Source organism: Desulfobaculum bizertense DSM 18034 (assembly GCF_900167065.1).
Lineage (GTDB): Bacteria > Desulfobacterota > Desulfovibrionia > Desulfovibrionales > Desulfovibrionaceae > Desulfobaculum > Desulfobaculum bizertense.
The window spans coordinates 272,596-330,266 of record NZ_FUYA01000002.1; the positions used below are offsets into that span (position 1 = coordinate 272,596).

Consider the following 57,671-nt stretch of genomic DNA (forward strand, 5'->3'; position numbering starts at 1 on the left):
TGATTTGGGTAATACTTGGGACCAGATATGTCTGGAACACCACAGACGAGGAGGCGGTCAGTGCCGTGGGTTATGGCGGTATGTTCACTCATGAGCACTGTAAAACCAAGGTGCTTGAGTTCTGCTATCCAGTCTTCTGCATTGGTGTAGTACTCGTGGTTTCCTGTTACGTAAAAGCGCCCATATCGGGCTGAGAGCTTGTTTAATGGGGCAACTTCGTTGCGGACCCGCGAGGCTATGCTGTCCGAGAGATCGCCAGTGAGCGCGACGATGTCGGGTTTTGTGGCGTTAACCATATTGACGATGCCCCAGAGCCAGTCAGTGCTGCGTGGGCGATTGATGTGCAGGTCCGAAAGAAGCGCGATGGTGAAGCCGTGAAAAGCCTTGGGGAGTTTGGCAATGGGGACGTCAACTCGAAGGAGTTCTGGGCGTCGCAGGGCTTCGAAGCCTCCATAGCCAGCAAGACCTCCTGCCAGAAGAATGATGCCGCCGTTGAGTGCATTGGTCAGAAACTGACGGCGTTCAGGGTCATGTCTTGGTTCTTTTTGTGGTGTGCGAGGCTTTTTTGCCCCGAGCAGGGATGTGCACGTCAGGGTGAATTTTTGGAGTGCAAAACTCAGGTCCCGAACAAGGAGCAAAAAGAAAATGAGTGAGAAAACGCTGATGAGGGCATAGATGCCAAACCGTGCGTAATCAGCCCAGAGTCCGCTGTCTCCTGCAGAGAGAATGAACAGCTCGACTGGGGCAAAAAGCAAAGGTGTAAAGACAAAGATCCATGCCACGGTTTTCCAGCGTGGTTCCCAGCCTAGGGGCGGGATCATGCGCCAGCCAATGTATATTGATAACAGCGCAAGAACAATGGAGATGATGATAAGAAAAATCATAAAAACTCCTTTCAGGGCAAAGCTTTCATCCTAAAGGATAGAGAATTTTGTGTCCCTTGTCTTCTTGTGAGCGTTGAGAAAAAGGCGGTAGGGCGGTCTTTCTGTAAGAGCGTATAAAAAACGGAGCTGTGAATCTGGTCACGGCTCCGTTTTTTTTCTGCAAAGGATGCAGGTCAGAGTGCTAGCTGGTGATGCCGAGCTTTTTCATGCGGCTACGCAGTGTGCTGGGGTTTATGTCCAGAATGCGAGCCGCACCGTTTGGGCCATGGACCTTGCCCCCTGTTTTTTGCAGCACGCTTTGAATGTGCTGACGCATGGCCTCTTCCATTGTCAGGCAGTCACTGCCCGCGGGCTGTTCTTCGGGAACAGGGATTGGAGCATGGTGGAGCTGCGGGGAGAGCCAGTCAAATTTAAGCTCATTGTGTTCGGCAAGGATCATCGCTCGCTCAACACAGTTTTCCAGTTCTCGGACGTTGCCCGGCCATGTGTAAGAAATGAGTCTGTCCATCTCTGCCTTGGGAATATTGGGGAGACCCGCAAGCCCAAGGCGGCGGCTGGTTTTGGAAATAAACCATGAAACCAGTTCTGGAATATCCTGTGAGCGCTTGCGCAGTGGGGGGATGGTCACAGGAAAAACATTGAGCCGGAACCAGAGATCCTGTCGAAAGCTGCCTTCTGAGACCATGTCTTCCAGAGAACGATGGGTGGCAGAAATAATTCTGATGTCGACCTGACGGGATTCTGTGCCGCCAACACGAACAAAGCGACGGCTTTGTAGAACGCGCAAAAGTCGTACTTGGGCAGAGAGCGGAAGTTCTCCAATCTCGTCGAGGAAAAGCGTTCCTCCGTCTGCCTGTTCAAAAACACCTTTCTTGGTTGAAGACGCGCCAGTAAACGCCCCCTTCTCATGTCCAAACAGCTCTGAATCGATGAGCGAATCCGGAATGGCTCCACAGTTTACCTTAATGAATGGCCCGGTTGCCCGCGGAGAACTGTTGTGGATGGCATTGGCAATGACTTCCTTTCCGACCCCCGTTTCACCAAGCAGAAGAACTGTATTGGAAAGTCCCGCAACCTGCGCCACACGCATCATGACCTGTTGGAGTCCGCCACGGCTGCCAATGATTGCACCGTCTCTGGAGCCGCCAGAAAGCTGTTCGCGAAGGTACTGGTTTTCCTGGCTGAGCTGCGTGTTGGTTTTGCGCAGGTTGAGTTGCCGCAGGGCAAAAGCCGTTGCCAGAGCAAAGGGCTTGTGAAGCAGTTTGAGCAGGGCACCGTGCTCGCTGGAAAAGCGGTTGAGACCATGTGCATAGAGACCAACGACACCAAGATGTTTGCCGTTGATGTTGAGGCGCATGAGCAGAATGGAGATGCGGCCTTTGAAGACAGAGCCTGCAACCCGGCTGGTCGTGGGGTCTTCGGTGATGTCATTAATGATTCGGATACGTGGGCGGTGAGGAGACTCTAGGGCCGCACACATTTCATCAGTAATAGGCACCACCGTGTCCATTGCTGTGCTTTCTGTTTCGTCTGCACGGGCAATGAAGCGGATGGCTTTGCGCTTCGGCTGAAAAATATTGATGTAGATGCCATCTGCCGGGATGTGCTGTTTGAGAAAATCAAGGCACTGAAACAGGGCCTTGTCTATGTCCAGACTGCCGCAGATGCGGAGCGTGGCCTGTCGGAAAAAAATATTTGTGTCCATAACTGTCGGTGGTGTAAAATTTTGGGATATGTCGCAGTAGTGTGAAATATCGCGGCTGTCAATTGCGATATTTCGCAGTTACAGAGAGAACGAAAACTTAAGCTGTTGAATTTATTCATTGTGAATGCTGGCACGATTTCTGCCTATGGGAAGAGGCCGTTTGTCATGGGGCGAGCGGGAATGAGTAGAGATCGCGAAGTATTTTCGCAAGGAAGGAGCTTTCAGTAGATATGAAAGAGACCGAAAAAAAACGTTCTGCACATGCTGGCTCAGTAAAGTCTCGCCGCGAAGTGCTGCGCACCGGAGCGCTTCTGGCTGGTGGCCTTGCTGTGGGCGCACTTTCTGGCTGCACCGGTGGAGAGAATAAAAACGACCTCCCAGTTGAAAAGTCACGTGCTCCCCTTGGCCGGTGGGATAAGGAATACGACGTTATTGTTGTTGGCAGTGGCTTTGCCGGAATGGCCGCAGCTATCGAAGCCCGCAAAACAGGCGCGTCTGTTCTCGTTGTGGACAAGATGCCCGTGTTTGGCGGCAACTCGACGATTAACGGTGGAGCTTTCGCTGTTGCTGGTTCTCCCCTTCAGGAAAAGGAAGGCGTGAAGGACTCCGTTGATCTGATGGTTCAGGACATGCTGAAAGCTGGCCGTGGTCTGAATCACATGGGGCTTTTGAAAATCGTCGCCGCAGGTACTCGTGGTGCGTACGAGTTCACTCTGGAACACGGCGTGAAGTTTAAGCCTTTCCTCCAGCACTTTGGTGGGCACAGCGTTCCCCGGACGCTCCAGACCACAATCAGCTCTGGTGCTGGCATTGTTCGCCCCTTGCGCAAAAGTGCGGCGAATCTTGGCGTTGCGTTCCGCAACCGCTGCAAATTTGAAGACTTCATTCTGGACGAAAATGACGCCGTGATCGGTATCCGCGTCAAAGATCGCTATGAATTCCCAAACGAAGAGTCTGGTGAATTCCGCGAGTTCCGCGCCAAACGTGGTGTTGTCATGTGTTCTGGTGGCTTCTCGCAGGACCGCCGTTTCCGCATGATGCAGAACCCTCGTCTTGATGAGCGTGTGGACAGCACAAATCACCCCGGTGCAACCGCCGAAAGCATGCAGGCCATGTTTGGGGTTGGTGCTTCTCCGGTTCAGATTGATCTTATTCAGCTTGGCCCCTGGTCTTCTCCTGATGAGAAGGGCTTTGGCATGGTGTCCCAGTTCAACACCATTGCAGGTTTCCCGATGGGCATCATGGTCGACGTTCGTACTGGCAAGCGCTTTGTGAACGAACTCGGTGACCGAAAGGAACGTGCAGAGGCTATTTTGACCAGACAGGACGAAACAGGAAAGCCTGTGTATCCCGTGGTGTTCTGTACGGCCAAAGGCGCAGAAAAGGCACAGACCCTGAAGGCGTGCCTGAAATATAATGTCGCCTGGAAATTTGATACGATTGCCGACTTGGCCAAGCACTTCGGAATGCCTGTTGAAGGGCTGGAAGAGCAGGTCGCGATGTACAACGAGGCTGTGAAAACAGGTGAAGACAAGCAGTTCGGCAAGCCTATGGGCCGCGCTATTCCGCTTGATAAGGCACCGTTTTACGCTGTGCGTTGCTGGCCAAAGGTCCATTACACAATGGGCGGCGTCGAAATTGATACGCACGGGCATGTCATGCACATGCGAACAGGCAAGCCCATTGAGGGCCTGTTTGCTGCGGGCGAGGTCACTGGTGGTCCTCACGGCGCAAGCCGTCTGGGCAGCTGCGCAGTTGCAGAAACACTGGTTATTGGCCGAATCGCAGGTAGAAATGCAGGAAAGCGTTCCGCATAACTGAGCCGTGCTTGCGGGGGAGGGGCTTCCTGAAGTCTCCGCTGGCAGAATTGAGGCTGGGTCGGAATGAAAAAAAGAATGAGAGGATTGACGATGAGACAGACATGTTTTCGTAAGATTATGGCTACCGTTTTGTGTGTAGCCGCCATGCAGCTTTTGAGCTGTGCCGCCTGGGCAGCACAGAAGACTGTGACACTTGATGGACAGAATCTGAAGCTGGATCAGCTTATTGATATTGCAGAAGGTCGCGCGACCGTCGAACTGGATGCTACCGCCATGAAGCGGGTGAAGGACGCCCGTGAACTTCTGATGGCATTCGCTGCCGAAGGTCGCCCCGTGTATGGCCTGACCGTTGGCGTTGGCCTGAACAAGGACAAGGCTATTTTCCACACTGATGAGAGCGGAAAAAAGACCCTGAGCCCTGAAGTCCTGAAACTTTCCGAGCAGTTCAACGTGAACGCCCTGCGCGCACACAGCGCTGGCGTTGGCCCGGACATGGAAGCCCGCGTTGTTCGTGCAACAATGGCTATCCGCCTGAACACTCTGCTTGCTGGCCGCACTGGTGCCCAGCCGTACGTTGCAGAGCTGTACAAAGACTTTTTGAACAAGAATCTTCTCCCTGTTGTCCCGTCCCGTGGTAGTGTTGGCGAATGCGACATCACCATTGCCCCTCACATCGGCCTTGTAATGATGGGCGAGTGGAAGGCTGACTATAAGGGAAAGCGCGTCTCTGGCGCAGAAGCTCTCAAGATGGCAGGCCTGAAAGCGCTGAAGCCTTCTGGCAAGGATGCTCTGTCTATCCTGAGCACCAACTCTCCTGCTATGGCCAAAGCTGCTTTTGCCCTGAACGAGGCAAAGCAGTTCATGAATGTTGCTCCTGCTGTTTTTGGCCTGTCTCTTGAGGGTTTGAACGGTAATGTGGCTCCTTTCCTGAAGCCCGTTAACGACGTTCGTCCTTTCTCCTGCTTTGCTCAGGCATCCTCCGTCCTGCGTGATGAGCTGGAAGGAAGCTACGTGTGGGCACCTGCCAAGGGCCGTGCTCTTCAGGACCCGCTGAGCTACCGTACTGGTGTCTACACATTTGGTGCTGCGTTTGAGGCTCTTCACGACGCTATTGGCAAGTGGACTGTTCAGGTCAATTCCTCCGACGACAACCCTGCCGTTGTTGTGGGAATCGAGCCTGCAAAGAACACTCCTGCTCAGGTTGCGAAGTATTACCTCGACGCTGGTCACATCAAGGGTGCGATCTTCCCGACCTCCAACTTTGAGCCTCTTCCGGTTGTGCTCAAGCTGGAGAACCTCGGCATTGCCCTGTCTCATGTCTCCCGTAACGCTGCCATGCGTTGCCTGCGACTTGTTGACCCGCACTTTACTCACCTGTCCCGCTTCCTTGCTGCTGATGATGTTGCCATTAACTTTGGCGCCATTGGCAAGCCTTTTGTGGCTCTGGATGCGGAAAACCGTGAGCTGGCTAACCCTGTCTCTCAGGACATCATCCCGCTCGCTGGTAACATCGAAGACACAGGAACAAACTCCATGCGTGTCGCAGACCGTCTCTCCAAGATGGTGGATAATCTCTACTACATCTACGGTCTTGAGCTGTTCCATGCTGCCCAGGCAATTGATCTGCGCAAGCGCGAAGGTGAGATTGCTCTTGGTAAGGGTACTGGCGCAATGTTTACGGCATACCGTAAACAGGTCTCTTTTGTTAAAAAAGACCGCCCCTTTACTCCTGACATTCAGGATTCCCATGACTTCCTGAAGGCATATAACAGGTAGTCTTTGAGCTCCATGCACCAAGTCCGCGGCGGGTGGTTTCAGCCCCAGCCGCCGCGGCTGTTTTTTTAACTAAGTCACAGGATACGACCATGAAAAAGCACACTGCCATTTTGTGTGCCCTGATGCTTGCTGTTTCTTTTGGCAGCTTTCTTGCGCCCTCGTTTGCAGACGGCGGACAGCAGGGTACCTCTCCAAAGGTCGCGCATGTTCCCGGAGTTACAGAAAACCTCAAGGTGTGGATGAATTCCAAGCTGGGGAAGCCTACGGTGAAAGAATATCACCGGAAAGTGCACCAGAATGGGACGAATTGTGAGCTGTGTCATGGTGCGGTGAATCCAACCAAGGCTCCAGACGACAGGAATTGCCTGAAATGTCATGGAACTCGTGAGCAGGTTGCCCAGCTGACCGCTGATCTTGACCACAATCCTCACAACTCTCCGCACTATGGAATTGATGCACCGTGTACGACCTGCCACAAGGAGCATCAGGAATCCACAGTTTACTGTAATACCTGCCATCCCTTTAAGTACAAGAATTTTAAGAAGTAGGTCACGGCAGAAATCTGTCACCCAACACCGAACAGGGGATATAATCAATGCGCAGAGTAGCTGCCGGGGTCTTTTTACCCCTTCTTTTGTGCCTGCTCGCTGTTGTGCCAGCGCTTGCCGGGCCACGTCCAGTTCAGGAAACAAATGCCTCGTGTCTTAAATGTCATGGAGATGAGGACATTGCCCCGCGTACAGAGCGGGGAGCTTCCCTTGAGCTGTATGTGCCTGCCAAGCGTTTTGCCAAAAGCGTTCACCGAGGGTTGGCGTGTGTTGAATGCCATCCTGGAGCTGGGACAAAAGAGGACTTTACAGAAGCCCCACACAAGCTTTCTGCACAGGGCGCAAAGACCTGTGTGGACTGCCACGGTAAATATTTTTCTGATATTAACTCGTCGTATTCTCAGAGTTTCCATGCCAAGCAGCTTGGCGACAAGTTTTCCTGTACCTCATGTCACAATGCGCATGTTATGGAAAACACTGTCGCGACAAAGCCGAGTATGGATCAGGTTCGTTTTGATAACTACACCTGTCTGAAGTGTCACACTGATTTGACAGGGTACAAGGCTCTTTCCGGGAAAGAAGTGTGGGAGCAGGATCTGTCTCACGACTTCTTGCCAAACAAGGCAGAGCATTTTGCTGCGGTTCGCTGTATTGAGTGTCACACTCCGGCCAAGTCCGCCGACATGCACCGCATTCTGCCGAAAGAAGAGTCCCTGAAGGACTGCACTGCGTGCCATAGCGAAGAGTCTATCTTGACGCATCGTATGCACTCCGAACCAACTGATGCAGATTTTGGTGGGAAATTCCTTGGGAAAGGTCTGTTTGACGATGCTTCTCTTTTGAAGAAGCTTGCTCCGCTGAAAAAGAGCGAAGTTGCCGCAAACATGATTCCCAACGCCCTTGGTTTCATCAATAACGGACTGTTCAAGGATTCCTATGTGATCGGCGCAACCCGAAATGTTGTTCTGGATACATGGGCATTTTATCTGGCCCTCGCAACGCTCTTTGCCCTCGTGCTGCATGGTGGACTTCGATACCTCAGCAGTCGCAAGCGTCAGGGGCATGCTGGAGCACCGCACAGCGAGTACGTGTATGACCTGCACATTCGTCTGTGGCACTGGATGAACGCGCTGCTCTTTGTGGTCCTGCTGGTGACGGGTATGAGCCTGCATTTTGCCGGGCTTGCCGGAACCCTTGATTTTGCACTGAGCGTAAGACTGCATGACATTGCGGGCTGCCTGCTTGTTGCCAACTATGCCGTCTTTGTCCTTATGGCACTGGTGACAGGGAACATTAAGCAGTACATTCCCAATCCTCGGGGACTGATTGTCCGCTGGTACTTGCAGGCTCGTTTCTACCTGTGGGGTATTTTCCGTGGAGAGGCCCATCCGTTCCGGGTGACGCGTTCCCAGAAGTTTAACCCCTTGCAGCAGGCTGCGTACCTTCCGTTGATGTACCTCATGATGCCTTTGCTGATTCTGTCTGGTATCTGGATGTTTTTCCCAGAGCTGACACCTGATACAGTGTTTGGGTTCCCCGGACGCTGGCTGACAGCAACTGTGCATTATGTCTTGGCCGTTGGTTTTGGAATTTTCCTGATTGTTCATATCTACTTGAGTTCAACAGGAGACCATGCCCTGTCCCTCATCAAGGGCATGTTTACCGGATACCACGTTTCACACGAACCTCAAGACGAGGAAAAGCGATAGCAGTGTCGCTTGCGGACAGGGATGTTTTTTAGCCCCTACAAAACAGCATCTTCTGTTTCCTCAGAAAGCCCACTGGCCTGTGCCGGTGGGCTTTTTTATATCCAAAGTGTTGCTTGATGTGGTGGCGAGTGATGAAGAGGCAGCGTGGATCATTTTTAGAGGAAGTAAAAGGGTCGTAATTGTAAAGGTGTTGACAAATTAAATTTTCACTGCGTATTGGGGCATTTTGAGATTTTTTATTGAAAGGATGAACGCGTGAAGAAAGCTGTACTGTGGATGTTTATGATGTGCTTTGTGGTGTGTAGTGCTGGGTGTATGGGGGAAGGCTTGCCGTCAGATAAGCCACTTTCTCTGACGGGCTATGGTACGGAGAATTTTGATGGGCAGTCGCACCTTGATTTGCGCGCAATTGAGGGCGGAAAAGTGTTGCTCTCATGTTGGAATGAAGAGTTCAAGATAGAGTTTGATGTGCCTCTGGAGAGCTTGCTGGAGTTAGTTGAAAAGGGGCGAAAGCTTGGTGAAGCGATTCCGGAGGATAAGGTCTATCTGGATGAGTACATTGGGGAAATGAAGAATAATGACCGTATAGGTGTCTACCAGAAGGTGCAGTTCTCGGTGTATACCGGTGATCGAAACAGAAAGTACCTTTTGGGTCTCACGCTGTTTCGTTTTTGTCCTGTTGGGGGAGATGGGGACGACACTGGTGATGTCACGATTTGCCTGATTCCAGAAAAAGTGGAGAAACTGGAGAAAATCCTACGGGCAAGTTAATGCTGACCAGAAGAAGCAAATAAGACAGATGCTGTTGTGAAAATGAGCTTCCCCAAGAGGCGAGAAGAGCAGTGGCATGTAATGAATCAGGCGGGCTTTGGCTCGCCTTTTTTTATGAAAAAAGCCCCGACATGAGAAAATGCATATGTAAAATGAAGAGTTGTGCTTTTGTAAGGAGAAAAAAGTAAAAGTAAAATAGAAAATCTGTTTTTTAAGGATGAATATAGAGAAAACCTGCAAATTTTTAGAGCGTAATATAAATTAAAATATATTTAAAAATAAATAAAATAAGAGTTTATTTTTAAATAAAATATTGATAATGGGCTTTACATATTTTTTATCACTAAGGGGATAGTTATAATGAAGAAATTTATTTTGGGATGTTTGGTTGCGTTGCTCTGCACTGGTTGCATGGGTGGAAATTCTAAGGTCGAGGATGGCATGGGGCAGAAGCAGCTTGCTTGGACTGAGTTCCAGGAAGAGCGCCCTGATGCAGGCTTTGAGTCTGTCGAAAATGCTCCCGCTGATTTGACGCTGAAAGGCGTTGCTGATCTTTATGGAACGACCTGCGAAATCCTCGACAAAACGGTTGAGCAGACAGAGCATTGCCAGGTTGCAATGAAGCTTGAAACCGTTCGTGAAAACCAAGGTGAAGAGACGTTTAAAAAAGAACTTGATGCCTTGGAAGGCCAGGACAAGAAAGACTATGAAATTTATGTGAATAATGAAATTGATAGCCTTGAAGTTGTTGTAAAATATGCTGCAGTAGCTTTGGAGCTTGAGGAAGGCTTGACGTCTCTTGATCCTTCTTCTTTGGCATCCAACCCCTTTAAGCTCGGCGGTGTAAGTTCCAGCTTGTCCCACTCCAAGGATCAGATTGTGTTCACAACGAAGGCTTTGGCTTGGTTGAAGGAATACAAAGATTCTCTGGAAATGGCTCGTAGCTATCAGGGACGCTAGTCATGAGAAAAGTTGTTTTGCTTGTGGCAGCTCTCTTCATGTTGACGAGTCTTGTTGCTGGTTGTGTTTCGAGTAGAGGTGGAGCAATTCAGATTGATCCTACGTTGCACTCTGTCAGCAAAGATGACTTCTTAGATGATGACAAAGCTGTTGAGCTTCCTGCAAATTATTCTCAGCGGAACTATAAGCGATTAGTTGTTGGCGTTTACTTCTTCCCTCAGAAGGACTCTGATCACTATGACTCTGTTCCTGTGGAAACCGTTTCCACAACTCTGGAAACAGAAATTAGTAAGCTGAAGCGTTTTACTATTGTTTCTCGTCATGGTGGACAAAAAGCAAAGATGGCGGAAAAGCGTTTCCAAGATCTTGGCTTGACTGATGCTTCAACCCGTATGCGATTTGGTCATGGGCTGAATGCTGATTATACGCTTTTTGGTGGTGTCACAACTGCACGAGAAGAGTATGAGCGTGTCGACCACAATGAATCGGTATTTATTGTCCGTGTTGATTATCAGCTTATTGATGTTGAAACGGATGAAATTATTGAAGCTGACTATGTAGAAGGCCGAGCAAAGCGTACTTTTGTGCGCCTTCCTTCAGGAAAGATCCTTGGTGGATTTGATATGGAGAAAGGCACAAAAGATGCTTTGAATCAGGCTTCTATAAATGCCCTGAAGGTTTTGGGTAACCGTTTGGGTAACAAACTCCCTATTGGTGCGCAGGTTGTCGGTATCCGTGGCTCCCGCTTTGGTCTTGACCGAGGTAAAGAAGAGGGGTTCATGGGGAAACAGACTGTGATTTTGTATACCGAAGATATGGGAGTAGATGTTCCTCTCGCTGTTGGTGAGGTGAGTCCTGGAGCTCATAAATGCTCAGGGAAAATCATTAAATGGAACGAAGATTCTGAGCTACAGAGTCTTATCGAAGAGGTAAAAAAGAATCCAACATTCCTTGCTCGCCACGAAGTCTTCGCGGTGTCTGCGGGTATGCCTCTTCCTCCTGAATGGGAGAAGAACTACAAAGATTAGTGTGTAAAGGAAGAGGTTTTGCCTCTTCCTTTTCTTGTATTGGAGTTGGGATGAAACGTCGGCATATGCTGCTTTTATTGGTGGGATTCAGCTGCTTGCTGTTTTGGAGTCAAGAGGCTTGTGCTCGAGACGCGTTTGATCGGGGGACAATATACCAGGCTCATTTTGCTGACACAGATACGGGCGTGTACATCGACCAGGATGATTTTTTCATTGTCGTTGTCCAGGCTTGGGAGGGGGAGCCTCGGCGAACCCTAGAAATGAGGGCAATGCTGGAAGTCCCAAAGGTCTTTTCAAGATGGGCACTCTCCGAAGCTTTAGAACAACAGGTTCAAAAAAAGGGTGTTCCCTCTGCGCTTGATGAGCGTCTTGCCCTCTATTCAAAATCTACAGCGGGGCAGGTTGAGCTGCGTAAAATGAATGTCTCTGTGACAGAGAATAGACCTGTGGGGAAAAACTACAGATATGCTCTCTCTGGGGATGTTCATGAACTCTATGCGGCTCGAGAGAAATTCCTGAAAAAAAGGCAAAATTCTGAATTGCTTCTTCGTGATTATTTGAAGGGGCTTGCCGCAAGCGAAGACCTTGAAGAGTTAAAGAATGTTTTCACCGAATTAGGTGTAGATTTTCTTGCCGTTCGCTTTGCACTTTCCCCCATGCAGGAAGAATTTAGCCTTGTGAACTATGCTCAATCTCCTAATGTTCTTGTGCAAAGACGATGGGATGATGCGTTGCATAAGAAAGACATAAATGATTCTGACCTCGAAAAACTTGCAGAAGCTCCAGCACATCCAGATCTCATGCGATTCCTTTACTCGTTGCAGAACGAAAAAAGTCCTGAGGCAGCAGGAGTGGCGTTGCTTGCAAATGCTGCATTCCCATCACAGTGGGGAAAAGAGGCTGTAAAGAGCTGGTCTGAGTCTGGTCCTGAAAGTTTTTTGCTTGTGACTCCGTATGCCGAAGATGTTTCGTCTGAACATGTTGTTGCTCTTGTTTTGAGTGGCGCAGGTTTCTTTTTTATGGGGGATTCTGTTCCAAGAGCTGATTCAGAGGAATTTAAAGAGGCGCGAGAATTATTTCGACAGGGGGCAGAAGTTTCACAAATTAAGCCCCTTTTGATCAGAGCACTTCAAAAAAATCCTGCAAATCAGACATGCTGGGATTACCTTGCTGCGCTTTTTAAAGCGAAAGGACATTGGCGGGATGCTGCTTCTGTGTATCAGTTTTTGCTTATGTTTGATCCCTTTAAAGGTGAATCGTTGGCAAGCCTCGCTGAGTGTTATTGCGAGCTTGGCTTTGTGGAGCAGGGGAAGTGGACAGCACTTGCAGCAGAAACATTCGCTCAGCCCAATGAAATGAAGGCCGTAAAAAGTATTTTAGGCCGTGTACATAAGAAAATTCAAAATACTATGGAAGGATAGAAATGTCTCTAACCAAAGCTATACGCCAGCTGTGTCTGGCATGCTGTCTTGTCGCTATGGCTGCGGCATGTGCATGGGGTGTTGAATATGAGCCAGAAGCGGCTCAGCCTGCATCGGAGCCTGTTCAGCAGGCAGAACCTCAGGCTATGCCTGAGGAAGATGTTGAGATTGTGGTAGAAGCTGTTGTGGATCCTGCAGATCAGCAGGCAGAGGCTGAAGTTCAGGCCCTTGTCGAGGCTCCTAAGCAGGTCGAGGTTCCTGAGGCGGCCAATGCTGAACAAAAGGCAAATGACTTTTTGGCTCGTCGAGGAGTTCTTCAGGGATGGAACCCGGACAAAAATGTTTTTATTGCAGTTGGTCTTGCTAAATTTGATTCCGAAGACCCCTCTTATGATGACAGCTTTCTCATCAAGCGTTCCTTGAAGACAATGGAAGCCACGCTGAGTGCTAAAGCTGAAATTATTGAGTATGTTCATACTGAAATGAGCGCTATGGACCAGGCGGAAACTCCTGGTACTGATCTGTATGCGAAGTTCAATGCGAAAGTGGATATGCTGCATCGAAAGATTGAGGCACAGCGCCGTGCAACAATTAAATTGTTGGAGCAGGTAGATAAGGCTGAAGCTGATGCTCTTCGTGGCGTCACTGTGCGGGATAGAGTGAAGGCTCTTCTTGATGCGGCAATTAAAAAACTTGATGAAACGTACAGCTCTGGAAAACTTGCTGCAGATAAGCAGAAGAAATTCCTGAAAATTAAGGAAAGATACACAGAAGCTCAAGCTGAACTTGAAAAGCTTCAGCAGGAGATGGCTGTGTTTAAGGATCAGGAGCAGGAAACACTTTCAAGCAAGATAGCAACAATCGCTGCAATGCCTCTTTTGGGTGCAGTCACTGTTGCTCAGTATGAGTCTTGGGATGAGGATGAGGAGGCTTTCGAAGTCGCAACAGTTCTTGCGTGGAGTAAATCGAACGAAAAAACAGTTCGGGCATTTTTGGAAGGAAAAGAAATGCATGCTCGCCCAGGAACCAAGACTTTAGCCCAGTGGGTTTCCAGTCAGGATTGGGCCTCCGCTTCAGGCGGTCGTAAGTTTAAAGATAATAAAGGTGATATTCATTTTATAGGCATTTCTGCCGCTGCGGTTGGTAACTCTTCTTCAACGTGGAAGCGTGCACGAGGCATTGCTGAACTGATGGCAAAGAAAGAAGTTGCAACAGCTGTGTTTGCAGATGTCTCTTCTCAGAAAAAAGCAGAGCAGATGTTGAAAACATACAGCGTAAATGGAAAAGATAAGACCATTGCTGTAGAAAGTTTTGCTTCTAAGCTGAAACAGTCTATCGAAAATCGACACATTAGCGGATTGGGCAAAATTTATGGACGTGAGTTGGTTCATCCAATTTCTGGTCAGAAAATTTATGTAGCTATTTATGGAATGAGTAGCAGTTCTGCGAAGCAGGCGTTAAAGATGCAGGATAGCAACTATGTGACCCGAGCTATGGATGTTAAGCATCAGAAAGTTCAGGCTGCAAAGCAGCAGGCTGGTGTGGACGCTGTGAATCGAGCCAAACGCCAACAGGTCAAGGTAAAACAGTTGGCTACGCCCGTTGATAAGCGTTCTGCAGGCGCTGGGCGGGCAGTAGCTCCAACGCAATCCCAGAAGCGAAAGACAGGAGCTGGAGCTCAGTCAGGAGTGTATGGTGGCGCTGGCTCAGATGATTTTGATTGGTAGAACTTTAATGAAGGGGCAGCGGATGCTGCCCCTTTTTTTTAGGATAAAATATGCGTTTTATATTTTCGATGTTAATTTGCTTGCTCAGCATTACGCCAAGCTTTGCCGCAGATTTTTTACAGCAGAAAGCACAAGGGATGTATCAGCGTGGAGCTGATATTCAGGTCGTAAAATCGTCGCAAACTGGTGTTGGCGTGATTGCTCTTGGCCATGCCTTTAATGGCGATTCTCATAAAGCACTTGAACTGGCCCGCATGGATGCTCTCAAACATTTGGGGGCGTATTTGCGAGGGGAGCGGGTGACCTCAACTGATCAGGCAACATTTGTGAGCAATGGGGATGAGTGTGCGGAGGCATTCTTTTCCCAAATGACAACACATGTTGATGCCTTTTTAAAAAGTGCAGAACAGGTTGCAAGCGGTCGATCCCAGAAGGAAACCTGGGTCGCTGTCGCTGTAACGCAGCGGGGGAATGCTGTTCATGGAGAATTGGATAAAATAAGTTCCTCCAATGAGGTAAAAGCTAAGGGCTTTGGATCCTTGCAGTCTGGGCAGGTGAAAGCTCGCCAGATTGCGTTAGGGCAAGCTTTACGAAATGCTGTTGAACAATATCTTGGCGTCAGCACAGTTTCTCGGTCAACAGCTGAAGATGGCGGGAATTTGCGAAGTGGAGTTTCTGCTGTTTCTCGGGGGCATGTTGAAAAGTATTCAGTTATCAAAGAGTACGTGGCGAATGGGCAATATGTCGTAGAAATAGCGGCTCGGGTTTCTGAAAAAGAAAATGGAACATCCCTCTCCGCTGTGAAAGAGAGCCTTGGGCGCCCTAGCTTTTTTATTTATACGAAAGATCAGCGCTTGCGTGAAATGCTTATGGAAGTCCTTTCGGACAATGAGCTCCCTGTGACTGCTCAAGAGTCTTCTGCTCGCTATGTTTTGCTCGCAAAGGTGAAAAAACAAAAATACACACTCCCTGCAGATGAAAAGATGAAGGGAATGAAAACCACCATTACAATTGCTGCATGTGACAGTAAGAATGCCTCTGATGCTCTTTTTACTGTAAAAAATGATCCAGAAAGAAGTATTGAAGTTTCGGCAGATGATGAACTCCTTGAACGGAATTCATATAAGTATGCATTGGAAGACGTGCAGAAAAAATTTGTTGGACAGATAAATAAGACGTTGAATCAACAATTTAACAATGGCGCCAAGGTCATCGTTCGCTTAATTCGTTTTGATAGAATGCGAGATGTTGATGAATTACGAAGCTGCATGGAAGATATGCCGCTGATGAAAAGTGTCAGCGTCCGCCCTGTTCGAAACCGAATTGCAGAATATGTTTTAATATATGCGGGGGATCCGACTTCACTTCAACTCGAAATTTTGAAAAAATCTCGAAATTATAGATTGCGAGGACTACGGGCCAAAAATACTCGCGATGGAGCTTTGGCGTTTACATTTTAAATGCCTAGCGTCTGGCTCCATGTAAAATACGTTGAGGGTCTCCATCGAGATGGAGACCCTTTTTTTATGAAAAAAGCCCCGACACGTGGAGGTGTGGGGCTTTCGGAAAAACTCTTTGGGAGCGAGGAGGAACTTAGACTTCTTCTGCGACATCAACGCCAAAGCGTGCCATTTGTTCACCCGACTCAATATAGTGCTGGCGGATGATTTTTTCGAGCTGAGCGGGGTTTCCCGCCTTGAGTGCGTCAAGAATCATTTTATGTCGTGCGTAAATCATCTTGGGTTGGAACAGCTTGACCCAGTGGCGATAGAGCAAAAATTTTGAGATTCCCTGGCAGGAGCGTCGACACAGATCGATCAGCAGCTCATTATCGATTTTGGAGAACAAGATGCCATGAAAGGCGTTATCAAGCTCGGTAAGTTCACTGTCAGGGTCCCCAGCCTCGGCGAGGTGCCCCATTTTCTGGAGAATTTTTTCCAGAGTAGAAAAGTCCTCTTCTGTATAGAGGGGGAGAGCTTCTGTGACAGCAGCGGCTTCCAGAACGCCACCCGTAAAGTAACTGTCTTTAATCTGCTTTGCAGTTAGCGCCACAATAGTTTTTGCCTTTTGTGGCTTGGAATCAATAAGTCCATCATGGGCGAGTACCTGTATGGCCTCTCGGATTGGTGCTCTGCTGATTCCTAGTTTTTCAGCAAGCTCGACTTCCTTTATGGGGTCGCCTGGAGATAATTCTCCATTGAGGATGGCCTGTTTGATATATTCAACGACCTGCTCGCTGTATGTGAGTTTTTTGATACCGTTCATAGTGGCTCCCAGAGTAAAAGGATCAGAAATAACGGCAAAGGGTTTTGTTTCGAATGATTTCATTCAGTTACCGAGAGTTTGGGTTGCTGTCGAGTGTCCACACTGCGTGTTTTTTGTGGATTTGGGGCCTTAGTTTAAAATCTTAAAAACAAAGTGCAAGATATTCTCATGAGTGGGGAGAATGAATCGCGCAGTGATAAACGTATAAAATACAGTAAAGTATAGTCACTTGAAAAGACTCAAGGGGCTATACTTTACTAAGAAGAGGGATGTTGGACGTCTATGTATATGACTAAAGATGTCAAGTGAATCATGGGGAAATTCTCTTGTATCAATCAAAAACACAGGTGTCCGAGGGAATAGATGGTGCGAAATATTTTTATGCGGATGATCCTTTGTAAAATTTGGTTGGGGGCCAGAGGCCCCCTGACTTCGTGCTTAGGCCTCGCAGCTTTCTTCTGAGACGAGCACTTCTTCGTCTGGAGCCGCATAAGCGCGGTTCCAGCCAGTGACGGCAGAGAAGACCAATGTTGCAAACAACGCCCATGAGTAGGGGTTCAGCAACGCTGCGGAGATAGACGGAACACTCAGGTTGAATGCTTCCGCTGCGGAAACAATTGCCGCATACCAAGCTGCGACGACGATGTGCCAAGGGAGAATGAAGAAGATGGTGCAAACAGCACAATCCATAAGGTTGGCACGTCGTGCCGGGGCAAGGTTAAATTTTTCGCCAATAGGCTTGACCAAGCTTGGACCGACGAGTAACTCTGCGGGCGCGTTAGCCGAGATGGGAATCGAGGCTAAGATTGTCACTCCAATGATGGACAGTTCTGCCTGTCGCACAGAGTTGATAATGAATTTTTCTGCAAAGCGCAGAATCCGGGCCATAATCCCGCTTTCGACCAGTATTTGAGTTACTGCGAGAATAAGAAGGGCGAAGATGATGGCTCCAACAACGCCGTTGATGCCATTCTGGATGATACCGGTAGAGACGCCTCGTGCTTCGGGAATGTGGAAGATTGCCGAAAGCTTGAGGTTACCAGTGATGACTCCAATGGCACCAGCGGTAATGTTACCATAGATGAGCGATTCAATGATGTGTCGGCCAGAAAGTGCAGAACCGACAACCACGAGAAGTGCAAGCAGCATCAGAGCGCCAGAAGGATTCATCTGGGCCTGGAGTTCGGGAAGAGGCTTCAAGGTTCCGCCGCCACCGAAAATCAGGAAAATAGCAATGGCAAAGGTTGCAGCGACCATTGCCAGCGGGAATCGGCTTCGCACAACGTCGCGCATCGTTGCGCCCTGTGTGAAGGCAGAAACGATTGTCGTGTCAGAAATCGGGGCGAGGTTGTCACCAAAGGCCGCGCCAGAAAGAATGGCTGTTGCCAAAAGTGCAGGGTCAGCTCCCAGAAAGCAGCCCGCCGGATAAAGAACAGGAGCAAGCGCAATACATGTTCCTGTGCTGGTACCTGTGCCGAGTGCAAAGAGTGCCGCCGCTGCAAAAACCATCACAACGAAGACAGAGCCTTGCGCTCCTGTCGTCATTCCAAGCCACAGCAGGCCATCAACCAGCCCGCCTGCAACCATCAGTTTTCCGAATACACCAGCAAAAAGCCATGCAGTGATGATGACGATACCCGTCTTGTCACCAATGCCGCGCATTGCTGCGTTACAGTATTCTTTTTTGTCTTTTGCGAAAAAGAGGCCAGCAACAATGGCCATCCAGCCGCAAGCCCAAAACGGTTTTGTTCCGCCCATTTCCTCGACAGAAAGCCAGACCAGTCCGCCCACAAGGACAAACAGAGGCACCAGGCCTCCCCATATCCCACCATGCAGCTCTAGACGTCGTTCGGTGGTATCCTGCTCCATAAGAATGTCTCTCCAGTAGATAAGAGGATTGCTGTGCGAGCGTAAGCGTCTGGTGCTGAGTCTGCACGAGGAAGCTCCGCCCGTTATCTGATAGAAAAAAGGCGCCGGTCTCGTTGTAATACAACGAGACCGGCGCCATGCGTTAAGAATTAGCCACGGAAGGTGTCGAGGTATGCGTACAGTGCAGGGGAGCCACCAGTGTGCAGGAACAGGACATTGGAGCCTTCTGCGAAGTGACCCTTGCGGACGAGGTCTACCAGACCAGCCATAGCTTTGCCGGAGTAAACCGGATCAAGCAGGATGCCTTCGGTGGAAGCCAGCAGTTTGACGGCTTCAACCATGCTCTCGGTCGGCAGGGAGTAGCCTGGTCCAACGTAGGAGTCAAAGCATTCGACTGCTTCTCTGGGGATGCCGCCCTTGACACCAACGCGCTCTGCGGTTTCCTCAGCGAGCTTGTGGACGATCTCTTCCTGAACGTCCTTGGTACGGCTCACGTTGATGCCGCTAACCGGGATGCCGGAGTTGCAGCCAACCATACCAGTCACAACACCAGCGTGGGTGCCAGCGCTACCGCTCGGAACAACCATGTGGTCAATGTTCAGGCCCATTGCAAAGAGCTGCTCAAGGGTTTCCTGTGCGCAGGAAACGTAGCCCGTTGCGCCGATGGTGTTGGAAGCTCCACCAGGAACGATGTAGGGCTTTTTGCCCTGGCCAGCGAGAGTAGCTGCCAGCTTTTCCATTTCACCCATCATGTCGGAACCACCAGGAACAACGGTGATGCTCTTCACGCCCATGAGCTGGAAGAGGAAGTTGTTGCCAGAAGCTTCGGGGCTGTAGGTGCCTTTGACGCGCTCTTCGAGAACGAGATGGCAGTCCAGGCCTTCTTTGACAGCCCAGGAAAGGGTCAGGCGGCAGTGGTTAGACTGAACAGCACCGCAGGTGATGATGGTGTCTGCGCCCTTGTCCAGTGCGTCAGCGATGCAGAAGTCCAGCTTACGGGTCTTGTTGCCGCCAGCGCAGCCGGGGAGGAGGTCATCACGCTTGATGAAGATGTTGACCTTGCCACCGAGAGCCTTGGAAAATGCGGGAACTGCTTCGATGGGGGTTGCTTCCTTAACGTAGCCACGACGGGGGAACTGTGCGAGATTCATGGAAATGTCCTTTCTCAAAAAAAATTATTTAAGGGTGATAACTGCTTCGACTTCGATGTCGGAACCAAGAGGCAGGGCAGCGACCTGGAATGCGCTGCGGGCCGGGAAAGGTTCTGCGAAGTACTGTCCATAAACTGAATTAACAGCCTGGAAGTCGGCGATGTCGGCGAGGTAAACAGTGACCTTGACGGCATTGTCGAGAGAGGTGCCAGCCTCTTCAGCGATAGCGCTCAAGTTTTTGAAGACCTGATGTGCGCGTTCTTCAATGCTCCCCTTGGGCATTTCACCTGTAGCAGGGTCAATGGGAAGTGCTCCGGATGTAAACAGGAGGTCGCCAGTGACGACGGCCTGAGAATATGGGCCAATGGCTGCGGGAGCCTTAGAAGTGTCAATGATTTGTTTGCTCATCAGTTGTTCTCCATAAATATGGTCAGTTGTTGAAATGACGAATGTATAATGTCGACATTTCGTTCAGACATTTTTTTCACTACATGCGCGGTGGGAGCTTGTCAACGCGATTGGTCAAAATTTCACATGTGAAAAGAGCGTTTTTTCTGTAACTCCTTTGCAATAATACATTTATTAATGTGATAAAATTTTATCAGCAAGAGGAGGAGACAAACCAAAAATCGGGAAAATGGGGACGAAGAAGCAAAAAAGAAAGAAAGGGGGAATGCTGTGAGGTGAGGGGTGAGTACTTCGTTTAACTGAGCAATTCTGTCTCAAGGCGCTGCGAGAAGTGAGAAAAGCCCGATTGCTCGGGCTTTGTGTTTTTAGGCGTTACCATTCAGGTCTGGGTCTGTTCACGCGTGTTTGCCTCGAGATGACTGCTGCGTTGTGCTGTGCGTTTTTTGCTGAAGAGGTCCCCACAGAAGGAGAGCGAGAAGGCCGTAACTGCCTGTAATGAATACCAGCAGGCAGTCCGCAGGTCCCGGAAGCGAGGCGAAGCGTCGTTTATGAAAAGGAACATAGAGAACAAGAGCGAGAACACATCCGAGGAGACTGAGAATTGGTGAGCTAAAGGCGTCTGTGATGCGAAGATGCACAAAGCGGGAAAGGCCACTTGTTGTCTCTATGCGGAAGGGGAAAATGCATGCTCCTATTTGTGTCCAGCGTTCTTTTTGAGCTGATGAGAATTCCAGTGTGTAATTATGAACCTGCTTCCATTGCGTGTTCATCGCAAAGGCCAGGATTTCAGCGTCTCGGCGTTGCTGCACGATGCGGTGAAGCGGTGTGGTTACCAGCATAACGGAATCACGTTTTGGATCGTACTGCTCCAAGGGGAGTTTTTGCAGCCTGTAGTCATTGCACATGATGGCAAAGACAGCGTCTGTCGTGACGACCAGTCCATAAAATTCTTTTCGTTCATTTTCCATGACGAGAATTTGCTGAACGGCTTTTTCAAAGCGCTGCCCTGTGTTTGTACACACGGCTTTGCCGTGAATCATCATCAGATGGAAGAGGGTTCCCTTCGCGTCGACAAAGAAGTTACCCCAGTCAAAAGGCTTTTGGTTCGTAGGATTGCTTCCTGTCTTTTGTATGGGAAACGTGACGCCTGCTTTGTGAAGTGCCGTGCTAAACTCGGCAGATTTTTGGGGCAGGACAGTATTGTCTGCGGTCTGAATGAACTCTACGCCGTCGGAGCTGTATCGGAACATGTCTGAAGGGTACTCAAGGTGCGCAACGTCGGGTTCGGCCTCAAAGAGCATCTGGAGTGGAGGCTCTGGGGTGTACACGTCTCGGGGAAGTATCCGGACGAACTGAAGCTCGCGGCGGGCAATTGTTGTGTCTACAGGCGTTCCATCAACCTCTGCGGGAAATTCTCCCCATTTGGCAAGATTGCCATGAAACATAAAGGGGAGTGCGCGGCAGTAATCTTTGTACTTGAGGTGCTCTCCAGTTTCCGTATAGCGCTCCATCCCCTTTTCTGAGCTTCGCTGCATAAGGAACATGTCCTTAATGGGACTGTAGAACAGAACAGGGGCGGCAGACTTGACCGTGGTTGCGCGTGAATACAGTGATGGAAGAGCACTGGCAAGAACTGCAACCGTTAGCAGAAGCGTGCACAGTCGAGAAATATTTACCATCGTGCACCTCTTTTAAATCTGTTTGCCAGAACATCCAGCGGGAAAAGCCAGAGAAGCGTGAGCAGGGCAAAAGACAGAATACTGTGCTGATAGGCTCCCGGAATTTCGGATGCAAAAAAGGGCTTCAAAAAGAGAGCCGTGAGGATGCCAAGAAGGAATTTTCTGGTCCAGAGAGGTTCGACAATAAGAAGCACCGTTCCAAGGTATGCCGGGTAGCTTGCGAGCATCCATGGCAAGGCTGTCAGTACGGAGCGGATGACCATTTCTCTGGGCAGATAATGCGCAACAAGAAGGCTGAGTCCGCCAAGGCTGACGAGAAGGCCCGCCGAGCAAATGAGAAGGCCGGTAAAAATGATAAAGTAGAGGCTGACGCGGTGCCGGACTGGAAGATGAAACAGCAGTCGAAGACGTTTTCCCTGGCATTCTGGGACAAACTGAAAAAGTGCAGTCCAGATGCCACAAAAAACTCCTGCTGGAAGCAGGGAATCAAAGAACACTTTGTCGTAAAAGACTGCATCAAGCCACAGCATGAGCGGCCCAATGATTTCGTTGACATGGCGAAAGGTGATGAGGGCATCACCAAGGGCAAGAGCGATAAAAAGGAACGGGACCCAGAAAACATATCTCAGCTTGAGCCATTCCTTGTATGCAAGTGAAGAAAGCATTTCGAATCCTTCGGGGTGGGCAAGGACGCCGTTCGTTCGTTAATATTTTCCGGTAATTCCTATAAACGCATCTTCGAAATCCATTGGTGTTTCGGAGATGCTCTCACGAGAGAGGCCAAGGCGTTCGATACGCTCGCCAAATTCCAGAGCTGAGAGATATGTGTACACATGAGTTCTGGTCCGGCTGTGCTCAACATTGGCGATCCTCTGACTCGAAACAAGGCGTTCTGTCTGTGGGGAGTGGGGCAGGCTGTAGTGATGAAAAGACGAGAGGAATGTGTCTTTTGAGCCTGCAACAAGGGTTTTCCCGTGCTGAATAATGATCATTTGATCGATGAGCTTGTCGAGATCCTGAACAACATGCGAAGTCACAAGAACTGTTGTGCCTCGTTCTCGTACGTATTCCTGAAGGAACTCAAGAAAAAGCCTTCGGTACCCGACATCAAGCCCCATTGAATAGTCATCCAGCAGCATAAGCTTGGGGTTCTGGGCCATGATAAGCCCAAGCACGACCTGAGAGCGCTGGCCGCAGGACATGCGGGATATTCGTCGGGTTTTGGGGACGTCAAGACGGCCTACGAGATCGTAGAACACATCGTGTTCCCAGCGAGGGTAGAACTGTGAGTAAAAGCGTTCAATTTCCTGAATACTCATGAAATCATACTGAATGAAACGCTCGTGCAGCAGGCCAATGTCGCGTCGGGTTTGCGGTGAGATGGCGTTACTTGGTTCTCCCAAAACAGTGCAGGCCCCGGAAAGGGGGCGCAGGAAGCCCATCAGAATATTAATTGTGGTGGTTTTCCCTGCGCCGTTTTTTCCCAGAAGCCCGAAAATGCCGCCAGACTGGACCTCAAAGTTCAGACCATTGAGAACGTGTTTTTCTCCATAGCTGTGCTTGAGGTTTTGGCAGGATATAACGGTTTCCTGTGTCATATTAGAACTCGTACGTTGCACCCGCCCAGAACTGGCGGCCGTTTACCTTGTTGCCGTCCCGGTCCACAATGGATGTGGCATCAAAGACATTCATGACGGAGAGATTTAAGGTCAGAAGCTGGTTTTTGTACTTCCATGCTTCGTAATCAAGCTGCCAGTCAAAGGTCACGAGCTGGTCGATGTTGGACTTTTCGTATTTGTAGTAATTCACTCCGTCGTTATCGGTGTACTTGCCTTTTTTGACGAGCGTGGTCATGGCGGAGGCAAAGCGGGTCGTGTTGGTAAAGGTCAGGCGGTCAAAGAATTTTCCGGAGTAGACAAAGGCCACGACCCACGGTCGATTGAAGGCTTCTGCCGGAAGATCTGTACGGTTAATGAGTTCTCCGTCGTAATAGACTTTGGAGAAGTCATAGCCTGCAATACCGCTCTCAAGGCTCTGGTCAGCGTAGTCCGCAAAGTTTGTCTCTTTTTCGGAGTAGGTTGCACTCAGAGAGACCCAGTGATTTTCGTTAATATTTTTAGCGAATTTCAGAGTGTATCCCTCGTAGTCGGTGCGGCCTTGGTTAGACAGGATGTAGGATGTGTCGCCGCCGTCTCGAATTATGGATGTACTAAACTGGTCGCGATGCTTGCGGTTGACGTATTCAAAGCTGGCAATGCCACCAAGGACTTCGGCAGAAGCTCCAAGGGTGATTTCGTCAGAGTAGGGTGTGTCCATCTCTCCCAGATTGTATTCTTTTGTTCCCGTTGTGCGGGTTTTTCGCCAGTCAGACAGCTCTCCGGTGCTGGAGTTGAGAGTGCGCATGTAATAGGTCGTCGGGGTCATGTCCCGAAGAGCATACGACATGATTGGTGCTCCGTAATATCTGTTTGCACCGGCTGTCAGTGTGTATTTCCCATCACCAAGGATATCGAAGCTGGTGAACAGACGAGGCTCAAGATTCGTGTTTTCCAGAAGGTCATCGTAGGAGACGCGAAGGCCGGGGCGAAGCGTCAGGCGGCCAAAGGTGAGTGTGTCATCGAGGTAGGCAGCAAGGAGGTTCATATTGGCGCTTCCGTTGCTGCTGTCGATTTCACTTTTCAGCATGGTGTACTGCTCGCCGGGGATGACTCCCCCCTGTCCATTATCCTTCACAATGCTGGAATTCTTGGGAGCATAATAAGCCGTTCTGTCATCAAGGTAGGCATACGTACCAAAAACATTTTCAAGACTGACGCCCATGTTGAACGTGTGCGTTGTTGGCCCCAGCTCAAGCTCGGTTGTGGTGAAGTCGGCACTGGACGAAAAGGCTTTCTGGGTTGTTTCAGAGTCACCAAAACCGCCTTCTTTGGCGTTACGGGTCTCATTCCCCCACTGGGTTGATGTCCCATGAAGCTTTGTCCATGTGGTGTGTACGTTGTTTTCTGCTTCACGCCTGTTTTCGGTTTCGCTGTAACCAGCGCGAAGCTCAAGCTTGCCCAGATCAAGTTTCTTTTCAAAACCAAGAGCGAGGCTCATGGAATTTTTATAGTTTTGGTATTCAGAATCCTTGCTGCTCGCCGTAAAGTTGTCTGCCTTGTATGGGTTGTACAAGAAGCTGATGTCCGCTGAGGTTTCGGAATCAAAGTCGTGAACAAGTTTTGCGAGGAAGTTTTCATTCGCCCTATACTGGTCTTTCATGTCGTCCATGTAGTGCAGGGGAATGGTTGAATGCTGAATGGTGTATCCCAAAAGTGCGCCTGTGGATTCTGACAGCGGGACATCAATGGACACTGAACCGTCATATCTGCTGAAAAATGGCTGATTTTCCGGATTCGAAGACAGTTCAAAGTCGTCATTGTCATTGGGGCGCTGGTTTGACCATTTGTCACGGGTGTGCCGTGCGCTCAGCTTGCCCCCCAATTTTTTCTTGGGATCTCTGATTTTGGCATCAACAACACCACCAGTGAATGAGCCGTATTTGGCTGGGATGTTGCTGGTATACACCTTGATGCTGTCTATAAGGTCTGTATCGATGAACATGCTCTGGGCTGGCGCCGAAGGGAAGCCTGTGGGGCTGTTGCTGAATCCTTCTGGAGAAATATAGTTGTTGATCCCCAGACCATCGATGTTGAACCGGGTTTCATAGGGCTTTGCACCAGAGATGGATATTTCAGGTGGTGCAATTTCACCGCCCTGGAGTGAGCTGCCAAAGCTTTCGTCAAACTGGATGTCTGACTGGATTCGCAAGCTTTCTGTAATGCTTCCTGTTGCGCTAGGAAGCTTGTCGAGTTTGTCGCGATCGATGACGATTTTGCCTTGCTCATGTGGTGCTGCCTTGACCTCGACCTTGTCGAGAACAATGACGTTGTCTTCTTTTTCTGGCTGCGCGGCTTGTGGTTCCTGTGCAAAGCCTGTTGCAGAAAAGGCCAGAATCAGGGCGAGGGTTGCGATAGCTTCTCTGATTCGTTTGCTGTGTCTTCTCTTCCGTTTCAAAACGTGCTCCTTCTCTATCCTTCTTTGTCGTGAAACTTTGGCTTATGTATGAAAATGAAATTCTTTTTCAATTAAGCCCTAAAAAAAGCCCCAGCCGCACAATTGCTCGACGAGCATGATGCCTGGCTGGAGCTTTTTGTTTTTATTTCTGGGGAAGTACTGTGAACTGCGCGCGACGAGATGAAGAGAACAGCTCTTTTGCAAGAGTGTTCATGTCGTCCACAGTGCTTTTTTTAATGATCTTTTCGCGCAGGGGCTGGCGAGCCATTGTCCCTTTGCGCAGGGTTGATTCTGATTGCAAAAGCATGCTCCAGAATGACAGCTTTTTTCGTGCATTGATGCGGGCCGCAAGGAGTTGCCGCTGGGCACGGTCAAGCTCATCCTGAGTGATTCCAGAATCTGCAACGGCATCAAGAATGCGCTGAGCTTCTGTGCTGACAAGCTGCTCTTTGCCTGCGTCTGTGGTGGCATAGGCGCATATGATTCCGTACGGGGCAAAGTCCGGACGGGTCCAGCTGAATGCAAAGGGGGAATATGCAGCTCCGAGCTTTTCCCGAATCTGGATACGCATCCGGTCCGAAAGAACTTTGGTCAGGATGCTGTAGCGGATTTCTCGCAGGAGTGCAGGGTCATCTGCCTGAGCTGTTTCAGAAGCCGGGCCGGGAATGGCGTAGCCAATAAGAACACCTGCCTGCTGGAGTTCTCCTGTGAGGCGGGCCTGAACATGCTGTCCCGCCGGGAAGCTGTTGCTGAACTGTGCCGTGGACACATATGCAGCTCGCTTTTGATCTCCAAAAATCTGACCAATCTGTTTCTGGAGGGCATCAGGAGCAAAGTCACCAGCAGCAGTGAATGTCAGTTTGCCTGTTGCCAGCTCCTTTTTCAGGAAATCCTGAAGCTCTGCCAGCGTGAACTGCTGGGCTTCCTTGTATGTCAGCGCCGGAACGATGACTCCACCAGACATGAAGGGGAAACCTTTGCTACGCATCAGGCCGGAAGCGGTTCCGGTGCGGTCTGTTTCTTCACTCTGCAAGAGCGAAAGAGCGGAATCGAAATCTGACTGGCGGATATGCTGGTCGAGGAGGATAGATCGCATGCCGTGGAGCAGCAGAGGCAAATCCTTGTTCAGGCTGGACCCTGCAATGACATGGCTGCTTGCCCGGGTTCCAAGATTCAGCTGGATGCTTTTGCCTCCAAGGGCCTGCATGAATTCAACCCGAGTCAGCTTGCCGGGACCTGTCATGGCGACGCATTTATTGACGAGCTGCGCCATTTTCTGTTCTCGGGGTGTCAGGTCATTAAGGCCTCTCCCAAACATGAGGCTCAGCTCGACGCGGCGTTTTTCCACCGTGCTTGGCTTCATGTAAAGCGTCATGCCATTGTCAAAGTCTACGTGGCGGAAAGCGAATGTTTCTGGAAGTTCGCTGTGCTCATCCTGCGCTGTGACCTGTGCCACATGAGACGATGCTTTCAGGTACGGGAAGGGCTGGGCAACGTGCTCTTTCCATGCTGAAACTGGCACGTTAGACGCGGCATTCCAGACGTCAAGCACGGTTTTTTCTGGTGTGGAAGACGCAATGGGGAGTCCGGTGAGGGAAACAACATGTTTTCCTGTGCTCCACAGGCGTTTCAGTGCGCCTTCGGCTTCGGCTTTGCTCATGTCTTTGAGCATGGGAGCATAAAGGGCCATTGACTGCTTGGCAGACTGGTAGACTCGCCCGCTATTGAGGCAGGCGATGATTTCTTCGGCGATGCTTTGCGAAGATTCAGCCTTTTCGTGCATGATGTTGCGGCGAATCGCCGTCATAAAGAACTGCTTTGCCCGCTGGAATTCCTGCTCAGTAAAGCCATATGTCGTGGCTCTGCGAAGTTCATTTTCCAGCAGGGAGAGGGCGGATTTCCAGTCGCCGTTTTTGGGCATGGCCATCATTCCAGCATTTTTGAACTGGGAAAATGGCATGGAGATGCGCGAAAATGCCTTGAGGGCCGGAGCCTTTGGAGAGGCGCAAAGGGTCATCAGGCGGTCTCGCAGTATCTTGGCCGCAAGCTGCTCGGCCAGTTCCCGTCGCTGGAGCGTAACGCTGTCCTGTGGGCGATGACGGGGGTGAAGCCGTTCAACCATGACAAGAGGAGCGCTTCCAGACTTGGGATCATAAAAGGCCACTGGAGAGGTGGAGGAGATGTCTCCCCACTGTGGAACCTCTCGGCGTGGAGCCTTGGCGCGAAAGTCTGCGAAGGTCCATCGTACAAGTGGCTCAATGCTGTGAGGATCAAAATCGCCAACCATGACCAGAACAGTCAGCTCCGGACGGTACCAGGCTTCGTAAAAGCCGCGGAGGAGTTTGGCGTTTGCCCCGCGAATAATCTGTTCTTTGCCAATGGTGGGGTCCGTGAAGCGGGTTCCGCCATATACGCGGTCTAGTCTGCGCTGGCGAGCGCGGGACTGAATTGTATCGCGAGCGGTTTTTTCTTCCAGAATTACGCCGCGCTCATTGCTGACTTCCTGCTCAAGGATGAGAGCACCACGGGCAAAATCAGAAAGAACGGTGAGGCCTTTCTGGATTTCTTCATTGGAATTTTGCGGCAGGTTCAGTTTGAAGACTGTTTCCTGCATTGCTGTATGAGCATTGGTGTCTCCGCCAAAGCTCATGCCATTTTTTTGGAAATAAGTGATAAGTTTGCCCGGAGCAAAGTGCGTGGAGCCATTAAAAACCATGTGCTCCATGTAATGGGCAATGCCTGCCTCATTTTCCCGTTCCATGAGTGAACCTGCCTGCACATCGAGCTGCATGACCGTTCGTCCCTTGGGGGTGTCATGGTGCAGGAGTACATAGCGGAATCCGTTATCAAGTCGTCCAAAAACAGCGCTTGGGTGTGGAGAAAGGTCAGAACCTTCGTGTGGCCATGAACCGTTGAGCCAAAAGGCTTCTTGCTTATGGTGCTCAGCTTGTGCTGCATGAGCTTGTGATCTTCCTGCGTAAGCGATCATAACACCTGCGCAAAGTATCGCCAGACTCACGATGCACCATCGTTTCTGGTTCCATTGTGGTAAATGAGTCATGTATCCATCCGTCCGTTCAATTTGAGAGTGTGTTCGAAGAACGAGTAGTTGAATGGGCATTCCTCGTCAAGAATGAAATTCAATTTCATTATCGATTGATCTTGACTTTGAAATTCAATCTCGAATAAGAGTTCTCCTAAACATGGCTGATTCGCAGCTCGAATTTTAGTGGTTGGAGAACGTATTTTATGAGCCTGTTACGACGACTTCGGGTCGTGTGTTTTGTGTTTTTAGGTTTAGGACTTTTGGGCTTTTATCCGCAGTCTAGCGAGGCAAAGGTCCTTTCTGCCCTAACCCTTGGAAAGGCCCCGCAGCTTTCGTCTGATTTTCAGCATTTCCCCTACGCAAATCCCGATGCTCCCAAAGGAGGACAACTCCGGCTCGCGAGCATTGGAACATTTGATAGCTTTCATCCCTATGTTGCCCGTGGGATTCCTGCGGCAGGAATTGGACTGGTGAATGCAACGCTGACGACCTCGTCCCGGGATGAACCGTTTACCCAGTACCCTTATGTTGCCAGCTCATTCGAGCTTGTGGACGGCGGGGCAACACTTCTGTGCCATCTCAATCCACGTGCACGTTTTTCTGACGGGCATCCCGTGAGCGCAGAGGATGTGGTTTTTTCCTTTGATGCCCTTATGCACAAGGGCAGTCCCATGTATCGCAAATACTATGCGGGAATTGTGCGTGTGACTGCACGTGATGCGCATACCGTGCGCTTTGAGCTTGCCGATGCAAAAAATCCGGAGCTTCCGGTTGTTGCGGCGCAGCTCCCAGTCTTGCCCGCGCACTGGTGGAAAGGCCGTGATTTTTCGAAACCGACTCTTGAGCAGGCGCCGGGCTGCGGCCCGTATGTAGTGAAACGCTCATCCACTGGCTACAGCGTTGAATATGAGCGGGTCAAAGACTGGTGGGGTGCAGACCTCCCTGTCAATGCGGGACGTTTTAATTTCGATCGTATCCGTTTTGATTACTACCGGGACAGAACTGTTGCTGGCGAGGCATTTCGGAGTGGTGAATTTGATTTTCAGATGGTGAGCAGTGCGAAGTCGTGGGCCGAGGAATATGTTGGTCCTGCGGTGGACGCCGGACTTTTGAAGAGAGAGGCCATTCGTCACACTCGTCCGTCAGGAATGCAGGGTTTTGTGATGAACACCCGTCGTCCTCTTTTTGCTGATCGCAAAGTTCGTCAGGCTCTTGGACTCGCGTTTGACTTTGAGTGGACAAACCGGGCTTTGTTTTATGGGCAGTACGCACGCTGTCTAAGCTTTTTTAGTAATTCTGAATTTGCCAGCTCTGGCGTTCCACAGGGGAAAGAGCTTTCCCTTTTGGAGCCGTATCGGAGCGCACTTCCTCAGGAGCTTTTTGTAAGCCCGTTTACCCTGAGCAAAAGCGATGGCTCCGGGCGCATTCGTCCTCAGCTGCGCAAGGCCCTCACGCTTCTTCGTGAAGCGGGCTGGACCTTGCGGGACGGAGTGTTGAGGAATGCTCAGGGGAAAAGCTTTGAGTTTGAAATGCTATTGCGTTCTCCCAGCATGGAGCGGGTGGTTCTGCCATACCAGAAGAATTTGAAGCGGCTTGGCATTACCATGCATGTCTCTCTGGCTGATTCCTCCCGCTATATTCGCCGTATCCGTTCGTATGACTACGACATGGTTGTTGGGGTTATGCGCCAGTCTGATTCGCCGGGAAGTGAGCAGCGGCTCTTCTGGACAAGTTCGGCGGCCAAAACTCCGGGGACAAGAAACCTTGCAGGGATTCAGAATCCCGTTGTGGACGGGCTTGTCGACAAAGTTATCGGCGCTCAGAACAGGGATGAACTTCTGACTGCGGTTCATGCACTGGACCGTGTACTTCTCTGGGAAGCCTATGTTGTTCCGGGCTGGTATAGCCCCATTGATCGCATTGCCTACTGGGATCGCTTTGGAATGCCGAAGCTTCGTCCTTCGCGGGGAACAGATCTCTTTAGCTGGTGGTTTTCTCCTGAGGGAGATGCCCGGATTCAGGCCGCAGGCTTTTCTGGGGCACAGCAATGAGTTCCTATTTTATTCGGCGTCTTGCGCTGGTGATTCCGACACTTTTAGGCATTCTTGCCCTGAATTTTTTTGTTATCCAGACCGCTCCCGGAGGGCCAGTTGACCAGTTCCTCGCCCGGATGTCTGGCGATTCTCCAGAGCTGATGGACAGGATTAACGGCGGCACGGACGATGGTGTGGGAACTGTTTCCCTCGAAGAATCCGGAGCGGGGACAGGAAGCTCATACCGGGGCATTTCTCCTGAACTCGTTCGCGATGTGGAAAAGATGTACGGCTTTGACAAACCGATGTGGCAGCGCTTTGTGGATATGCTGTGGCGCTACATTCGTTTTGATTTTGGAGACAGCTTTTTCAAGGGGCGAAGCGTTACTGAACTTTTGGCGGATAGCCTGCCCGTGTCCATGTCTCTTGGGATTTGGAGCACGCTGATTATCTACCTTGTGTCCATCCCGCTTGGCATCAAAAAGGCCGTTCATAACGGGAGCCGCTTTGATGCCTTGACTGGGCTTGCTGTGGTCATTGGGAATGCTGTCCCTGTCTTTCTTTTCGCGATTGTCTTGGTCGTGCTGTTTGCTGGAGGAAGCTATTTCAAATGGTTTCCTTTGCGAGGGCTGGTGTCGCCGGGCTTTGAGCAGATGAGCACATGGGGGCAGCTTCGTGACTATGTGTCGCATCTGATTTTGCCCATTTCGGCAATGGTGATTGGGGGCTTTGCGACGTTGACCATGCTCACCAAGAATTCATTTTTGGACGAGATCGGGAAGCTCTATGTCACGGCAGCAAAAGCTAAGGGCCTGACAAAGAACCGAGTTTTATATGGTCATGTTTTTCGAAACGCTATGCTGATTGTCATTTCAGGATTTCCTGCCGCATTTGTGCATATGTTTTTCACTGGCTCGCTGCTTATTGAGGTCATTTTTTCGCTGAACGGAATTGGACTTCTTGGTTTTGAAGCAGCCATGCAGCGGGATTATCCTGTGATGTTTGCAACGCTGTATATTTTTACCCTGATAGGGCTGGTCACAAAGCTTATAAGCGACATGACCTACATGTTTATTGATCCGCGCATTAGCTTTGAGAAGCAGGGGGGGAGCAATGTTTAAGTTTTCCCCTCTGACTCTTCGCCGTTTGCGCCTATTTCGGCAGAATCGGAGAGGTTTTTGGTCTCTGGTGCTCTTTGCCATTCTTCTGAGCTGCTCTCTGGGGGCAGAGTTTCTTGCCAACGATCGGCCGCTCTTTGTGTGGTATGAAGGGCAGGCTTTTTTCCCTGTTGTGCAGGACTACGCAGAAACGACGTTTGGAGGCGATTTTGATGCTCCTGCGGATTTTCGCGACCCGTACATCGCCAAAAATATCAAAGAAAAGGGCTTTGCCCTGTGGCCCCTGATTCATTTTGCGGATGACACCATTGACTATTCGCTGACCGTTCCTGTTCCAGCTCCGCCCTCGGTGCACCACTGGCTCGGCACAGACGATCAGGGCCGAGATTTACTTGCGCGTCTGATTTATGGCTTCCGAATTTCCGTGCTGTTTGGCCTGCTTCTGACACTCTTTAGTTCCGTTGTTGGGATTTGTGCCGGAGCCATTCAGGGCTATTACGGTGGCAAGGTCGACCTTGTGACTCAGCGCTTTATGGAAATCTGGTCTGGAATGCCTGTGCTGTACCTTCTGATTATTCTCTCCGACATGATTCAGCCCGGTTTTTGGTGGCTTCTTGGCATCATGCTGCTCTTTGGCTGGATGTCTCTGGTTGGTGTTGTTCGGGCAGAGTTTTTGCGTGGGCGAAATCTCGACTACGTCCGCGCTGCCCGGGCGCTTGGCATTAGGGACAGGACAATCATGTTTCGCCACATTTTGCCAAACGCAATGGTGGCAGGGCTGACCTTTCTTCCGTTTTTGCTCAATGGCGCAATCGGGACGCTGACCTCTCTGGATTTTCTTGGTTTTGGCATGCCCGCAGGCTCTCCATCCCTTGGAGAACTGCTTGCACAGGGAAAGGCGAACCTCCACGCACCGTGGATAGGTCTCTCGGCGTTTTGTGTACTTTCTCTTTTACTCACGCTTCTTGTGTTCATTGGTGAAGCAGCGCGAGACGCTCTTGACCCAAACAGGAGTTCCTCGTTGTGACGTCTTCTCTTCTTTCTGTTCAGAACCTCGGCATTTCTTTTGGAGAAACTCAGGCTGTCCGGGATGTCTCTTTTGATATTCATCCCGGAGAAACCCTCGCCCTTGTCGGTGAGTCTGGTTCAGGAAAATCCCTTACGGCAAAGTCTGTCATGGGCCTTTTGCCACCGGGAGCGCAACTGACAGGTGGCTCGGTTGTGCTCGACGGGATGGATGTCCTGAGTGCCAGTCCGCAGGAGTTGCGCCGTATCCGTGGAGCTGTTTCTGCGATGGTTTTTCAGGAGCCTCGGCCCAGCCTGAACCCCTTGCACACCATTGAGAAAAATATTTGTGAGACGCTGCTCTGGCAGCAGGGAATTTCTGGGCAGCAGGCAAAAGCCCGATGTCTTGAGCTTTTGAGGCTTGTAGGGATCGACAATGCGGCCCAGCGTTGTGGTGCATATCCACATGAACTGTCGGGTGGCCAGTGCCAGCGTGTCATGATCGCGGCAGCTCTGGCCGGAGAACCACAACTTCTTATTGCGGATGAGCCGACAACAGCTCTGGATGTGACTGTGCAGAGTCAAATCCTGGAGCTGATGGCTCGCCTCACTCGCCAGCTCAAAATGAGCGTGCTGTTCATTAGTCATGATCTCCGGCTGGTGCGGCAGTATGCAGACCGGGTGTGCGTTATGCACGACGGGATGCTTGTTGAGCAGGGGGGCGTTGAGCAAATTTTTTCTGCCCCAAAACATGCGTATACCCGGCAGCTTTTGGGGGCAGGACTTCATGGTCAGCCTGTAGAGCTTTCTCCTGTGGCTCCTTCCGTTTTGACAGCCCGTGAGATGCGGGTGTGGTTCCCCGTGAATACGGGGGTGCTGCGGCGGGTTCGGAGTTACGTCAAAGCCGTTGATGGAGTCTCTCTGGATATTCGTCAGGGGGAGTGCATTGGCCTTGTTGGTGAGTCTGGCTCAGGCAAGAGCACTCTTGGAATGGCGCTTTTGCGGCTGCAGAAAAGTGAAGGGCAGATTCAGTTTGCCGGACAGGACATTTCGTCTCTTTCAGAAAAAGACCTGCGCCCCATGCGAAAGAAGTTTCAGGTTGTCTTTCAGGATCCTTTTGGTTCCCTGAGCCCGCGTATGAGCGTTGGAGACATTGTTGCCGAAGGACTGTGGGCGCACGAAAAGCTCCGCAGGGAGGAGGCGGAAACGCGGGTTTGTGCGGCGTTGGAGGAAGTCGGTCTGGATGCTGAAACGCGTCACAGGTACCCACACGAGTTTTCTGGTGGTCAGCGTCAGCGGATTGCCATAGCTCGCGCTCTTGTTTTGAAGCCGCGCCTTCTTTTGCTGGATGAACCAACGTCATCACTGGACCGTACCGTACAGTTTCAGGTGATTGACCTTTTGCGAAAGCTCCAGCGTGAGCGAGGGCTTTCATATTTGTTTATTACGCATGACCTGCATCTGACTCAGGCATTTTGCCACCGGGTATTGGTTATGCGTGAGGGGAAAATTGTTGAGTCTGGGGCGCCGCAGGATGTGTTTTTGCGCCCACGGCATCCATACACACAACAGCTTGTTCAGGCTGCAAACGCCTGTGGCAGCTTTTCTGGTGAATCGGAAAGGCTGCGCGAGGCAATATAAGGGATTGAGGAATGAGACAGCAGTTATGCAAAAAACTCGTCGGGACAGTGCTGGGAGCGCTTCTCGTGGCGCAGTCCGGAACTGTGTTGGCTTCTCCTGCTGATGCAGAACACATTGTGCAGGACGCCATTGGAACTGAGATTGCCGCCCAAAAGGATAATGCGAAGTGGCAGGGTGAGAAAGCGCAAATTCTCGAAGAACTGCGCCAGCTGAAAAATGAAAACATGTGGCTGGGATTTCAGGAGAAGAAATATTCTAGATACGTGCGGGACATGCAGGGCAAAATTGCCGAGCTGGAGCGGGTTCAGGCTGAGTTGAAAAAGATTGAAAACGGGCTGGAGCCATTCCTGTATGAGATGGTTGAGAATTTCTCTGCCTTTGTGAAGTCGGATTTACCTTTTTTGCCAGAAGAGCGACAGCGCCGGGTGCAGTTCCTTGAGCAGACGCTTGATGACCACAGTCTTGCCTTGGGTGAAAAGCTGCGGCGGGTTTTTGAGGCAATAGATGCAGAGCTTGGATATGGACAAAGCGCGGATACACAGTCTGCACTGGTCATGCTGGACGGCAAGGAGACGCATGTGACGCTGGTCCGTGCTGGTCGCCTTGGCCTCTATTGCCTGACTCCAGATGGAGAGCATTCCGGAATCTATGACAAGAAACTCAAGGAATATACCATGCTCCCAAACTCTTCCACTGATGCCATCAAACACTTGCAGAATATGATTGACCAGAAGCGCTTTACAGAGCTTGTTGCGCTTCCTCTTGGAGGTGCAGACAAATGAAAAAATTGATTCTGTGCCTGTGCACATTGTGTTTTTTGTCGAGTTCAGTTTTTGCTGCTGATGCCCAGAAAGCGGACGGAAAGGCGTGGTCAAACACGCTGAACTCGGTCAAAAAACTGAGGACTGAAACACAGTCTGATGCATTGCTAACGCGAAAAGCGATTCAGCAGCAGCGTGCGGAGCTTCGAAAAGAGCGTGCGGAAATGCGGGCTGAACGAGCCAGACGAAAGGCTCATCATGCAAAGCTTATGGCTCAGTTTGAAGAGTTGACGGCTCAGGAGCTTACCCTGCGCAAGCAGCTTGAGAGTCGAAAAGCAGAAATGGATCTGCTCTCAGGTTCTGTCCGTGGCGCGGCTCGCCAGCTCAAGGAGCGGGCGCTGATGAGTCCGGCAACCGCAGAAAACCCAGAACAGCTTGTGGCCTTGTCTGCGCTCCTTGATTCGGGGCATTTCCCGGGGCTGAGTGGAATTCAGTCGCTTTCCAGAATGAGCTTTGCTGCAATGGCATCTTCTGGAGAGGTCACAAAGCGCAAAGGAATGTGGATTGGGGAGGATGGTTCCGAGCATAACGGAACGATTTTACGCCTTGGTACATTGACTGCGGGCTTTGTTTCTTCGGATGGAGCAGGCTTTTTGCGGCCTGCGGCTGGCGGGATGCTCGAAGCTGTGTCGGGTGACCTGAATGGTTCCGTAGGCGCTCTTAAAGATTTTGTGCAGGGAAAGCGCATTGACGCGCCTGTTGATTTTTCTGGGGGCGAAGTCTTCAAGCGTTTTGAAAAGAAAAGCAGCTTTGCTTTGGCTCTTGAAAATGGTGGCTTCCTTGTATGGCCGATTCTGCTTGCTGGTCTCATTGGTCTTGGCATTGCCGCAGAGCGTTTCTGGACGCTGTGGCGCATCCGCATGTGCCCTGAGTGCAAGATGGAAAAAGCCTTTGTCTGGGCTGGCCGCGGCAATCGTGACAAATGCGCATCCTGCCTTGGAACAAAGGGAAGCACTCCGACCTGCCGTGTTTTGAGTCACGTTATTCTGCATTCTGGCGGTACGCTTGTCAGCATGGAAAAAGGCTTGCAGGAAGCAATTCTTCAGGAGTTGCCGCTCCTTGAGCGGTATCTGCCAACCATGAACATCCTTGCTGCTGTTGCTCCTCTTCTTGGTCTTCTTGGTACCGTTACCGGCATGATTAATACCTTTCAGGTCATTACGGTCTTTGGCGCGGGCGATCCCCGACTGATGTCTGGCGGTATTTCTGAAGCGCTGATTACTACTCAGCTTGGCCTTGCCGTCGCGGTGCCCCTGACTCTGATGCATCATTTCCTGGAGCGGAAAGTCGACCGCATTGTTGCAGACATGGAAGAGAAGGGCACAACCCTTGTTGCCCGTCTGGTTGCTGCTGGAGGTCGAGAATGAGCTATTTGACGCAGATACTGCACCATTTGGCAGAGGGGGGAGGCGTTATGCTTCCCATTCTTCTGCTGTCGCTGGTGATGTGGTGGCTTGTTTTTATGAAGGTGCGCGAGTTCTATCCGCTTCTACATAAGGAACGTCCTGTTCAGGATGTTTTGGAAAAGCGGGGAAGTGGCTGGCAGCATTCGCTGGCACATGATTACTTGCGGAGTCGCTCCGGTAGCGAAGAGCTGGACCTTGAGCTGAGTCGGGTGCTTGTGGACAGGCATGCTGGGCGCATTTCCAAGGGTATCCCTACTATTCTTGTTCTTGCCGCAGTTGCACCGCTGCTGGGCCTTTTGGGAACCGTTTCTGGCATGATTGATACCTTTGATGTCATTGCCGAGTTTGGGACAGGTAACGCCAAGGGGCTTGCCGGAGGTATCTCTCAGGCGCTGATCACAACGCAGAGTGGTCTGATGGTCGCGGTTCCGGGAATGGTAGCTGGCGGCATCCTTTTCCGCATGGCTCTCAAGCTTCGCCGCAAGATGGAGATTTTTTTGAGTCGGGTTGAGCGAGCGATTAGTTCGGAGGTGGCGGTATGAGTGCGTATTCTCCATATAGGCGACAGCGTCACCGTTCTTCGGAAATCAATATGACACCGCTTATTGATATGGTCTTTATTCTGCTGATTTTTTTCATCGTAACCACAAGCTTTGTCAAAGAATCAGGCGTCGACGTTGAGCGTCCGGTAGCGAATACTGCTGTGCGCAAAGAAAACGTGAGTGTCATGGTCGGCGTTGATGCCGAAGGCATTGTCTGGCTGGATGGTCGGAGTATGGACATTCGCTCTGTGCGTCCGTGGATGGAGCATTTTCTTGCTGAAACTCCAGAGGGCGCAGTGATGGTTGCTGCGGACCGTCACGCAGAAAGTGGTGTGTTGATTCAGGTTTTGGATGCCTGCCGTGAAGCAGGGGTAAAAAACGTGAGCGTTGCAGCGCGGAGGCCAAAGTGAGTGCGTCTCGTGCGACAAACTGGGCCTTGGCGACTCTTGCTGCGCTTGGCATCAATTGTTTGTTGTTCATTTTGCCCCTGATTATGGCTGTGCCTCACATTGAGAAAGCTGTCCCTGAGATTGAAGGCGGGGTGCGACTGTCGAGTCTGAAAACTCCTCGTCCTCAAAAAGAAGAGGTTCAGCAGAATCAGCCAGAGCAAATGGAAACCCCAGAGCGCTTTATTCAGCCCGTGCTGGAGACCCCTGTGCCCGTGACGCAGCCCAAGGTTGATATTGATTTGCCTCCCGCGGAGTTTGAAATCAATCCGCAACTCTCGCAAGGTGTTGCGGTGAATGTTGCCGCAGTCAAGCCCGCTGCACATGCACCGGCTTTGGCCGGGGGAAGCTTTGGCGTTGGGGATCTGGACGATCGGCCTATGCTGATTTTTGGCCCGACTCCGCAGTACCCCTTGCAGGCCCGTCGTCGGGGGCTTCGTGGAACCGTGAAAGCTCGGCTTTCTGTGAACGAAAAAGGGCAAGTTACGGCTGTGAAAATTGTTGGCGGAGACAATGTGAAGATCTTTGCTGATGCGGTTCGATCAACGCTGGTGCGCTGGCGATTCAGCCCCGGTAAAAAAGATGGCAAACCCGTACGCTGGGCTGTCATCGTTCCCATTGCGTTTGACAGAGACTAGGGAGGGCATATGCATCGTTTTGTCTGTGCTGTTGTACTTGTACTGATGTGGGTGACTGTTGCCGAGGCACAGTGGTCCCGAGCGCTGTCGCCGGGATCTGGCCGAATTTTGCAGCAGGCGCAGCAGTACATGAAAAGTGGCAAGGACCAGAAAGCCGGGGCACTTCTTCGGAAGTATGTCGAGGAGTCTTCGTCTCCGCATCCTTTGGGTTCGCTGATGTATGGCAACTGGCTGATGTCGCATGATCGCCTCAAAAAGGCCGCCAAGGTCTATGCTGCGGCTTTGGAAAAAGAGCCAAAAAGCCCTGAGCTGTGCATGAATCTTGGTGTTGTTCGTTTTCGGCAGGAGCGTTTTGCTGAGGCTGGTGAGCTTTTTTTGCGGTCTGGTCCTTTGATGAAAAAGCCTGACCAAAGTCTCGTGTATCAGGCTGCAGTCTGCTTTTTCTATGACAAGCAGTACCATCGGGTTGAGCATATTTTGCACCCCTTGCTTGCGGATCGTTCTGCCAAGCCTGAATGGGTTCAGCTTATGGCTCATAGCCTTGTTAGCCAGAAGAAGTGGGGAAAGGCCGAAGGCGTGCTGATTCGCTTTCTTCGGGTTCGACCAGACGAAGTCCCGTACTGGAAGCTCCTTGCTCAGGTGCGCATAGCGGAAAAGAAATATCGAGGTGCTGCCGCAGCCCTTGAGATTGCATACCGCATTCATGCCCCTTCCCGTCAGGAGCGCGAGACGCTTTCTCAGATTTATTCCTACATTGGTGCGCACCTGCTTGCCATGCGAAGCCTTGAGCAGTCCTATACCAAAATCCCGCCTGCAAAGGTGTGTGATAAAATGGCGCGGGCATATGCCTTTGCCGGGCGCGACAAAAAAGCTTTGGCAATGATGCAGCAGGCCGTGCAGCAAAAGCCGACGGCCAAGCGCTGGATGACCAAGGCGCAGTTTGAATATAAGACACGCCGTTATGCTGCGGCTGAGAACAGTTTGAAACAGGCTGTCCGGATGAAGGAAAAAACTGGGCTTGCGCAGTATATGCTCGGGCTTGTGTACTGGCAGAGAAATGACTGGTCTTCAGCACGGGAGCATCTCCTGCTTGCAGAAAAAAGCCGTCGCTATAAACGCATGGCAGGGCAGGCTCTTGGAGCACTTGAGTCGCTTGGACAGGCCAAGAGAGATGCGCAGCAGGGACTGGAGGCAGCGACAGCCCGAAAAAACAAGCCACATGTATAGCTGTAAGATTTTATGATGGAAAAAGAGGCCCTCGTCGTGAGACTGGGGCCTTTTTTATGGGGATAAAATACGAGGGGACACTTATGAAACGTGTCTGTGAGTTTTTTGTACGCGGGAAAACGCGTCGTGCGCATTAGGGGCGCGTCGTTCATTGTTGTTTGAAGTTTTTGAGAGCAAAAAGTCCTGTGTGGTGAGGATTAAGGCCTCTTTTCCAGTTCGCGCTCTTTGAGCGCTGCGGCCTTGGCTCTTTTGTACAGTTCTTTGTCAACTAAGGCATTGGTGAGCGTGTAGCCCTGCTGGATGTGAACATCGACCAGACGGCGGATAGTTCTATCGGTGTTTAACTCTTTGTAGCGCAGAACTCCGTGGTCATCGTGCCAGCGAATAGAAAAGAGCTGGGGATATGGACTGCCGGGTTCGAGGAAATTATCGCCTTCGAAAGTATAAATTTCTTTATAATTATGAGCGTTAGGCTCTGTCATATTCAATACAGAATAATCTACGACTTTTTTCATTGCCGTAAGGAATTCTTCGCGAGGGATTTCAAAGACAAATTTATGTATTTCGTCTAATGAGCCACCTAGAATGGCAATTTTGTCGGTGCCATCAAGAGCTTGAAGGACTGTAAGTCCTTTCATGTACTCCCCATTGGCTTCGACTTTTCGTTCTTGAACATCGAGCACAACTAAAAGGTCTTCATCTTCTGCAGAAGATAAAGATGGTGTTAGAAGTATAAGTAGTCCAATAAATATTAAGCTGAGGTGTTTCACACGGTCTCCTTTTTTGGGGCCTTGTTACAGAACAAAGTATATGGAGTAAAGATACGATGTGAAATTGTATGAATTAAAAGAGAAAAGTATGATTCACAACTCAGAGAATGGGGTGCTGTGGTTTGTAGAGGTTGGAAGTTGCCTTTATGGGTCTATCAAACTGATATTGAGTCTCTTTCTGTTTGTCTGTGGTATAATTTTTATTATGAGAAGCATTTTAGCGGTGTGTTTTAGAAAATATAGTATATAATAAATTGGAAACATTATTTGATAGAAAAAGCGAAAGAATACAGTGCTTTTGATTAAGATGTGATGAATGGTCTTCTTTTTATGAATGGGAAAGGCTTTGAAAGAATGTTAAGAATTGCAATAGTCTTGTGTCTGTAATGAATTCCATGTGTCTGCTTTTGTGTGTGTGTCGATTTATAAGGGGAAAGTTGTGATGCGTGATATGTACACTTGGGATATGAAGCCCTTTTTGCACCATTCTCTATAGGAAAAGAGAAAAATTCCTATCTTCACTTCAAAAAGGCGTTGTGATAGGAGTCCCGTGCGAATCAGCTCTATGCGATTCATTACGGTGTTTGTATAATTTCTGTGATGCTTTTGGAGAGGATATGAAGCGAGTTATTTTATGCGTGGTGGCTCTTGCGACATTGCTTTGCGGTGTGAGCAGTGCCTCTGCTCAGGAAAAGGTTAAAATCCGTGTTTTTATTGGGGCACAGTTTGAGATCGGAGACTACACTGGCGATAGAGCAGGTGAGTTCCAGCATTGGTATGAGAGATACTTCACAGAAGCCAAGGCGTTTGAGGTTGCCGGAGCTGAAAAGGCCTTGTTTGTAAACAAGGACGGGGTGGCAGGTTCTGTTCTTGGTATGGGCAAAGTTCGCAGTTCTTCTTCCATGACTGCTCTTTTGGCAGATCCTCGTTTTGATTTCTCCGAAACCTATTTTATTATCACCGGATGCGGTGGCACTCCGCCAAGCGTTGGAACGGTTGCCTCTGTTTTCTGGTCTGACTGGCTTGTTGACTATGACCTTGGTCATCGATGGGCATATGGCGAAGTTCCCGCTGGTGATCCGCTGTTTTCCCCGCGCAAAGGGTATGAAGACGTTCGTGTGCTGAAAATTAATCCTGCACTTGTTGCGAAAGCATTTGAACTGACCAAGGACACTCCGCTGGATGACTCTGAGCAGTCGAAGAAATATCGCCAGAAGTACCCTCAGAAAACGGCGCAGCGTAGCCCGTTTGTTGGCGTTGGTACGAGCTTGTGCTCGGATACTTTTTTCCACGGTCCCGGGCTTTCTCGAGAAGCGCAGTATATTTGTGATCTTTATGGAGCTGGCACCTATTCAATCACAGAGATGGAAGGGATGGCTGTTGCATACGTGATTAAAAAGTTTGGTCATGCTGATCGTGTGATTAGCTTGCGCACACCGGTGAACTTCGATCAGGGAAATCCGAATGAAAGCACTTTGGAACACCTTGATCCCGCTCCGGGGAACTATCCGGGCGGTTTCTCTACTGGAATCCACAATGCGGCCAAGGTTGGCATCAGGTTTGTGGACCACGTTGTTGCACACTGGAATGACTGGAAGAACGGTGTTCCTCAAATGTAGCGGCGCGGGGCGCCTCTCAGATGCTTCTGAGAGATAAAAATCCTGCGATAGAGACAAGTGTGGCCGATTTTCTCCTCTTTGAGTGAGAGAATCGGCCATTTTTTGTGCGCGTTGCCATGTGGAAAGGTGGGGGGGGCGACATGCTTTTCACCCGGTCGTCATCGTGTAGGACGGTTTCAATCCACGCTCCCGTGGGGGGGCGACGATATTTCTAAAATTAAAGGTGAGCAGTATAATGGTTTCAATCCACGCTCCCGTGGGGGGGGGGGCGACTGCGGCGGTGCAGAACCCCCGGCACGTAAGGCTTCCGAGAGGTGTTTCCGCCAAGCTGCATTTTATGCTCAGCTTGAAAAGAATGCAAAAAGGTGGAACCTGTTCAGCTGTTTGATTTAATGGAATATTTAAAAAACGCCAACCCCTCAGGGATTTTATGTGTGCTTGGGGTTGGCGCAAGTGTTTTGAGGCTGCAAAGTCCATGAATGTTTTGCTGCGCTGTTTTTATGGTGTGGAACGCTGGAAGGGGAGTTGGGCAAGTGTTTCAAGCGAGGAGTCGAGGCCAAGCTGTTGGAGAACTGACTGATAGAATTCCTCTGGTTCTTCAAGCGCTGAATAATATTTTTTCAGTTCGTGGGGGTCGAGTTCTCCCGCACGGACCTGAGCTGAAAATTCATAATCCATATAGCTTGAAACATGATTGATTTTGGCGAGCGCCGCCATCAGCTTGAGGAGCTTGCAGCCTGAGGCGATATAGTGCTCTGATGCAAAGCTTGAAATCGGCTCCCAGCGTGTTTTCTGCAAGGCGGTTTCCATGATTTCCTGCGGGCGATACGGGAGGTAGAGAAACGGGCAAATGACGTCTGTCTGGATATCCTCTCTAAAGTGCGGGATGAAACTCCTGTCCTGATGCTTTTTCGCCTCGTGCTCCATTTGGGTGAAAAGGTAGGTAATGCGGCCAGCAATGGCTTTCTGCTGCTGGCGACGCAAAGCATCGATTTCGATTTCCAGTGTTTTCCCCATGCCAAAAAGCTGCTCAGGGTTATATCCAACAAAGAGTGCGGGAATCTTGTGCTGTTCAGCAAAAGAGCACCCGCTTTCCAAAAGGTAGCGCCCGCAATACAGGCAAATTTGGCCAAAGTCTTTTTCCATAAGGCCCGGTGTCGAAATCAGGAATCGATAAAAGCGGCTTGAGTCGTGGGCTGGAAGATGAAGAAGCTCGTGGTCTATATTCATTTCCTTGGCAAGCAGCTCTGCCTTTTCGAATGTCTCTGAGTATTCAAACCCATTGTCGATGGTGACGCCTAAAATATTCAGCTTCATTTTTTGGGTCAGCAGGTAGGCAAGGTACGCACTGTCTTTGCCGCCACTCATCATTAGAACAGCATCATACTTTTCCCCCTTTTTGAGAGCGTTGACGCGTTCGTTGAAGCGAGTTTCAAGTGCTTCCCAGTTTCTTTCGACTGGCTGGTACGAGCGGCAAAGAGGGCATAGCCCTGTCTCGTCAAGAAGAAGGCCACGGCTTGGATCTTCCTGCAACAGGCATTTCCGGCAACGTTTCGACGTGTACTCAAACATGAGGGCACTCCTTGATTTCTGGCGATTGAGGTTCTTTTCGTGGCTGCGTTTGCTTCAGAACGTTTCGTGGGCAGTGTCCAAAATGAAGAGAAAAGGCTCGGCTAAACGAGGGGAGGCTTTCATAGCCAACCTGAAAAGCCGTTTCTGTGACGTTGCTGTGGTGGACCACAAGAAGTTCTCTGGCTTTTTCAAGACGAAGCTTTCGAAGATATCCGAATACTGTTGTTCCAAAGTATTTTCGAAATTCCTGATTCAGTTTTGGGTGGGAAACGCCAACTATTTTTGCAAGCTCTCGAAGTGTTGGAGGCTCGGCAATGTCATCCTGCAAAATCTGTGAGGCCAGCAATACCGCAAGAGAATGTGTTTGTGGTGTGCTCATTTTGTCCTCCTGATTTTCCATCCCTGTCCTTTCTGTTGCAGATCCCAAAATGTTTTGAAGCGTCCACCCTGAGCCAGCAAAGATTCAAAGTTGCCTCGTTCTGCAATGCGTCCGTTTTCAATGAAAAGGATTTGGTCTGCTGTTCGAATGGTCGAAAGCTTGTGGGCGATGGCAAAGACAGTTTTGGAGCTGGCAAGCGATGAAAACGCCTGCTGGATGTGATGCTCATTTTCGGGATCAAGTGACGCCGTTGCTTCATCGAGAATAACAATGGGGGCGTCTTTGAGGATTGCACGGGCAATTGCGATTCGTTTTTGTTCCCCTCCTGAAAGAGAAGACCCGTTTTCCCCCAGAACTGTGTCATATCCCAAGGGCAGTCGGCAGATAAAATCATGGCAGAGGGCCGCCTTGGCTGCTGCTTTGACGTCCTCATCTGTTGCCTGAGGATTGCCAAAGCGGATGTTGTTCATCACGGTGTCATTCCAGAGCTGTGTATCCTGCATGACCAGAGTCATTTGACTGAGAAGAGCGTCTGGGGCGATTTCTCTGACGTTATGGGAGCCTATGGTTATTTTTCCTGAGTCTACATCCCAGAAACGGGCAAGGAGATGGGAAATGGTTGTTTTGCCCGCTCCAGAGGGACCAACAAGGGCGGTCATGGTGCCGGGCTTGGCGTCGAACTGAATGTCGTGGAGTACCTGGCGGTCCCCATAACTAAAGGACACATTGTCGAAACGAATCGGCAGTCCCTGTGCTGAGAATTGTGTCAGTTCCCCGGGTTGCGCCGGAGTCGTCAGCACAGTGTTGATGTTTTGTGCTGAATTGGAGAGGTGCCGGATCATGGAAAAATATGGGGCAATGCCCATAAGTGGCTGATAGAACTTGAGGCTTAGAATCATAAAGAAAAGAAGAACGGCCAGACTGACTTCTTCTGAGGCATACATTCTGGTTCCAAAGAAAAGCAGAAGAGGAAAACCAAGCGAGGCTATGCAGGCATAAATCTCAGAAAGAGGGGCGATTGTGGCTTCCAGAGAATAGCTCTGGTCACGAAGATCTCGAAGGGCCACATCAAGACGCTGGAACGAAGGGCCTGTCATGTTAAAGGATTTGATTGTCCGGATGCCCTGCACATATTCAAGAATTGCCGAGGCAGAGTTTCGGTGCGAGGAGAGCATTGCTGTGCTTCGTGCATCGATTTTTTTTCTGAAAAAATAAAAAAAGAAGAGTGCAAGCGGAACAGTGGAAACAATAAGAAGCGTCAGCTTCGTGTTGATGCAGAACATGAAAAAGGCAACAAGAACAGGAATGATGAAGGATGTTGCCAGTTTGTTGTACATCGTCGACGATGCCAGTTCTACATTAAAAACATCAAGAAGCAGCGCTTCAATGGTGTTTCCTGATTTCCCTTCTTTGAAATAGCCAAGAGGAAGTTTCCGGAGGTGTTCTCCTATCTTGAGCCGGAGCCGTGCCCCTGTTCCATACGCAAAAGAGCATGAGTTCAGTATTGAGTTGATGGAGCAGAATGTTTGTGCTGCAAAAAAGATGAGCAGCAAAACAAGGTAGGGGGCGATGTCAAAGAAACTGAGACTCTCGTCCAGAGCTTTTTTGAGAACAACAAAGAGCAGAAGGAGTGGCGCTCCAGCACAAAGTCCTTCTGCGACGGCATACACTGTTGCCTTATTGAGCGTGTGCAGGTCATTGCCCGCAAATTTTTTCAGAAAATTACGCATGGGATTCCTCCATGTCTGTCAGGGACCAGTCCGCAGCATTTTGCTGGACGTTCCACATCGTCGCGTAAAGTGAACACGATGACAGCAGCTCGTCATGTGGTGCAAAACCTCGGAGTGTTCCCTGATCAAAAACAGCGATTGAATCAGCTTCGGTTAAGGCCCGGAGACGGTGGCCAATGACGATAACTGTTTTCCCTTCCAGGAGCCGACTGATTCCTTCCTGAAGCAGGGCTTCGTTCTCGGGGTCTGCATATGCTGTCGCTTCATCAAGAATAATGATTGGAGCATTTCGAAGGACTGCACGGGCAATCGCGAGCCGTTGCCGTTCTCCTCCGCTGAGCGCGAGTGCTCCGTCACCAAGCTGGGTCTCGTAGCCCTGCGGGAGCTGGGTAATGAAGTCGTGCGCCCGGGCCTGCCGTGCTGCATGTATGACGTCCTCGTCGGAAGCATCAGGCCGGGCAAGTCGAATATTTTCGAGGACGCTGTCGCTAAAGAGAAACGTGTCTTGGAAAACAAAGGAAATATTCCTGAGAAGTTCAGCTATGGGGATGTGGCGAATGTCGACTCCTCCAATGCAGATGCGCCCTTTTTGCACGTCCTGATACCGGGAGATGAGCATTGCTGCGCTGGTTTTTCCTGCCCCGGAAGGACCAACAAACGCCGTGAGGGTGCCCGCTGGAATATGGAGGTTGAGCTTTTCAAACAGGGGACTCCCTTCCTCATAAGAAAAGGAAACATTCTCAAAGGTGATGTCGTAGTTTTGAGGAAGGCTCCCTTCTGGTGCATCAGGGAGGGGCGCTTGCGCGAGAATTGCGTCTATGCGTCGAATTCCTTCTTCGACCTCTCGAAGTTTGCTCGAAAATCTCAGAAGCCGGTCGAGAGGTGCTGCGTAGCCCCCAACGAGAAGCAAAAAGAGAATGAAGTCAGCCATGCTGAGGCTTTCTTTTGAAAGAAGCATCAGACCGGGAGGAAGAACGAACAGAAGTCCTGAACCAAGCATTGTCCCAAACAGGGCGTAATATTTCCCTGAAATTTTGGACCAGTCCTTGATGACGGTTTCAAAGTTGCGCACAGAACTGCTGAAACGCTGGTAGGATTCAACTGTCTGATTGAATGCCTTGATGTCCATGATTCCCTGAACATACTCGACAATAGCGCCATTCATCGCCGTGAGGCTGTCGTGGAAGCCTTGCATCCGGGTGGAGCACTCTCGAAACATGGCGAGTTGGCACAGAATCGCCAGAATAAGTGGAAGGAGTGCCGCGAGAGCAAGCCGCCAGTCGAGAAAAAAGAGGAGTGTGAGCGTCAAGAGCGGTGCGGCAATTGCTGCACAAAGATCTGGAATGTGGTGACAGAGAACCGCTTCAATGCGTTCAACGTCCTCTGAGAGCGTTTTGAGCAGGGAACCGGAAGAATTGTGGGAGAAGAAAAGCATTGGGAGCTGCCCGATGTGCTGGGCGATCTTTCTCCGAATGTCCATGAGTGTCCCGTACCCCGCTTTGTGTGCGAGGTTCCCCGCTTTCCACCGGGCAAAAGCCCGGGCGCAAATTGAGCACAGGGCAAGAAATGAAAACCATGCCATTTTTGCCAGAGAAAGAGGGGGATTCATGCACTCAATGATGACGAAGTACAGTATGCCGTATGGAACAAGCTCAAGAAGAGCATCCGCAACGGAAAAGAGCGCTGCTTGTCGGAGCATGTTTTTATGATTGTGAGCAAAATTGAATAGACGCGAGAGTGTGTTCATTGAGGTCTCCTGTACCGGGCCTAGAATGCGTATTTTATTTTGAGATAGGCCATGTCGTTGTCATCGTATTGCCCAAGGCGTCCCTGCCGTTCTCCTTCCCAAAGAAGAAAACCCGCCGTGATTTTCCAGTGGTCATTGATCTCGTACTGTGCATATGGCTCAAGAGAGAGACCATCACCGGAAAAGTACAGCATCCCCTGCAAACCAAGCTCCAGCGCATTATCCAGAAAGAGATCTTTTATTTTGAAGGTCATCCCATCGACATAGGGCCGAGAGGCAGCGCCATTTCTTCCCTGTGGAAAGCTTTCCATGAAGTACTGGGCATTGAGGTAAAGATCGGTGAAAAAGGTCCAGTCTATGCCTATGACTCCCTGAAAATAGTCTGCCTTGACGAGTCCATCGTCATCAGCCTGAGAGCTGGCCGCAAAGGTCGAGTCTGGTTTGAGGGCAAGCTCGCCGCGCAAGGTGCCTCTGGAAAAGCCTTTCGCAAAGTTCAGCCCATATGCTGTAAACTGGGGATGCTTGGCTGTGTAGGACGGGATTCCGGCCTGTGTGTCCTTTTCGAAAACGGCGGAATTTGTGTAGCCCCGAATGAATATGAGGGACAGGTCCCAGCCGTCGAATGTGACTGCTGATCGAAGTCCATACTCAACGCCTTCAGGTTCGTTTTCATCGTCCAAAAGAAGAGAGCCTGCCTGAGCGTGCTCCCGGAGAGTTTGGAGATATGTACCTTCCCAGGGGCTTCCCGAAAGAAAAGGACTGTTGACTTGTGCCTGAGGCAGAAACACCGCTTCAAAGGTGCATGGAGAGGCCTGTACGACGGCATGGAGCATCGGGACGGGGAGGCGGGCCAGCGACCGGGCATTGGCTATGGGGTCGCGGGAATCAACAGGGTTGAAAAGGTCGAAAGGGTTGATGCCGTCTCCTGTTCCCCACCGGACAATGTTCTGGCCTGCGGTCAGGTCAAAAAAGTCCGTATCAAGACTGAAATAGCATTTGCCGAGCTGAGCATGGAACTGCTCATAGTCCTGATCTGTCCAGTTTTGTACTGCGGGGTCGTAGTCCAGATCCCCATCAGCAAAGAAGGAATAGCGCTGAGGTGGGGTGGAAAACTCAAGATGAAGGCGCTGTCTGAATGAGTAAAATTCTGCCTGATTGACTCCAAACTGCGTCCTGTTTTCGACGTAGCCGCATAGAGTGTACGACGGGGCATGCTCCTGTTCGAAATACTCCTCTTCAAGGTCAAAGTTGAGATCGTCCTGAGCATGAGCAATTCTTGCGATGATGCAAAAGGTGAAAACGAAAATGAGACCGAAGCTCAGAAATCGCACGTGGTTCAAGCTGTGAAAAGTACGCATAGAACGACTGTTACCGAGTGAGGTTGCTCTGTTCAAAAACGCTGTCTGCAAGACCTGTGTTGTAGGAAACATCCGAAATTTGAATGAGCGTTCGTGAACCTTTTCTGGGGCTTGCGATCAGCATTCTGGTCGTGGTCCAGATGTTCTGGATTTTTTCAAAGCCACCGTATTGTGCTTTTTTGCAGAGCTTTCCTCGTTTGTCGTAATATTCGATGTAGACAGGAAGATGTATGTCTTTCCTTATCCAAGCGATTCTTTTGGAATATCCCGTGTCGTCAGGGGAGATGGGAAGATATTCAAGAACCCAGCACTGCTGGTCGTTGTATTTTTCTTCTCGCAGAACTCGCTGTGTATCATCCGCAACAGACCGTTTCTCAATGTCTTCGTTGGCAAGATCACTTCGCATAAAGGAGCCTTTCTTTCCGCCTCCACTGATGCGTCGCACCAGATTCTCTGAGGGGAGGTAGACCCACATGTCATCTTCTTGTTCTGGGGAGTCCCAGCTCCAGGTGAGGTAGCTGGTGTTTCGTATGTCTGACGGGGTTTCAAAGCGAATGATTGAGCGCTGATCGGGAGGGTATTTTTTGGTGAAAGAGACCATCTTGCGCAAAAGACGTTGTGAACCACGCTCAATGACCATGAGCATGGTTTGGCGCATGTCCTGACTGCTGTCTGCCCTGTCGACGAGCACAGCAATGTCGTGACCTGTGAGCGGTTCTGCGGCAGAGGCCCACCCTGCACTCACAAGAAAAAGAAAGGCGAGGAAGATTCCAGATTTCTTCATGATTATTCTCCGTAAACTCTTTGGCGGAGAATAGCCTTGTGAAGACTGTTTTTGCTGTCAGAATCGGGTCAGCTTTGTACCTATTCCGACCAAGTCTGGATTATGAAAAGGTGTTTTCAGAGTGGGAGAGCATGTTTTTGGGAGGGATGCCAAACTGTCGCTTAAATGCTCTGCTAAAATGGCTGTGGTTGGAAAAGCCTACAGAAAAAGCAACTTCTGTGACGTTCATTTCCCCCTGACTCAGGAGCTTTTTTGCCTGCCGTAATCTGTGACTTTGGAAATAGGCGTAAATAGACATCCCAAAGCTTTTTCGAAAGGCTCGTTTGAGCGAGCTTTCACTCATGCCGAGTTCTGAGGCAAGGCCAGAAATTGTGGGAGCTTTGCCGAGATCTCGCAGGAGAAGGGCTTTTGCCTGTTCCATTTTGGGGCAGTTTGCGCACCCCTGGCACTGTTCGGGACTGGAGAGAAGAGCATGGTGCCTGATTTCTTTGAGCAGGAGGCTGAGGCAGTTACTTTTTTGGTGGATTCTTTTGAGAGGTCCATGAAAAGGGCAGGTGATAATCTGTTCGACGCTTTGGAGTGTTTGCGCGTCCATTGTGCCCGTTCTGTGGAATGGTTTTGCTGGATTTTTTTTGAGACTTGCCAAAAATTCAGGGCAAAATTCATGCTGATTATCTTTAATAAGCTGAACAAAGTGCTGAAAGGAAATTTCAATATCCAGCCAGCGAATGTGACCTGGCTTCATTGAGACATGGATGAGAGTATCAGGAGCATACCAGATGCCGGAGGTGCCCTTGTTTATGTGAATGGTAGGGGGTTCATGCTGAATTTGTGTTGTAAGACTCCCATCAAGACAAAACGTGCAGCCAATGAAATCTTTTACTCCAGTAAAAACTGAGTGCCAGTTCTGGCTGAGGTGGCACTCTTTAAGAGAGATTGACAAGCCGTTGCCAAGATCACAACTGTACGGTGTTTGAATTTCTACGCTCATAACGTTTTGTCCCCCGTGAATATTTGGGGTTATATTGATATTGAATTTCAAAGTCAATATAGTATTTACGAATGAGATTCCTCGATAAAAAAAAGGCAGAGCTGAAACTCTGCCTTTTTATGTGCGCTTGTGCTTAGTGTGCTTCTGGTTGTTCAGGTGAGGCTTTTATGGGGGCGCACTCCGTTGTGTGTTCTTTTCCGAGTGGTTTGAGCAGAACGAGGAGGGCCGGAGCGAAAAGAATGTCTGCAAGGAGTGCCCAGACAAAGGCAAAGCCGGAGAGAAGTCCTATTTTGATCCAGCCAGTCATGACTGAGCAGGACAGGACCAAAAAACCGAGGGAAAGGGTGAGCGTTGTGAAGATGATCGGGCGTCCGACAATATGCAGTGATTTCGTGACGGCGTCGACGTAGTTTGAGCAGCGCTGGAATTCTCGTTTGAAGTGTACAAAGAAGTGGATAGTATCATCGACCGCGACACCAATAATCATGGCGCTCACGCTCATGAGGATTGTATCCATGTAGATTCCGGTAATGCCGAGGAACCCCAGAACCATAAAGACCGGCATGATGTTGGGAATCATGCTCAGAAGGCCAAGCCGGACAGACTTCAGTGTGACCATCATAACGAGCGCGATGAGGCAAAATGCCAGACTAATGCTGCTGGCCTGAGCGCTTTTCATGTTGTCGTTAAGTGACTTGGCGATGTCCACAAAGCCCGTTGTAGAGACCTCTACATTGTCTGGGAAAAAGCGTTGTGCCAGTTTCTGGACTTGTGCAATGAGCTGACGGGTTTCTGCGGAACCAAGGGCCTGTGTCTGCAGGTTGATACGAGCCTTGGAGCCGTCAAAGCTCAGAATTTTGTCCATCTGGTCGCCACCAGCCATTTCATAAAGAGCCATGTATTCAGGAACAGCCTGCTGGCGTTCCGGAATGCTGTAAAAGGCTTTGTCTCCGTTATGAAGCGCCCGGCGCATTTTTTTGAGGACATCTACCAGACTAAAGCTTTTGTGTACGAGTGGGTTGTTTTCCATTTCCAGAGCAAGGCGATCCATCCCTTCAAGAACGGCAAGCTGTTTTATTCCGTCTGGCTGTTTTGTATCAATAATGATTTCGAGACCGGTAGAGCCTCCCATTCGAGCGTCAACAAAGTCGACATCCTGCCGAAGCTCAACCTTTTTGGTCAGGAATTTCGTTGGATTTGATTCAACCTGCACATAAAAGGAGCCGACAACCCCAAGGAGCATCAGCGCACTGAAGGTAGCGCAGGTTTTTCCTGGGTACCGTGTCGCAAGAGTTCCAATATGATCGATGGCGTTTCGGACTCGCTCCTGCACTGGCGAATTCCGTTTGGCAAGGAATGGATGTGGCTTCCCAAAAGAATAGAAAAGCGGGACAAGCAGGAGCGTCAGGACAAACGCATAAATGACTCCCGCGGGTAAATACAGCCCCATCTGCAAGAAGGGTTTGATGGGAGCGCTACTAAATGAAAAGAAACCAATGGCCGTGGTCAGGCTGGTGAGAAAACAGGGAAGGCCAACTTCACCCATGCTTTCGAGCAAAGCCTGCCGGCGGGGGAGTCCGCTATGAAGTTTGCCATTAAATTCTGCGATAGCATGCATGGAGTCGCCAATTCCAACGCAGATCAGCAGGACAGGAAGACCAATAATCATGAGGTCGAGATCAAAGCCTAAGAGCGCAATTGTTCCTAGAGTCCATAAGAAGCTCAGAACGACAATGACGAGAGGGACGACAATCCCCCGACCACCTCTGGCAAAGACGAGGAGAAGAACCGCCTGCACAAGGAGGCAGAGACCAAAAAATTTGGGTGTCTCTTTTCCTGCAACCTCGTTGTATTTGGTTTCAAAAATAGGATCGCCAACGGCACGAAGATGGAGACCTGCATATTCAGGCTGTGCAAGAGTTTTTAGGACCGCAGTGGCGACCTGCGTGCTTGGCGGAGGAACCATATGTTCTGTTGGGAAGTTTTCAAGCTCCAGCATTATGCCCGCTGCTTTTCCGTCTCTTGAAATATAGCGATCAACGAAGTCCTTTTCAGAAAGTGCCTTGTCCCGTCTTCGCTGCATTTCCTGCGGGTCTGTGGGAATATCCTTAAACAGCTCTTCAATCAGAACGGTTTTGCCCTGTGCAGAAATATGTTCAGCATTTCCAATCCACGTGAGGTCACGAAGGTAGGGAACGTTGTGCTCAAGTTCATTGGCAAGTTTTTTGAGCGAGCGGGCAGTCTCTGGCTGAAAGACGTCATCAGTCTCCGCAAGAATGTAAATAAACTGGTCATTGCCAAAGGTTTGTTTGAACGTCTCAAGCCGCTGCATGGCGGGGTCGTCTTTCAAAAACCATATCTCAAAAGAGCCATTGAATTTGAGCTGTGAATACTGCGCCATGAAAAACGCAGTGACAGCAATGACTCCAAAGAGGACTCCCCAGCGCCAGCGAAGGATTTGAGCTGTAAGCTTTTGGAAGAACGCAATGTTTTTTTCTTGTGTCATCCCTGTGTCCTTTTTTGTGTACGAGCCTTGTGGGATGGCTCCCGTAACGTGATGTGAAGTTGAGATTTCATATCGGAGAGCAGTTCCGACAGGTTGTCGTGAATGAAAAAGTGACCACCGGGAAAGCAGCGCAAGCGAAATGCAGCCGTCGTCTCCTGGTCCCATGTCTGGCTCTCATCCTGAGGCGCCTCTTTGTCGTGGTCACCACAATATGCCGTTATGGGGCAGTCAAAGGGAGGGCATGGGCTGTGCACGTAGCTTTCCTTGAGAGCAAAATCAGCCCGAAGAGCGGGAAGGTACATGTCCATGAGTTCTGTATTTTCGAGAACCTCATCAGGCGTTCCCCCAAGATCGCGCAGGGCTTCCTTGAATTCCTTGTCCGGAAGCAGGTAGCGCGGGTTCGGTGGTTCCTCTATCTGTGGCCCTTTGCAGGCAGCAACGAACATGCAGGCAGGCTGGATATTGTCCTGCTCCCGAAGGGTACGGGCCAGTTCATAGGCGATGCGGGTTCCCATGCTGTAGCCAAAAAATCCAAGAGGGCAGTCGAGATAGTTTTGCAGGGCAGCCCGGAGTTTGTGCACGATGACTGCAAGGTCACTGCACGGAGGGTCAAAGAGCCTTTTTTCGCGGCCGGGGAGCTGTACCGCGAGTAGCTCAATGTCTTCTGGAAGAAACTGGGGCCATTTTCGAAAGAGAGATGCCCCCCCGCCTGCATAGGGTAAACACACGAGGCGCAGGCGGGGGGAGTGACGGATACATGGACGAACAATCCATGACGAGAGTGAATCAGACATATCTTCCTCTGCGTGCAAAGAAGTTTAGAGAGCTTTGACGTTCAGGGTGACGCTGGCAGAATGGAAAACTCGCTGGCATTTCTGCGCGTAGTCACTCCATTCTCCCTGTTCACGAATCCACTGGTTTGAGAAAGCGGTAATAATCCACTGGCCAGCCGTGGGGAAAACGAAGCGTGCCTTTCCGTTGATCGCGTAGGCAGAGAGGAAGAAGCCTTCTGTACTTCCGCCTGCTTCTCCTCCATATGTATTACTGGCAGCAACAATATATTCCATGCTGTCCTGCGTGCAGGTGAAAGGCTTGCCCATGTAGGAAACGTCAAAGGAAACAGCATCTCCCGGATGAACATTGCTCAGGTCCGTGACCGGAAGGATTTCAAGCTCATGTCCAAGGGCCTTGGGCTGGGTCCACTCGCCAACGCAGGGAAAAGCCTTGGCGTAAATCTTGGTTCGGAAGCTCGCGAGAATCTCCTGTTCTTTGGGAAATTCATTCATTGGTTTGGGATCCCAGACCATCATTCCCTTTTCATCAACGTACTGGCTGACAAAAAACTCTGAGCTTTCTGCCGCAACCTGATAGGTGCCGGGGATTGCATCTTTTCCTATGCTTAATTTGTGGGCTGCAAGATCGCCTGTTTCGATGTCTATTCCGCAATCAGCACTCTGGAGTGAGTATGCTTCTGGCGATGGAAGCCGAAGCTGGGAAACTCCCCCGTTGGGGGCGTTCAGGCTAAATGATTCAAGGGGCAAGCCGCCTTCCCGGTGAATAAAGAGGTCGTCCATAGGGAGCACATGGCCAAAGCCAAGGGACACCATGAAGTGCCGGGGTGGTTCTTCCATTGTTTTGTGCTGAGCAAAAGAATCAGTAAGATTAATCCATAATTTGCGGGCCATACTTATTCTCCAGTAGGTTGAAGGGCTGGGTGTTTTTGTGCTTCGGGAGCTTGGGCCAAGAGCAGTCTTTCTTTGCATGGAGCAAAAATGTCCGCGTTGATGCGTGGAAGAGGCACTCCTACTTTTGCAAGGGCGTCTTCTAACGCCGAGAGATTCCATTGTGAGGGAACAGGGAATTCAGCCTCAGTTTTGGGCATCATGGGGAGAAGTGGCGTCAGCGGATTGTTTGGGTCCTCTGCGCAGGCCTGTGCAAGGCGGGAACGCCAGACAGGATAGGGGATCAGTTCGATTTTTTTAGAGAAGTCGCTGACGCATTCATTGAAGGGTTTCATGGTGGGGTTGAGCAGGTTCCATGTTGTGCCAGCCGCTGTTGGGGCGAGTGACAGTTTCACAAGCGCGTGGGCTGCGGTGTCGACAGGAAGGATCGCGACCGGTGTTGCGATGTCTGGAGCACTCCCAAGGAGAAGGCAGGCTTGGGCTAGGCGACTTGGAAAATCAAGAGAATTGAAAGCGCCTGTCCGGCTGTCTGCCCACAGTGTTCCCGGGCGGAATATGCTTGTCTCCAGTCCGCGTTCTCCAGCGAGGCGAACAAGGCGTTCGGCAACCCATTTGCTTTGAGGATACCCGCCGTAAATTCCAGACGCGAAGTTTTGGGAACTCGTTTCGGTAATGCTTTTCCCTGTACTGCCCGCAGGGGAAATTGCGGCCGAGGTTGAGACGTAGACAAAATGGCTGCGCGTCTCACCCGACGTGGCAAGGCGAAGCGCCTCCAGTGTTCCGCCAACGTTTGCAGCGGCGAGAGCTTCATACGGGTAAACGTACTGCACGCGGGCGCCACAATGGATAATGATGTCTGACTGTGTCGCGAGCGAAGCAAATGTCTGGGCATCAAGGCCAAAGCGTTTTTTTTCGAGGTCTCCCGGCAGAACCGTGATTCTGTCCAGAACGTGTTTTGGCAGAGAGACTCGCGTCTTGAGGGCTGATTCGATTCGTTTTGCCCCGTCCTGTTCATCCTTTGCACGAACAAGGCAGTAGATTTGTGCTTTTGTGTTCGAGAGGAGGGCCTCAAGGATGCCTGTCCCCAAAAAGCCTGTTGCTCCTGTCAGGAAAATACCCTCAGGCTCAGCTTTGGAGCGTTGAGGAAGGGACGCGACCTGAATGTCGTCAGGAAGCACTGCGAACTGCGCAAGCTGTGCTGGCGTTCGAAGCTGGTTGCTGTCACTTGAGGGCTTCGTTTCTTCTGACAAAAGAAGGGCCAGAGCCGAGATATTGGGGTTCTCAAATATTGCGGCAAGAGGAAGTTCCTGAGAGAGGCGCTTGCGAACCTGAAGGACAAATCTGGCTGCGAGTAAAGAGTCTCCACCTGCTTCAAAGAAGTCTTCATTGATGCTGGAGAGCTTTTGTCCAAGAATATTTTCCCAGATTTCAGCAAGGATCAGCTCTGTCTGCGTCGTTGGTTTGCAGCATTGGGGGGCCGTTGCCTGAGTGGGCTTCACCTGAGGAAGAGCTTTGCGGTCAAGCTTTCCATTTGCCGTGACCGGCAGCTTTTTGAGGCAAACATAGGCTGCCGGGAGCATGTATGAGGGCAGGAGGGTCTTGAGATGAGCGTGAAGCTCTTTCTGTGCTGATGCGCCATCGCGGTTTGTCTGCACATATGCAATAAGGCGTCTGTCCCCTTTTTGCTCCCCCTGTACGAGGACGGTTGAAGCAGAAACTGAATCGTGTGAGTTGAGCGCGGACTCAATTTCGCCCAACTCAACACGATGTCCTCGGATTTTTACCTGGAAGTCTTCGCGCCCCAGGAATTCCAAGGTTCCTTCATCCATATAGCGACCGAGATCTCCTGTTTTGTAGAGGCGAGTACTGGTACGCGGATGAACAAGAAAGCTTTCAGCAGTTTTTTGTGGATCGTTCAAATATCCAAGGGCAAGTCCGTCACCTTCAATGAAAAGTGAACCCGGTACCCAGTCTGGGCAGGGGCTGAGCTGGCTATCAAGAACATGAAATTTTTGATTCGCCATCGGTCGGCCGTATGGAATGCTGGAACGCTTGCTATCGTCTGCCTGAATGGGGTGGAGGATTGACCAGATCGACGCCTCTGTTGCACCACCAAGGCTGATGACAGCGCATTCTCCTGTGAGAGCCTGAAGCCTTTGCGGGATGTCTGTAGGAATCCAGTCGCCACTCAGAAGTGCGAGGCGCAAGGTCGGTGAAAGGCGTCGCGAGCAATTTTCGGCATATTCCACAAGCATTCGGATAAGGGCCGGGGCAGAGTTCCACACCGTGATCCCTGCTGTGAAAAGAAGCTGTCGCCAGTGCTCTGGTTCTTTTGTTTTGTCAGCGTCTGGCAGGGTAATCGCTGCTCCGGCAGCAAGTGCACCAAAAATGTCATAGACAGAGAGGTCAAAGCTGAGATCGGAAAGGGCAAGGATGCTGTCCTTTTCGCACAGACCAAAGCGGGTGTTGATATCAAGGATGGTATTCACCGCTCCCCTGTGGGAGATCATGACGCCTTTGGGTTCTCCTGTAGAACCTGAGGTGAAGATGACATATGCCAGATCGTCAGGATCTGTCTGGACAGAGGGAAAAGCGCATGGCCCTGTCTCTGGAAGCGTGTCAATTTCGATTTTCTCTACGGATGCAGGCCATTCCTGTTTTGCAAGCTCAGAGTGACTGATGACTTTTGTGAGATGCGCTTTTGCGCAAATGGAGTCTCTCCGTTTGGCAGGCATGTCCGGGCTGATAGGGACATATGCGGCTCCTGACATGAGGATGCCAAGGGTCGCGACGATCTGTTGCCAGCTTTTGTTCAGGCAGATTCCGACACGCTCTC

General features: G+C 50.4%; 44 protein-coding genes (2 of these 44 only partly in view). 21 read left to right on the top strand and 23 right to left on the bottom strand.

All coding sequences use genetic code 11. The features are described from left to right. Positions 1-884, bottom strand: the 5' portion of a protein-coding gene (locus B5D23_RS04155; protein WP_078684146.1) for a metallophosphoesterase. It extends 310 nt beyond the left edge of the window; 884 of the gene's 1,194 nt are visible here — the first part of the coding sequence; it begins with the start codon at positions 882-884; its stop codon lies beyond the left edge, outside the window. Positions 885-1,065: 181 nt separating this feature from the next. Next, positions 1,066-2,589, bottom strand: a complete 1,524-nt coding sequence (locus B5D23_RS04160; RefSeq protein WP_078684147.1) for a sigma 54-interacting transcriptional regulator — start codon at positions 2,587-2,589, stop codon at positions 1,066-1,068. A gap of 230 nt (positions 2,590-2,819) precedes the next feature. Here B5D23_RS04160 and B5D23_RS04165 point away from each other — a divergent pair, with 230 nt between their 5' ends. The 10 genes from B5D23_RS04165 (at position 2,820) to B5D23_RS04210 (ending at position 15,809) form a co-directional block, all read left to right on the top strand. Further along, positions 2,820-4,406 carry a flavocytochrome c gene (locus tag B5D23_RS04165; RefSeq protein WP_078684148.1) on the top strand — a complete coding sequence of 529 codons (1,587 nt, stop codon included), beginning with the start codon at positions 2,820-2,822 and terminating at the stop codon, positions 4,404-4,406. A 93-nt stretch (positions 4,407-4,499) separates the two neighbouring features. Continuing rightward, positions 4,500-6,185 (top strand): HAL/PAL/TAL family ammonia-lyase, encoded by a 1,686-nt coding sequence (locus B5D23_RS04170; RefSeq protein WP_200803622.1) that lies wholly within the window; start codon positions 4,500-4,502, stop codon positions 6,183-6,185. A gap of 89 nt (positions 6,186-6,274) precedes the next feature. Continuing rightward, a complete protein-coding gene (locus tag B5D23_RS04175; RefSeq protein ID WP_078684150.1) occupies positions 6,275-6,733 on the top strand; it encodes a cytochrome c3 family protein in 459 nt (152 codons plus the stop codon). Positions 6,734-6,780: 47 nt separating this feature from the next. Then, positions 6,781-8,442 (top strand): thiosulfate reductase cytochrome B subunit, encoded by a 1,662-nt coding sequence (gene phsC, locus B5D23_RS04180; RefSeq protein WP_078684151.1) that lies wholly within the window; start codon positions 6,781-6,783, stop codon positions 8,440-8,442. 255 nt (positions 8,443-8,697) lie between these two features. Next, positions 8,698-9,213, top strand: coding sequence for a hypothetical protein (locus B5D23_RS04185; protein WP_078684152.1), 516 nt, complete (start codon positions 8,698-8,700; stop codon positions 9,211-9,213). A 360-nt stretch (positions 9,214-9,573) separates the two neighbouring features. Beyond that, positions 9,574-10,173 (top strand): hypothetical protein, encoded by a 600-nt coding sequence (locus tag B5D23_RS04190; RefSeq protein WP_078684153.1) that lies wholly within the window; start codon positions 9,574-9,576, stop codon positions 10,171-10,173. A 2-nt stretch (positions 10,174-10,175) separates the two neighbouring features. After that, positions 10,176-11,201, top strand: coding sequence for a hypothetical protein (locus tag B5D23_RS04195; protein WP_078684154.1), 1,026 nt, complete (start codon positions 10,176-10,178; stop codon positions 11,199-11,201). A 50-nt stretch (positions 11,202-11,251) separates the two neighbouring features. Then, the gene (locus tag B5D23_RS04200) at positions 11,252-12,622 is read left to right on the top strand and encodes a tetratricopeptide repeat protein (protein WP_078684155.1); all 1,371 of its coding nucleotides are present in this window, start codon (positions 11,252-11,254) and stop codon (positions 12,620-12,622) included. Between the two features lie 2 nt (positions 12,623-12,624). Then, complete coding sequence (locus B5D23_RS04205) at positions 12,625-14,349, top strand: hypothetical protein (RefSeq protein WP_078684156.1); 1,725 nt, start codon at positions 12,625-12,627, stop codon at positions 14,347-14,349. Between the two features lie 50 nt (positions 14,350-14,399). Beyond that, positions 14,400-15,809: a hypothetical protein gene (locus tag B5D23_RS04210; RefSeq protein WP_078684157.1), complete on the top strand. Its 1,410-nt coding sequence runs from the start codon at positions 14,400-14,402 to the stop codon at positions 15,807-15,809. Between the two features lie 133 nt (positions 15,810-15,942). Here the strand turns inward: B5D23_RS04210 and B5D23_RS04215 are convergent, their stop codons facing one another. The 9 genes from B5D23_RS04215 to B5D23_RS04255 form a co-directional block, all read right to left on the bottom strand. After that, positions 15,943-16,677, bottom strand: coding sequence for a GntR family transcriptional regulator (locus tag B5D23_RS04215; protein WP_234985065.1), 735 nt, complete (start codon positions 16,675-16,677; stop codon positions 15,943-15,945). A 375-nt stretch (positions 16,678-17,052) separates the two neighbouring features. After that, entirely contained in the window at positions 17,053-18,483 is a 1,431-nt protein-coding gene (locus tag B5D23_RS04220; protein WP_078684158.1) for a Na+/H+ antiporter NhaC family protein, read from the bottom strand. Positions 18,484-18,632: 149 nt separating this feature from the next. Further along, positions 18,633-19,634 carry a D-cysteate sulfo-lyase gene (locus B5D23_RS04225; protein WP_078684159.1) on the bottom strand — a complete coding sequence of 334 codons (1,002 nt, stop codon included), beginning with the start codon at positions 19,632-19,634 and terminating at the stop codon, positions 18,633-18,635. A 24-nt stretch (positions 19,635-19,658) separates the two neighbouring features. Next, positions 19,659-20,042, bottom strand: coding sequence for a RidA family protein (locus B5D23_RS04230; RefSeq protein ID WP_144012533.1), 384 nt, complete (start codon positions 20,040-20,042; stop codon positions 19,659-19,661). A gap of 395 nt (positions 20,043-20,437) precedes the next feature. After that, positions 20,438-21,721, bottom strand: coding sequence for a DUF4857 domain-containing protein (locus tag B5D23_RS04235; protein WP_078684161.1), 1,284 nt, complete (start codon positions 21,719-21,721; stop codon positions 20,438-20,440). After that, complete coding sequence (locus B5D23_RS04240) at positions 21,715-22,386, bottom strand: hypothetical protein (RefSeq protein ID WP_078684162.1); 672 nt, start codon at positions 22,384-22,386, stop codon at positions 21,715-21,717. The genes B5D23_RS04235 and B5D23_RS04240 overlap by 7 nt, the downstream gene beginning before the upstream one ends. Before the next feature lie 39 nt (positions 22,387-22,425). Then, positions 22,426-23,319, bottom strand: coding sequence for an ABC transporter ATP-binding protein (locus tag B5D23_RS04245; protein WP_078684163.1), 894 nt, complete (start codon positions 23,317-23,319; stop codon positions 22,426-22,428). A gap of 1 nt (position 23,320) precedes the next feature. Further along, complete coding sequence (locus B5D23_RS04250; RefSeq protein ID WP_144012534.1) at positions 23,321-25,774, bottom strand: TonB-dependent receptor plug domain-containing protein; 2,454 nt, start codon at positions 25,772-25,774, stop codon at positions 23,321-23,323. A 142-nt stretch (positions 25,775-25,916) separates the two neighbouring features. Then, positions 25,917-28,835 carry a M16 family metallopeptidase gene (locus B5D23_RS04255; RefSeq protein WP_159445905.1) on the bottom strand — a complete coding sequence of 973 codons (2,919 nt, stop codon included), beginning with the start codon at positions 28,833-28,835 and terminating at the stop codon, positions 25,917-25,919. A gap of 188 nt (positions 28,836-29,023) precedes the next feature. On the opposite strand from B5D23_RS04255, the gene B5D23_RS04260 reads away from it, so the two are divergent. Genes B5D23_RS04260 through B5D23_RS04305 form a run of 10 tightly spaced genes read left to right on the top strand, consistent with a single transcriptional unit; the run spans position 29,024 to position 39,697 of the window. Then, a complete protein-coding gene (locus tag B5D23_RS04260) occupies positions 29,024-30,871 on the top strand; it encodes an extracellular solute-binding protein (protein ID WP_078684166.1) in 1,848 nt (615 codons plus the stop codon). Continuing rightward, a complete protein-coding gene (locus B5D23_RS04265; RefSeq protein WP_078684167.1) occupies positions 30,868-31,974 on the top strand; it encodes a microcin C ABC transporter permease YejB in 1,107 nt (368 codons plus the stop codon). The genes B5D23_RS04260 and B5D23_RS04265 overlap by 4 nt, the downstream gene beginning before the upstream one ends. Then, positions 31,967-32,998, top strand: a complete 1,032-nt coding sequence (locus tag B5D23_RS04270) for an ABC transporter permease (RefSeq protein ID WP_078684168.1) — start codon at positions 31,967-31,969, stop codon at positions 32,996-32,998. Before B5D23_RS04265 ends, B5D23_RS04270 begins: the two co-directional genes overlap by 8 nt. Beyond that, positions 32,995-34,617, top strand: coding sequence for an ABC transporter ATP-binding protein (locus B5D23_RS15280; protein WP_078684169.1), 1,623 nt, complete (start codon positions 32,995-32,997; stop codon positions 34,615-34,617). Before B5D23_RS04270 ends, B5D23_RS15280 begins: the two co-directional genes overlap by 4 nt. 11 nt (positions 34,618-34,628) lie before the next feature. After that, positions 34,629-35,399, top strand: a complete 771-nt coding sequence (locus B5D23_RS04280; RefSeq protein ID WP_078684170.1) for a DUF3450 domain-containing protein — start codon at positions 34,629-34,631, stop codon at positions 35,397-35,399. Next, positions 35,396-36,805, top strand: a complete 1,410-nt coding sequence (locus B5D23_RS04285) for a MotA/TolQ/ExbB proton channel family protein (RefSeq protein ID WP_078684171.1) — start codon at positions 35,396-35,398, stop codon at positions 36,803-36,805. The genes B5D23_RS04280 and B5D23_RS04285 overlap by 4 nt, the downstream gene beginning before the upstream one ends. Next, positions 36,802-37,386: a MotA/TolQ/ExbB proton channel family protein gene (locus tag B5D23_RS04290; protein ID WP_078684172.1), complete on the top strand. Its 585-nt coding sequence runs from the start codon at positions 36,802-36,804 to the stop codon at positions 37,384-37,386. Before B5D23_RS04285 ends, B5D23_RS04290 begins: the two co-directional genes overlap by 4 nt. After that, positions 37,383-37,796: an ExbD/TolR family protein gene (locus B5D23_RS04295; protein WP_078684173.1), complete on the top strand. Its 414-nt coding sequence runs from the start codon at positions 37,383-37,385 to the stop codon at positions 37,794-37,796. The genes B5D23_RS04290 and B5D23_RS04295 overlap by 4 nt, the downstream gene beginning before the upstream one ends. Next, positions 37,793-38,470: an energy transducer TonB gene (locus tag B5D23_RS04300; RefSeq protein WP_078684174.1), complete on the top strand. Its 678-nt coding sequence runs from the start codon at positions 37,793-37,795 to the stop codon at positions 38,468-38,470. Before B5D23_RS04295 ends, B5D23_RS04300 begins: the two co-directional genes overlap by 4 nt. A gap of 9 nt (positions 38,471-38,479) precedes the next feature. Continuing rightward, positions 38,480-39,697 (top strand): tetratricopeptide repeat protein, encoded by a 1,218-nt coding sequence (locus tag B5D23_RS04305; RefSeq protein ID WP_078684175.1) that lies wholly within the window; start codon positions 38,480-38,482, stop codon positions 39,695-39,697. Between the two features lie 197 nt (positions 39,698-39,894). On the opposite strand, the gene B5D23_RS04310 is transcribed toward B5D23_RS04305, so the two are convergent. After that, the gene (locus B5D23_RS04310; RefSeq protein WP_078684176.1) at positions 39,895-40,467 is read right to left on the bottom strand and encodes a hypothetical protein; all 573 of its coding nucleotides are present in this window, start codon (positions 40,465-40,467) and stop codon (positions 39,895-39,897) included. A gap of 617 nt (positions 40,468-41,084) precedes the next feature. On the opposite strand from B5D23_RS04310, the gene B5D23_RS04315 reads away from it, so the two are divergent. Beyond that, positions 41,085-42,086, top strand: a complete 1,002-nt coding sequence (locus tag B5D23_RS04315) for a purine-nucleoside phosphorylase (RefSeq protein ID WP_078684177.1) — start codon at positions 41,085-41,087, stop codon at positions 42,084-42,086. A gap of 498 nt (positions 42,087-42,584) precedes the next feature. Here the strand turns inward: B5D23_RS04315 and B5D23_RS04320 are convergent, their stop codons facing one another. From B5D23_RS04320 to B5D23_RS04370, 11 genes are all read right to left on the bottom strand, one after another. Next, positions 42,585-43,658, bottom strand: a complete 1,074-nt coding sequence (locus tag B5D23_RS04320; protein ID WP_078684178.1) for an adenine nucleotide alpha hydrolase family protein — start codon at positions 43,656-43,658, stop codon at positions 42,585-42,587. Then, positions 43,651-44,037 carry a helix-turn-helix transcriptional regulator gene (locus B5D23_RS04325; protein WP_200803623.1) on the bottom strand — a complete coding sequence of 129 codons (387 nt, stop codon included), beginning with the start codon at positions 44,035-44,037 and terminating at the stop codon, positions 43,651-43,653. Before B5D23_RS04325 ends, B5D23_RS04320 begins: the two co-directional genes overlap by 8 nt. After that, a complete protein-coding gene (locus B5D23_RS04330) occupies positions 44,034-45,767 on the bottom strand; it encodes an ABC transporter ATP-binding protein (protein ID WP_078684180.1) in 1,734 nt (577 codons plus the stop codon). Before B5D23_RS04330 ends, B5D23_RS04325 begins: the two co-directional genes overlap by 4 nt. Beyond that, positions 45,760-47,514: an ABC transporter ATP-binding protein gene (locus tag B5D23_RS04335; RefSeq protein ID WP_078684181.1), complete on the bottom strand. Its 1,755-nt coding sequence runs from the start codon at positions 47,512-47,514 to the stop codon at positions 45,760-45,762. Before B5D23_RS04335 ends, B5D23_RS04330 begins: the two co-directional genes overlap by 8 nt. A gap of 20 nt (positions 47,515-47,534) precedes the next feature. Further along, positions 47,535-48,845, bottom strand: a complete 1,311-nt coding sequence (locus B5D23_RS04340) for a hypothetical protein (protein WP_144012535.1) — start codon at positions 48,843-48,845, stop codon at positions 47,535-47,537. 37 nt (positions 48,846-48,882) lie between these two features. Continuing rightward, complete coding sequence (locus tag B5D23_RS04345; protein ID WP_078684183.1) at positions 48,883-49,656, bottom strand: outer membrane lipoprotein-sorting protein; 774 nt, start codon at positions 49,654-49,656, stop codon at positions 48,883-48,885. A gap of 100 nt (positions 49,657-49,756) precedes the next feature. After that, the gene (locus B5D23_RS04350; protein WP_078684184.1) at positions 49,757-50,647 is read right to left on the bottom strand and encodes a helix-turn-helix transcriptional regulator; all 891 of its coding nucleotides are present in this window, start codon (positions 50,645-50,647) and stop codon (positions 49,757-49,759) included. Between the two features lie 133 nt (positions 50,648-50,780). Beyond that, positions 50,781-53,153, bottom strand: a complete 2,373-nt coding sequence (locus B5D23_RS04355; protein ID WP_159445906.1) for an efflux RND transporter permease subunit — start codon at positions 53,151-53,153, stop codon at positions 50,781-50,783. Further along, a complete protein-coding gene (locus tag B5D23_RS04360) occupies positions 53,150-53,947 on the bottom strand; it encodes a thioesterase II family protein (protein ID WP_078684186.1) in 798 nt (265 codons plus the stop codon). The genes B5D23_RS04355 and B5D23_RS04360 overlap by 4 nt, the downstream gene beginning before the upstream one ends. A gap of 24 nt (positions 53,948-53,971) precedes the next feature. Further along, on the bottom strand, positions 53,972-54,838 hold the full coding sequence (locus B5D23_RS04365) for a DUF4198 domain-containing protein (protein WP_159445907.1): 867 nt from the start codon (positions 54,836-54,838) through the stop codon (positions 53,972-53,974). 2 nt (positions 54,839-54,840) lie between these two features. Further along, a protein-coding gene (locus B5D23_RS04370) for a hybrid non-ribosomal peptide synthetase/type I polyketide synthase (RefSeq protein ID WP_078684188.1) crosses the window boundary here: on the bottom strand, positions 54,841-57,671 show its end. Its footprint extends 5,887 nt past the window's final position; 2,831 of the gene's 8,718 nt are visible here — the last part of the coding sequence; its start codon lies off the right edge, out of view; it ends in the stop codon at positions 54,841-54,843.

Excerpts from the sequence above, each read along its gene's own strand:
- B5D23_RS04160 (WP_078684147.1), bottom strand. The coding sequence starts at position 2,589 with ATGGACACAAATATTTTTTTCCGACAGGCCACGCTCCGCATCTGCGGC.
- B5D23_RS04165 (WP_078684148.1), top strand. The coding sequence starts at position 2,820 with ATGAAAGAGACCGAAAAAAAACGTTCTGCACATGCTGGCTCAGTAAAG.
- B5D23_RS04170 (WP_200803622.1), top strand. The coding sequence starts at position 4,500 with ATGAGACAGACATGTTTTCGTAAGATTATGGCTACCGTTTTGTGTGTA.
- B5D23_RS04175 (WP_078684150.1), top strand. The coding sequence starts at position 6,275 with ATGAAAAAGCACACTGCCATTTTGTGTGCCCTGATGCTTGCTGTTTCT.
- phsC (WP_078684151.1), top strand. The coding sequence starts at position 6,781 with ATGCGCAGAGTAGCTGCCGGGGTCTTTTTACCCCTTCTTTTGTGCCTG.
- B5D23_RS04190 (WP_078684153.1), top strand. The coding sequence starts at position 9,574 with ATGAAGAAATTTATTTTGGGATGTTTGGTTGCGTTGCTCTGCACTGGT.
- B5D23_RS04195 (WP_078684154.1), top strand. The coding sequence starts at position 10,176 with ATGAGAAAAGTTGTTTTGCTTGTGGCAGCTCTCTTCATGTTGACGAGT.
- B5D23_RS04200 (WP_078684155.1), top strand. The coding sequence starts at position 11,252 with ATGAAACGTCGGCATATGCTGCTTTTATTGGTGGGATTCAGCTGCTTG.
- B5D23_RS04205 (WP_078684156.1), top strand. The coding sequence starts at position 12,625 with ATGTCTCTAACCAAAGCTATACGCCAGCTGTGTCTGGCATGCTGTCTT.
- B5D23_RS04210 (WP_078684157.1), top strand. The coding sequence starts at position 14,400 with ATGCGTTTTATATTTTCGATGTTAATTTGCTTGCTCAGCATTACGCCA.
- B5D23_RS04215 (WP_234985065.1), bottom strand. The coding sequence starts at position 16,677 with ATGAAATCATTCGAAACAAAACCCTTTGCCGTTATTTCTGATCCTTTT.
- B5D23_RS04220 (WP_078684158.1), bottom strand. The coding sequence starts at position 18,483 with ATGGAGCAGGATACCACCGAACGACGTCTAGAGCTGCATGGTGGGATA.
- B5D23_RS04225 (WP_078684159.1), bottom strand. The coding sequence starts at position 19,634 with ATGAATCTCGCACAGTTCCCCCGTCGTGGCTACGTTAAGGAAGCAACC.
- B5D23_RS04230 (WP_144012533.1), bottom strand. The coding sequence starts at position 20,042 with ATGAGCAAACAAATCATTGACACTTCTAAGGCTCCCGCAGCCATTGGC.
- B5D23_RS04235 (WP_078684161.1), bottom strand. The coding sequence starts at position 21,721 with ATGGTAAATATTTCTCGACTGTGCACGCTTCTGCTAACGGTTGCAGTT.
- B5D23_RS04240 (WP_078684162.1), bottom strand. The coding sequence starts at position 22,386 with ATGCTTTCTTCACTTGCATACAAGGAATGGCTCAAGCTGAGATATGTT.
- B5D23_RS04245 (WP_078684163.1), bottom strand. The coding sequence starts at position 23,319 with ATGACACAGGAAACCGTTATATCCTGCCAAAACCTCAAGCACAGCTAT.
- B5D23_RS04255 (WP_159445905.1), bottom strand. The coding sequence starts at position 28,835 with ATGACTCATTTACCACAATGGAACCAGAAACGATGGTGCATCGTGAGT.
- B5D23_RS04260 (WP_078684166.1), top strand. The coding sequence starts at position 29,024 with ATGAGCCTGTTACGACGACTTCGGGTCGTGTGTTTTGTGTTTTTAGGT.
- B5D23_RS04265 (WP_078684167.1), top strand. The coding sequence starts at position 30,868 with ATGAGTTCCTATTTTATTCGGCGTCTTGCGCTGGTGATTCCGACACTT.
- B5D23_RS04270 (WP_078684168.1), top strand. The coding sequence starts at position 31,967 with ATGTTTAAGTTTTCCCCTCTGACTCTTCGCCGTTTGCGCCTATTTCGG.
- B5D23_RS04280 (WP_078684170.1), top strand. The coding sequence starts at position 34,629 with ATGAGACAGCAGTTATGCAAAAAACTCGTCGGGACAGTGCTGGGAGCG.
- B5D23_RS04285 (WP_078684171.1), top strand. The coding sequence starts at position 35,396 with ATGAAAAAATTGATTCTGTGCCTGTGCACATTGTGTTTTTTGTCGAGT.
- B5D23_RS04290 (WP_078684172.1), top strand. The coding sequence starts at position 36,802 with ATGAGCTATTTGACGCAGATACTGCACCATTTGGCAGAGGGGGGAGGC.
- B5D23_RS04295 (WP_078684173.1), top strand. The coding sequence starts at position 37,383 with ATGAGTGCGTATTCTCCATATAGGCGACAGCGTCACCGTTCTTCGGAA.
- B5D23_RS04305 (WP_078684175.1), top strand. The coding sequence starts at position 38,480 with ATGCATCGTTTTGTCTGTGCTGTTGTACTTGTACTGATGTGGGTGACT.
- B5D23_RS04315 (WP_078684177.1), top strand. The coding sequence starts at position 41,085 with ATGAAGCGAGTTATTTTATGCGTGGTGGCTCTTGCGACATTGCTTTGC.
- B5D23_RS04320 (WP_078684178.1), bottom strand. The coding sequence starts at position 43,658 with ATGTTTGAGTACACGTCGAAACGTTGCCGGAAATGCCTGTTGCAGGAA.
- B5D23_RS04325 (WP_200803623.1), bottom strand. The coding sequence starts at position 44,037 with ATGAGCACACCACAAACACATTCTCTTGCGGTATTGCTGGCCTCACAG.
- B5D23_RS04330 (WP_078684180.1), bottom strand. The coding sequence starts at position 45,767 with ATGCGTAATTTTCTGAAAAAATTTGCGGGCAATGACCTGCACACGCTC.
- B5D23_RS04335 (WP_078684181.1), bottom strand. The coding sequence starts at position 47,514 with ATGAACACACTCTCGCGTCTATTCAATTTTGCTCACAATCATAAAAAC.
- B5D23_RS04345 (WP_078684183.1), bottom strand. The coding sequence starts at position 49,656 with ATGAAGAAATCTGGAATCTTCCTCGCCTTTCTTTTTCTTGTGAGTGCA.
- B5D23_RS04350 (WP_078684184.1), bottom strand. The coding sequence starts at position 50,647 with ATGAGCGTAGAAATTCAAACACCGTACAGTTGTGATCTTGGCAACGGC.
- B5D23_RS04355 (WP_159445906.1), bottom strand. The coding sequence starts at position 53,153 with ATGACACAAGAAAAAAACATTGCGTTCTTCCAAAAGCTTACAGCTCAA.
- B5D23_RS04360 (WP_078684186.1), bottom strand. The coding sequence starts at position 53,947 with ATGTCTGATTCACTCTCGTCATGGATTGTTCGTCCATGTATCCGTCAC.
- B5D23_RS04365 (WP_159445907.1), bottom strand. The coding sequence starts at position 54,838 with ATGGCCCGCAAATTATGGATTAATCTTACTGATTCTTTTGCTCAGCAC.